This window comes from Paraburkholderia sp. (assembly GCF_050742655.1).
Taxonomy (GTDB): domain Bacteria; phylum Pseudomonadota; class Gammaproteobacteria; order Burkholderiales; family Burkholderiaceae; genus Paraburkholderia.
Genome location: NZ_JBOIGG010000028.1, coordinates 1 through 55656, shown reverse-complemented (window position 1 = coordinate 55656; position 55656 = coordinate 1). Strand labels below are relative to the sequence as shown.

Annotated in this window: 54 protein-coding genes (1 of these 54 only partly in view); 34 read left to right on the top strand and 20 right to left on the bottom strand. The window is 66.0% G+C overall.

Annotation, left to right across the window (positions count from 1 at the left end):
* Both dctA and ACREXZ_RS28420 read right to left on the bottom strand, forming a co-directional pair.
* Positions 1-1039: the 5' portion of a C4-dicarboxylate transporter DctA gene (dctA, locus tag ACREXZ_RS28425; protein ID WP_431767466.1), read on the bottom strand. 293 nt of this gene lie to the left of the window's left edge; the window shows 1039 of its 1332 coding nt (coding positions 1-1039); it begins with the start codon at positions 1037-1039; the stop codon falls past the left edge of the window.
* A 60-nt stretch (positions 1040-1099) separates the two neighbouring features.
* A complete protein-coding gene (locus ACREXZ_RS28420) occupies positions 1100-2266 on the bottom strand; it encodes a mandelate racemase/muconate lactonizing enzyme family protein (RefSeq protein ID WP_431767465.1) in 1167 nt (388 codons plus the stop codon).
* Between the two features lie 117 nt (positions 2267-2383).
* Between ACREXZ_RS28420 and ACREXZ_RS28415 the strand changes: the two genes are divergently transcribed.
* The 3 genes from ACREXZ_RS28415 to ACREXZ_RS28405 all read left to right on the top strand — a co-directional run bounded on the left by ACREXZ_RS28415 (position 2384) and on the right by ACREXZ_RS28405 (position 5909).
* Complete coding sequence (locus ACREXZ_RS28415) at positions 2384-3295, top strand: LysR family transcriptional regulator (protein WP_431767464.1); 912 nt, start codon at positions 2384-2386, stop codon at positions 3293-3295.
* Between the two features lie 98 nt (positions 3296-3393).
* Positions 3394-5148 (top strand): L-arabinonate dehydratase, encoded by a 1755-nt coding sequence (gene araD / locus ACREXZ_RS28410; protein ID WP_431767463.1) that lies wholly within the window; start codon positions 3394-3396, stop codon positions 5146-5148.
* Positions 5149-5171: 23 nt separating this feature from the next.
* Positions 5172-5909: a ribonuclease activity regulator RraA gene (locus tag ACREXZ_RS28405; protein ID WP_431767462.1), complete on the top strand. Its 738-nt coding sequence runs from the start codon at positions 5172-5174 to the stop codon at positions 5907-5909.
* A gap of 16 nt (positions 5910-5925) precedes the next feature.
* Here ACREXZ_RS28405 and ACREXZ_RS28400 read toward each other — a convergent pair whose 3' ends face one another.
* On the bottom strand, positions 5926-6795 hold the full coding sequence (locus ACREXZ_RS28400; RefSeq protein WP_431767461.1) for a GNAT family N-acetyltransferase: 870 nt from the start codon (positions 6793-6795) through the stop codon (positions 5926-5928).
* Positions 6796-7031: 236 nt separating this feature from the next.
* Between ACREXZ_RS28400 and ACREXZ_RS28395 the strand changes: the two genes are divergently transcribed.
* From ACREXZ_RS28395 to ACREXZ_RS28345, 11 genes are all read left to right on the top strand, one after another.
* The gene (locus tag ACREXZ_RS28395; protein WP_431767460.1) at positions 7032-8525 is read left to right on the top strand and encodes an aldehyde dehydrogenase family protein; all 1494 of its coding nucleotides are present in this window, start codon (positions 7032-7034) and stop codon (positions 8523-8525) included.
* A 210-nt stretch (positions 8526-8735) separates the two neighbouring features.
* Positions 8736-9404: a haloacid dehalogenase type II gene (locus tag ACREXZ_RS28390; RefSeq protein ID WP_431767459.1), complete on the top strand. Its 669-nt coding sequence runs from the start codon at positions 8736-8738 to the stop codon at positions 9402-9404.
* A gap of 32 nt (positions 9405-9436) precedes the next feature.
* Complete coding sequence (locus ACREXZ_RS28385; protein ID WP_431767458.1) at positions 9437-10711, top strand: NAD(P)/FAD-dependent oxidoreductase; 1275 nt, start codon at positions 9437-9439, stop codon at positions 10709-10711.
* Between the two features lie 68 nt (positions 10712-10779).
* Positions 10780-12408, top strand: a complete 1629-nt coding sequence (locus ACREXZ_RS28380; protein WP_431767457.1) for an ABC transporter substrate-binding protein — start codon at positions 10780-10782, stop codon at positions 12406-12408.
* Positions 12409-12494: 86 nt separating this feature from the next.
* Positions 12495-13451: an ABC transporter permease gene (locus ACREXZ_RS28375; protein ID WP_431767456.1), complete on the top strand. Its 957-nt coding sequence runs from the start codon at positions 12495-12497 to the stop codon at positions 13449-13451.
* Positions 13448-14434, top strand: coding sequence for an ABC transporter permease (locus tag ACREXZ_RS28370; RefSeq protein ID WP_431767455.1), 987 nt, complete (start codon positions 13448-13450; stop codon positions 14432-14434). Before ACREXZ_RS28375 ends, ACREXZ_RS28370 begins: the two co-directional genes overlap by 4 nt.
* An 8-nt stretch (positions 14435-14442) precedes the next feature.
* A complete protein-coding gene (locus ACREXZ_RS28365) occupies positions 14443-16278 on the top strand; it encodes an ABC transporter ATP-binding protein (RefSeq protein ID WP_431767454.1) in 1836 nt (611 codons plus the stop codon).
* Positions 16275-16595, top strand: coding sequence for a (2Fe-2S)-binding protein (locus ACREXZ_RS28360; RefSeq protein ID WP_431767453.1), 321 nt, complete (start codon positions 16275-16277; stop codon positions 16593-16595). The genes ACREXZ_RS28365 and ACREXZ_RS28360 overlap by 4 nt, the downstream gene beginning before the upstream one ends.
* Positions 16592-18031, top strand: a complete 1440-nt coding sequence (locus ACREXZ_RS28355; protein WP_431767452.1) for an FAD-dependent oxidoreductase — start codon at positions 16592-16594, stop codon at positions 18029-18031. The genes ACREXZ_RS28360 and ACREXZ_RS28355 overlap by 4 nt, the downstream gene beginning before the upstream one ends.
* Positions 18028-19206 carry an NAD(P)/FAD-dependent oxidoreductase gene (locus ACREXZ_RS28350; protein WP_431767451.1) on the top strand — a complete coding sequence of 393 codons (1179 nt, stop codon included), beginning with the start codon at positions 18028-18030 and terminating at the stop codon, positions 19204-19206. The genes ACREXZ_RS28355 and ACREXZ_RS28350 overlap by 4 nt, the downstream gene beginning before the upstream one ends.
* Positions 19203-19550 carry a helix-turn-helix domain-containing protein gene (locus ACREXZ_RS28345; protein ID WP_431767450.1) on the top strand — a complete coding sequence of 116 codons (348 nt, stop codon included), beginning with the start codon at positions 19203-19205 and terminating at the stop codon, positions 19548-19550. Before ACREXZ_RS28350 ends, ACREXZ_RS28345 begins: the two co-directional genes overlap by 4 nt.
* Here ACREXZ_RS28345 and ACREXZ_RS28340 read toward each other — a convergent pair.
* Genes ACREXZ_RS28340 through ACREXZ_RS28330 form a run of 3 tightly spaced genes read right to left on the bottom strand, consistent with a single transcriptional unit; the run spans position 19547 to position 23112 of the window.
* Positions 19547-20524, bottom strand: a complete 978-nt coding sequence (locus ACREXZ_RS28340; RefSeq protein WP_431767449.1) for a succinylglutamate desuccinylase — start codon at positions 20522-20524, stop codon at positions 19547-19549. The genes ACREXZ_RS28345 and ACREXZ_RS28340 overlap by 4 nt on opposite strands.
* On the bottom strand, positions 20521-21993 hold the full coding sequence (locus ACREXZ_RS28335) for an NAD-dependent succinate-semialdehyde dehydrogenase (RefSeq protein ID WP_431767448.1): 1473 nt from the start codon (positions 21991-21993) through the stop codon (positions 20521-20523). The genes ACREXZ_RS28340 and ACREXZ_RS28335 overlap by 4 nt, the downstream gene beginning before the upstream one ends.
* A 36-nt stretch (positions 21994-22029) precedes the next feature.
* Positions 22030-23112: a tartrate dehydrogenase gene (locus ACREXZ_RS28330; RefSeq protein ID WP_431767447.1), complete on the bottom strand. Its 1083-nt coding sequence runs from the start codon at positions 23110-23112 to the stop codon at positions 22030-22032.
* A gap of 131 nt (positions 23113-23243) precedes the next feature.
* Between ACREXZ_RS28330 and ACREXZ_RS28325 the strand changes: the two genes are divergently transcribed.
* Positions 23244-24188 carry a LysR substrate-binding domain-containing protein gene (locus tag ACREXZ_RS28325; protein ID WP_431767446.1) on the top strand — a complete coding sequence of 315 codons (945 nt, stop codon included), beginning with the start codon at positions 23244-23246 and terminating at the stop codon, positions 24186-24188.
* On the opposite strand, the gene ACREXZ_RS28320 is transcribed toward ACREXZ_RS28325, so the two are convergent.
* From ACREXZ_RS28320 to ACREXZ_RS28290, 7 genes are all read right to left on the bottom strand, one after another.
* Positions 24182-24679 (bottom strand): Lrp/AsnC family transcriptional regulator, encoded by a 498-nt coding sequence (locus ACREXZ_RS28320; protein ID WP_431767445.1) that lies wholly within the window; start codon positions 24677-24679, stop codon positions 24182-24184. The genes ACREXZ_RS28325 and ACREXZ_RS28320 overlap by 7 nt on opposite strands.
* A gap of 78 nt (positions 24680-24757) precedes the next feature.
* Positions 24758-26167, bottom strand: a complete 1410-nt coding sequence (locus tag ACREXZ_RS28315; protein ID WP_431767444.1) for an aspartate aminotransferase family protein — start codon at positions 26165-26167, stop codon at positions 24758-24760.
* A gap of 171 nt (positions 26168-26338) precedes the next feature.
* Positions 26339-27265, bottom strand: coding sequence for a 2-hydroxyacid dehydrogenase (locus ACREXZ_RS28310; protein WP_431767443.1), 927 nt, complete (start codon positions 27263-27265; stop codon positions 26339-26341).
* A gap of 5 nt (positions 27266-27270) precedes the next feature.
* On the bottom strand, positions 27271-28173 hold the full coding sequence (locus ACREXZ_RS28305) for a GNAT family N-acetyltransferase (RefSeq protein WP_431767442.1): 903 nt from the start codon (positions 28171-28173) through the stop codon (positions 27271-27273).
* A 105-nt stretch (positions 28174-28278) separates the two neighbouring features.
* Positions 28279-29649 carry a gluconate:H+ symporter gene (locus ACREXZ_RS28300; protein WP_431767441.1) on the bottom strand — a complete coding sequence of 457 codons (1371 nt, stop codon included), beginning with the start codon at positions 29647-29649 and terminating at the stop codon, positions 28279-28281.
* 86 nt (positions 29650-29735) lie between these two features.
* On the bottom strand, positions 29736-30851 hold the full coding sequence (locus ACREXZ_RS28295) for a porin (RefSeq protein WP_431767440.1): 1116 nt from the start codon (positions 30849-30851) through the stop codon (positions 29736-29738).
* Between the two features lie 152 nt (positions 30852-31003).
* Entirely contained in the window at positions 31004-32203 is a 1200-nt protein-coding gene (locus tag ACREXZ_RS28290; protein ID WP_431767439.1) for an aminotransferase class V-fold PLP-dependent enzyme, read from the bottom strand.
* A 127-nt stretch (positions 32204-32330) separates the two neighbouring features.
* On the opposite strand from ACREXZ_RS28290, the gene ACREXZ_RS28285 reads away from it, so the two are divergent.
* Positions 32331-33176, top strand: a complete 846-nt coding sequence (locus ACREXZ_RS28285; RefSeq protein ID WP_431767438.1) for an IclR family transcriptional regulator — start codon at positions 32331-32333, stop codon at positions 33174-33176.
* 83 nt (positions 33177-33259) lie between these two features.
* Positions 33260-33721: a RidA family protein gene (locus ACREXZ_RS28280; RefSeq protein WP_431767474.1), complete on the top strand. Its 462-nt coding sequence runs from the start codon at positions 33260-33262 to the stop codon at positions 33719-33721.
* Between the two features lie 172 nt (positions 33722-33893).
* Here ACREXZ_RS28280 and ACREXZ_RS28275 read toward each other — a convergent pair whose 3' ends face one another.
* Together ACREXZ_RS28275 and ACREXZ_RS28270 are read right to left on the bottom strand one after the other, a co-directional pair.
* Positions 33894-34127 carry a hypothetical protein gene (locus tag ACREXZ_RS28275; protein ID WP_431767437.1) on the bottom strand — a complete coding sequence of 78 codons (234 nt, stop codon included), beginning with the start codon at positions 34125-34127 and terminating at the stop codon, positions 33894-33896.
* Positions 34128-34179: 52 nt separating this feature from the next.
* A complete protein-coding gene (locus ACREXZ_RS28270) occupies positions 34180-34647 on the bottom strand; it encodes an Lrp/AsnC family transcriptional regulator (protein WP_431767436.1) in 468 nt (155 codons plus the stop codon).
* A 130-nt stretch (positions 34648-34777) separates the two neighbouring features.
* On the opposite strand from ACREXZ_RS28270, the gene ACREXZ_RS28265 reads away from it, so the two are divergent.
* On the top strand, positions 34778-35407 hold the full coding sequence (locus ACREXZ_RS28265) for a LysE family translocator (RefSeq protein WP_431767435.1): 630 nt from the start codon (positions 34778-34780) through the stop codon (positions 35405-35407).
* 26 nt (positions 35408-35433) lie between these two features.
* Here ACREXZ_RS28265 and ACREXZ_RS28260 read toward each other — a convergent pair whose 3' ends face one another.
* Positions 35434-35607: a DUF1289 domain-containing protein gene (locus ACREXZ_RS28260; RefSeq protein WP_431767434.1), complete on the bottom strand. Its 174-nt coding sequence runs from the start codon at positions 35605-35607 to the stop codon at positions 35434-35436.
* 157 nt (positions 35608-35764) lie between these two features.
* Here ACREXZ_RS28260 and ACREXZ_RS28255 point away from each other — a divergent pair, with 157 nt between their 5' ends.
* On the top strand, positions 35765-36085 hold the full coding sequence (locus ACREXZ_RS28255) for a YnfA family protein (protein ID WP_431767433.1): 321 nt from the start codon (positions 35765-35767) through the stop codon (positions 36083-36085).
* A gap of 56 nt (positions 36086-36141) precedes the next feature.
* On the opposite strand, the gene ACREXZ_RS28250 is transcribed toward ACREXZ_RS28255, so the two are convergent.
* On the bottom strand, positions 36142-36657 hold the full coding sequence (locus tag ACREXZ_RS28250; protein WP_431767432.1) for a DUF1993 domain-containing protein: 516 nt from the start codon (positions 36655-36657) through the stop codon (positions 36142-36144).
* Between the two features lie 292 nt (positions 36658-36949).
* Between ACREXZ_RS28250 and ACREXZ_RS28245 the strand changes: the two genes are divergently transcribed.
* From ACREXZ_RS28245 to ACREXZ_RS28220, 6 genes are all read left to right on the top strand, one after another.
* The gene (locus ACREXZ_RS28245) at positions 36950-38512 is read left to right on the top strand and encodes a S53 family peptidase (RefSeq protein ID WP_431767431.1); all 1563 of its coding nucleotides are present in this window, start codon (positions 36950-36952) and stop codon (positions 38510-38512) included.
* 130 nt (positions 38513-38642) lie between these two features.
* Positions 38643-40280, top strand: coding sequence for a S10 family peptidase (locus ACREXZ_RS28240; protein ID WP_431767430.1), 1638 nt, complete (start codon positions 38643-38645; stop codon positions 40278-40280).
* A 133-nt stretch (positions 40281-40413) separates the two neighbouring features.
* Entirely contained in the window at positions 40414-41022 is a 609-nt protein-coding gene (locus ACREXZ_RS28235; protein WP_431767429.1) for a hypothetical protein, read from the top strand.
* A gap of 63 nt (positions 41023-41085) precedes the next feature.
* Positions 41086-41451: a hypothetical protein gene (locus ACREXZ_RS28230; RefSeq protein WP_431767428.1), complete on the top strand. Its 366-nt coding sequence runs from the start codon at positions 41086-41088 to the stop codon at positions 41449-41451.
* Positions 41452-41562: 111 nt separating this feature from the next.
* Positions 41563-41727: a hypothetical protein gene (locus tag ACREXZ_RS28225; RefSeq protein WP_431767427.1), complete on the top strand. Its 165-nt coding sequence runs from the start codon at positions 41563-41565 to the stop codon at positions 41725-41727.
* The gene (locus ACREXZ_RS28220; RefSeq protein WP_431767426.1) at positions 41724-42002 is read left to right on the top strand and encodes an RNA-binding protein; all 279 of its coding nucleotides are present in this window, start codon (positions 41724-41726) and stop codon (positions 42000-42002) included. The genes ACREXZ_RS28225 and ACREXZ_RS28220 overlap by 4 nt, the downstream gene beginning before the upstream one ends.
* A 16-nt stretch (positions 42003-42018) precedes the next feature.
* Here the strand turns inward: ACREXZ_RS28220 and nadE are convergent, their stop codons facing one another.
* A complete protein-coding gene (gene nadE, locus ACREXZ_RS28215; RefSeq protein ID WP_431767425.1) occupies positions 42019-42867 on the bottom strand; it encodes an ammonia-dependent NAD(+) synthetase in 849 nt (282 codons plus the stop codon).
* A gap of 127 nt (positions 42868-42994) precedes the next feature.
* Positions 42995-44560 carry an ABC1 kinase family protein gene (locus tag ACREXZ_RS28210; RefSeq protein ID WP_431767424.1) on the bottom strand — a complete coding sequence of 522 codons (1566 nt, stop codon included), beginning with the start codon at positions 44558-44560 and terminating at the stop codon, positions 42995-42997.
* Positions 44561-44754: 194 nt separating this feature from the next.
* Between ACREXZ_RS28210 and ACREXZ_RS28205 the strand changes: the two genes are divergently transcribed.
* Entirely contained in the window at positions 44755-45510 is a 756-nt protein-coding gene (locus tag ACREXZ_RS28205; RefSeq protein ID WP_431767423.1) for a DeoR/GlpR family DNA-binding transcription regulator, read from the top strand.
* Positions 45511-45647: 137 nt separating this feature from the next.
* Here the strand turns inward: ACREXZ_RS28205 and ACREXZ_RS28200 are convergent, their stop codons facing one another.
* On the bottom strand, positions 45648-46757 hold the full coding sequence (locus ACREXZ_RS28200; RefSeq protein WP_431767473.1) for a 2-aminoethylphosphonate--pyruvate transaminase: 1110 nt from the start codon (positions 46755-46757) through the stop codon (positions 45648-45650).
* Positions 46758-47127: 370 nt separating this feature from the next.
* On the opposite strand from ACREXZ_RS28200, the gene phnS reads away from it, so the two are divergent.
* The 8 genes from phnS to ACREXZ_RS28160 all read left to right on the top strand — a co-directional run bounded on the left by phnS (position 47128) and on the right by ACREXZ_RS28160 (position 55312).
* The gene (phnS, locus tag ACREXZ_RS28195) at positions 47128-48213 is read left to right on the top strand and encodes a 2-aminoethylphosphonate ABC transporter substrate-binding protein (RefSeq protein ID WP_431767422.1); all 1086 of its coding nucleotides are present in this window, start codon (positions 47128-47130) and stop codon (positions 48211-48213) included.
* A gap of 82 nt (positions 48214-48295) precedes the next feature.
* Positions 48296-49396 (top strand): 2-aminoethylphosphonate ABC transport system ATP-binding subunit PhnT, encoded by a 1101-nt coding sequence (gene phnT, locus ACREXZ_RS28190; protein ID WP_431767421.1) that lies wholly within the window; start codon positions 48296-48298, stop codon positions 49394-49396.
* Positions 49374-50303, top strand: coding sequence for a 2-aminoethylphosphonate ABC transporter permease subunit (locus tag ACREXZ_RS28185; protein ID WP_431767420.1), 930 nt, complete (start codon positions 49374-49376; stop codon positions 50301-50303). The genes phnT and ACREXZ_RS28185 overlap by 23 nt, the downstream gene beginning before the upstream one ends.
* On the top strand, positions 50303-51166 hold the full coding sequence (gene phnV, locus ACREXZ_RS28180) for a 2-aminoethylphosphonate ABC transport system, membrane component PhnV (RefSeq protein ID WP_431767419.1): 864 nt from the start codon (positions 50303-50305) through the stop codon (positions 51164-51166). Before ACREXZ_RS28185 ends, phnV begins: the two co-directional genes overlap by 1 nt.
* A gap of 73 nt (positions 51167-51239) precedes the next feature.
* Positions 51240-52010, top strand: a complete 771-nt coding sequence (locus tag ACREXZ_RS28175; RefSeq protein ID WP_431767418.1) for a phosphonate utilization associated transcriptional regulator — start codon at positions 51240-51242, stop codon at positions 52008-52010.
* 32 nt (positions 52011-52042) lie between these two features.
* Complete coding sequence (gene phnA / locus ACREXZ_RS28170) at positions 52043-53299, top strand: phosphonoacetate hydrolase (protein WP_431767417.1); 1257 nt, start codon at positions 52043-52045, stop codon at positions 53297-53299.
* Positions 53296-54747 carry a phosphonoacetaldehyde dehydrogenase gene (gene phnY / locus ACREXZ_RS28165; protein ID WP_431767416.1) on the top strand — a complete coding sequence of 484 codons (1452 nt, stop codon included), beginning with the start codon at positions 53296-53298 and terminating at the stop codon, positions 54745-54747. The genes phnA and phnY overlap by 4 nt, the downstream gene beginning before the upstream one ends.
* A 4-nt stretch (positions 54748-54751) precedes the next feature.
* Positions 54752-55312 (top strand): phosphonate degradation HD-domain oxygenase, encoded by a 561-nt coding sequence (locus ACREXZ_RS28160; RefSeq protein WP_431767415.1) that lies wholly within the window; start codon positions 54752-54754, stop codon positions 55310-55312.
* The last annotated feature ends 344 nt before the right edge of the window (positions 55313-55656 follow it).

Sequence of the window (55656 nt, the reverse complement as noted above, 5' to 3'; positions counted from 1 at the left end):
CCGCCGAGCCTTTCGACGTCAGCAGCAATACGCCGAGCACGAGCAACTGGTCCCATATCGTTAGCGGAATGTTCATCGCCTGCGCGACGAAGATGGCCGCCATCGTCAGGTAGATCGACGTGCCGTCCGCGTTGAACGTGTAGCCGGTCGGCAGCACCATGCCGACGACCGAACGCCGGCAGCCGAGCTGTTCGAGTTTCACGAGCATCTGCGGCAACACGGCTTCGGTCGACGCGGTGCCGAACGTGATCAGGATTTCATCCTTGATGTAGCGCAGAAACTTCCACAGCGACAGTCCGCACAGCCGCATGATTGCGCCGAGCACGATCACGATGAACACGATCGACGTCAGGTACACACAGAACATCAATTCGCCGAACGACTTCAGCGTGCCGATCCCGTAGCGCCCCACCGTGAACGCGATGCCGCCGAACGCACCGATCGGCGCGACGTGCATGACGATCCGGACGACGCCGAACATCCCTTGCAGGAACATGTCGAGCATGTCGACGAGCGGTGCGGTGCGTTTGCCGAGCTGCGCGAGCGCGATGGCGAACAGCACCGAGAAGAAAATCACCGCCAGCATGTTGCCGTTCGCGAACGCGCCGACGACCGTCGTCGGCACGATGTTCATGAAGAAATCGAGCATCCCGTGCTCTTTCGCGATGTGCGTGTAGCTCGCGATCGCGGAAGCGTCGATCTGCGCGGGATCGATGTTCATCCCGGCGCCGGGCTTCAGCAGATTGACGACCACGAGCCCGATCAGGAGCGCGAACGTCGACACGATTTCGAAGTAGAAGAGCGCCTTGATGCCGACGCGGCCGGCCTCGTGGATGTCGTTCATCCGCGCGATGCCGACCACCACCGACGCGAAGATGATCGGCGCGAGCAGCATCCGGATCAGCTTGATGAAGAGGTCGCCGAGCGGCTTCATCTGCGTGCCGAAATCGGGGCTGACGTGCCCGACGATCACGCCGATGACGATGCCGATCAGCACCTGAACGTAGAGCTTCGAGAGGGTTGTTTTTATTCTCTGCATAACAGTGTCTCCTTATCCGCGGCCCGACCCGCTGCACTCACGTCATCCGGGCAGACATACCTACTCCGCAATCATCCGCATCTCGCGATACAGATCGCTCTTACCTTCGAATCCAATACCCGGCAGATCCGGCATCGTGATATAGCCGTTGTCGACCTGGATGCCGTCCGGGAAGCCGCCGAACGGCTGGAACAGATCGGGGTACGACTCGTTGCCGCCGAGGCCCAGACCGGCCGCGATATTCAACGACATCTGGTGACCGCCGTGCGGAATGCAGCGCTTACGCGACCAGCCGTGCTGATGCAGCATGTCGAGCGTGCGCAGGTATTCGACGAGGCCATAGCTGAGCGCGCAGTCGAACTGCAGCCAGTCGCGGTCCGCGCGCATGCCGCCGTAACGGATCAGGTTGCGCGCGTCCTGCATCGAGAACAGGTCTTCGCCGGTGGCCATCGGCTTGTCGTAGTAGTTGCGCAGCGCGGCCTGCAATTCGAAGTCGAGCGGATCGCCCGGCTCCTCGTACCAGAAAAGGTCGTACTGCGACAGCGCCTTCGCGTACTGGATCGCGGTGTCGAGATCGAAGCGGCCATTCGCGTCGACCGCGAGCTTCTGGCCGTCCTGCAGCACTTCCATGACCGCGTCGATGCGGCGCAGATCGTCGTCGAGCGACGCCCCGCCGATCTTCTTCTTCACGACCGTATAGCCGCGGTCCAGATAGCTGCGCATCTCGTCCTGCAGCTTGCGCATGTCCTGGCCCGGGTAGTAGTAACCGCCGGCCGCGTAGACGAACACCTTACGGTCCGGCACGCCGTTGCCGTAGCGGTCCGCGAGCAGCTGGAACAGCGGCTTGCCGGCGATCTTCGCGACTGCGTCCCAGATGGCCATGTCGATCGTGCCGATCGCGACCGAACGCTCGCCGTGACCGCCGGGCTTCTCGTTGCTGAACATCGTCGCCCAGATCTTGTGGGGATCGAGGTTGTCGCCGCTGTCGTCGACGAGCGATGCCGGATCGGCGGCAAGCACGCGCGGAATGAAACGCTCGCGCATCAGCGTGCCCTGGCCGTAGCGGCCGTTCGAGTTGAAGCCGTAGCCGATCACCGGCTTGCCGTCGCGGATCACATCGGTCACCACGGCGACGAGACTCAATGTCATCTTGCTGAAGTCGATGTACGCGTTGCGGATCGACGAGTTGATCGGTACGGTTTTTTCGCGGATTTCGACAATCTTCATTTCTGTTCCTCAGGACGGCTGCGCGGTGGGCGCGCATCAAAGCGATGAAAGATCGTCAGATTACGTCTTGAAGGACACGTTAGAATTCAGCCAGATTCACTTGATATTTCACTTTTTGTGAAAACTGACATCACGTCCGATTTCGCTTTTTTCGTGCTGCTTGCGCGCTACGAGAGCCTGTCGGCCGCGGCACGCGCGCTCGATCTGACGCCGCCTGCCGCAACGCGGCGGCTCGCGCAGATGGAAGAAAAGCTCGGCGTGCGGCTCGTCAACCGGACGACGCGCACCGTCAGCCTCACCGCCGAAGGCGAGACCTACCTCGAGCACGCGACGCGCATCCTCGCGCAGGTGCAGGAGATGGAAGACGCGGTGGCGAGCAGCCGCGCAACGCCGCGTGGGCTGCTGCGCGTGAACGCGACGCTCGGCTTCGGGCGCACGACGATCGCGCCGCTCGTGTCGAAGTTTGCGAAGCGATACCCGGATGTCGAAGTGCAGTTCGAAGTCACCGACCGGCCGATCGATCTGGTCGAACACGGCTTCGATCTCGCGATCCGTTTCGGCGAATTGCCGGACCAGCGGCTCAACGCGCGCCGCATCATGTCGAACCGGCGCTTTCTCTGCGCGTCGCCCGCGTATCTTGAACGTCACGGCACGCCGTCGAATGCCGCCGATCTCGCAAGCCATCGCTGCATCATTCATCGACAGAACGACGACGCGTACGGCATCTGGCGTTTCGTCCAGGACCGGCACAGCGAGGCGGTGAAGGTGCACGGCAATCTGTCGAGTAACGACGGCGACATCGTGCTTGGCTGGGCGCTCGATGGGCACGGCATCCTGATCCGCTCCGAATGGGATCTCGCGAAATATCTGAAGAGCGGCCGGCTGAAGGTCGTGTTGCCGGATTTCGTGCTGCCCGATGCGGACCTGTTCGTCTACTATCCGACGCGGCAGAACCAGCCTGCGAGAACGCGGGCGTTTATCGACTTTCTCGTCGAACACTTCGAGCCGCAGGGAAGCGGGCGAAGCTGAGCGGGTATCCCCAGATGACGCCTGTCGACGATAGCGCTACCATCCACCCGGACGATAGCGCTGCCGGAAATGATCAGGAACTGTCACGGAGGATTGCCTTGTCTTCGAACCGCAAAACACCCGAGCAACTGCGAAGCCATCGCTGGTACGGCGTGAACGATCTACGTTCGTTCGGTCACCGCTCGCGTACCGCGCAGATGGGCTATCACCCGTCCGACTACATGGGCAAGCCGGTCGTCGCGATCGTCAATACGTGGAGCGAGATCAACTCGTGCCACACGCACTTCAAACAGCGCGTCGAGGAAGTCAAGCGCGGCGTCTGGCAGGCGGGCGGTTTTCCGGTCGAGATGCCGGTGATGACGCTCGCCGAGCCGTTCCAGAAACCGACCACCATGCTCTACCGCAACTTCCTCTCGATGGAAACCGAGGAGTTGCTGAAGTCCTATCCGTTCGACGGCTGCGTGCTGATGGGCGGCTGCGACAAGACCACGCCCGGCCTGCTGATGGGTGCGATCAGCATGAACCTGCCGGCGATCTATCTGCCGGCCGGCCCGATGCTGCGCGGCGACTGGAACGGCCGCACGCTCGGCAGCGGTTCCGACGTGTGGAAATACTGGGCCGAACTGCGCGCGGGCAAGATCACCGAGGCGGAGTGGAAGGGCATCGAAAGCGGGATTGCACGTTCGCCGGGACACTGCATGACGATGGGCACCGCGTCGACGATGACGAGCGCAGCCGAAGCGCTCGGCCTGACGTTACCGGGTTTCTCGTCGATTCCGGCCGCCGATTCGCGGCACGCGCAGTTCGCGTCGTTGACGGGGCAGCGCATCGTCGAGATGGTGTGGACCGATCTGAAGCCGAAGGACATCCTCACCGCGAAGTCGTTCGACAACGCGGTGACGACCGTGCTCGCGATGTCCGGTTCGACCAACGCGATCGTGCACCTGGTCGCGATCGCGCGGCGCACAGGCATCGATCTGACCACCGCGCGCTTCGACGAACTCGCGCGCATCACGCCGGTGCTCGCAAACGTGCGTCCCGCGGGTCAGTACCTGATGGAAGATTTCTTTTACGCGGGCGGACTGCGCGCACTGCTTGCCGAACTGGGCGATCTCATCGACGGCACGCAGCACACCGTGAACGGCAGCACGCTCGCGGAGAATATCGCGGGCGCCGGGATCTTCAACGACGACGTGATTCGCCGCCGCACGAATCCGCTTGTCGAACGCGATGGCCTCGCGGTGCTGACCGGCAACCTCGCGCCGGACGGCGCCGTGATCAAACCGGCGGCGATGGAGGCGCATCTGCGCACGCATCGCGGGCCAGCGGTCGTATTCCGCGACTACAACGACATGGCCGCGCGCATCGACAGTGAAGACCTTGCCGTCACCGCCGATTCGGTGATCGTGCTGCAGCACGCGGGGCCGGTCGGCGCGCCGGGCATGCCTGAGTGGGGCCAACTGCCGATTCCGCAGAAGCTGTTGAAGCAGGGCGTGCGCGACATGGTCCGGATCTCGGATGCGCGGATGAGCGGCACGGCCTACGGCGCCTGCGTGCTGCACGTCGCGCCGGAATCGTTCATCGGCGGGCCGCTCGCGCTCGTGAAGGACGGCGACATCATTGAACTCGACGTGCCTGCGCGCCGGCTGCATCTCGACATCGATGCCGACGAACTCGCCGCGCGCAAGGCGGCGTGGCAACCGCCCAAACGCCATTTCGAACGTGGCTTTGGTGTGATGCATCAACTGCACGTGATGCAGGCGAACAAGGGCTGCGATTTCGATTTCCTCGAAGAGCCGTTGACCGCGACGACTCATCCCGAAGCCCGCCCCGACGAGCCGGAAATCCACTGACTCACGCACACGGAACCGACGACATGAGCCCCTCCGATCAACCCGTGAGCGCCGCAGCGCTCGAACAGCTTCGCCACGTCAGCACAGCGACGCTGACGACCCAGCTTTTCAAGCGCGGCCTGCGCAACGTGTTCCTGCAAGGCGTCGTGCCGCTCGTGAAACCCGCGGCCGGTGCACCGAATCTCGTTGGCCCCGCGTTCACGCTGCGCAATATTCCGGCGCGCGAAGACCTCGATCATCTCGGCGTGTTCCAGGACCCGGATCATCCGCAGCGCAAGGCGGTCGAGTCGGCACCGCCGGGCAGCGTGCTCGTGCAGGATTGCCGCGGCGACCGCAGTGTCGCGTCGGTCGGCTCGATCCTCGCGCTGCGGCTCGCAAAGCGTGGCGTCGCGGGCATGGTGTCCGACGGCGCGGTACGCGACAGCGGCACGATCGCGGACCTCGGCCTACCGATATGGTGCGCCGGCGCGAGCGCGCCGCTGAATCTCGCGAAGCATCACGCGGTCGACATGAACGTGCCGATCGCGTGCGGCGGCGTGCCGGTGTACCCGGGCGATATCGTTGTCGCGGATGTCGACGGTGTGGTGATCGTGCCGAAGGACATGGCCGAAGAGGTCGCGCGCGATGCGACCGAACAGGAACAGCTCGAAGCATTCATCACGCAGCGCATCGCCGAAGGCCGGCCGCTGCGCGGCACCTATCCGCCGGACGAAGCGACGCTTACCGCATATCGCGAGTGGCGCGCGGCGCAGTCGTCTTAGGCCGCCGCTCCTGGCGTCATCCCACCGCCTGGTTCGTGATCGCGAATTGCCGGAACTGCGTGTCGTCGGGTAACGGCCCGCCCAGTACCATCTGGTCGACACTGTCGACGAGCGGCAGCCCCAGTCCCTCTAGCCATTCGGAGAGCCCGCTGTCGTCGGGTGTGTCGATCCGCACGAACATGCCGGCGTTCTGCGCGAGCCAGTAGCTGATCAGCGCCCGCGCGCGGCTCGTTGCGCCGGTGCGCGGCGCGACGACCGGGCCGATCACGTGGCCGTCGCCGAAGCGGCGGAACAGCGCGAAGCCGGTCAGTTCGCCGTCACGGTCGAGCGCGATGCCGCTCGCGACGTCGAGCACCTGCGGCAGTAGCGCGCTGCGGTCGACACCGCTCGCGCGCGACGCGAGTTCGACGAGTCGTGGCACGTCGCTGGCACCGAGCGGACGCAGCCGTTCGCCGGGCGGTAGCGAGACGAGCGGCGGCTGGAACGCGGCCCCCTGATGCTGGCGGATCGTCGTCACCTTCTGAAAACCGAGCTTCGTACAGAGCGGCAGCCCTGCGGGCGTCGCATGGATCAGCTTGATGCGCGGACCGAGCTCATTCAGCGTGAGTTCGATCAGCCTGCGTCCGATGCCGAGCCCCTGCCGTTCCGGCGCGACGATCACCATGCCGATCGACGCGGCCTCGCGATCGAATTTCCACGCGAGCGTCGTGCCGATCACGCCGCCCGCATCTTCCGCGACGAAGCCCTGACCCGAGCGGGCCGCAAAACGCCAGTCGTCGATGCGATGCCGCCACTTCACCGCGGTGGACAGCGCGTGTGCCACGGGAATGTCGTCGGACGTGAATGGACGGTAGACGATCGCACGATTCTCTGTCGGGTCGGGCACGCCGGCCTCCTTGTTCTGAGCATACATACCGCGACTGTCTCACCGTCCGGCGCCGTTGGCTAGGACGATCCTTCTGTCCTGTGGCCACAGGCGCCATCCGCCGACGGTGCAACGCAAAACGCGGCCCCGCAGCGCCGATAACGCGTGGAATCTGCTGAATCCGTTTTTTTGTCGGCGAAATATGCCGCGGCCGCGGTTCTACGATTGATCGATCGAAGGCATCGCAAGGACGCGCAATGGACAGTTTCGATCCCGCAGCAATCGCCGTGCACGGCGGCCATTTCATCGGCGGCGAACGCGTGTTCGATACCGCGTCGCAGCTCGGGCATCTTGATGTAGCGCGGCCGTCGGACGGCATCGTCTACGCGTCGGTCCCGCTCGCCAATGCCGCGATGGTCGACCGCGCGGTGGAAAACGCATGGACCGCGTGGCGCACCAGCGGCTGGGCAAGCGCCGCGCCGCGCGAACGCGCGCGCATCCTGCGGCGCTTCGCCGACCTCGTCGCCGCCGATGCCGCGACACTCGCGCCGCTCGAAGCGCTCGGCTCGACGCGTCCGGTGCGCGACGCGTACGAATGGGACGTGCCGTTCACGGCCGAGGGCATCCGCTTCTACGCGGAGTTCGCGGACAAGACGGGCGGTCACGTCGCCGCAACCGATCACGATCATCTCGGCATGACGATCGCCGAGCCGTATGGCGTGATCGCCGCGATCGCGCCGTGGAATTTTCCGCTGGTGATGGCGTCGTGGAAAATCGCGCCGGCGCTCGCCGCGGGCAACGCAGTCGTGCTGAAGCCGTCCGAGATGACGCCGTTCTCGGTGCTGCGGCTCGCCGAACTGGCGATCGAAGCGGGCGTGCCGCCCGGCATCTTCAACGTCGTGCAGGGCGACGGCCGCACGACCGGCGATGCGCTGGTGCGTCATCCGCGCATCGGCAAGGTGACGTTCACGGGTTCGACGCGTACCGGCGCCGCGATCATGACCGCCTGCGCGCAAACCGGCACCCGGCCCGTGACGCTCGAACTGGGTGGCAAGAGTCCACAGATCGTGTTCGCGGATGCACCACGTCTGCCCGACGTCGCGCGCCGCATCGCTGGCGCGATCGCCTCCAATGCGGGGCAGGTCTGCGTGGCGGGCTCGCGGCTGCTCGTCGAGCGATCGATTGCGGATGAACTGACCGACGCCGTCGTGCGGCTGTTCGGTGAACTCCGGGCCGGCGCCACATGGACGCAGGGCACGACGCTGCCGCCGATCGTGTCGGAGCCGCAGGCGGCGCGCATCGACGCGATCGTCGCACGCAGCGTCGCGAGCGGCGCGACCGTGCGCTGCGGCGGACATCGCGAGGACGCCGGCGCCGACGCGCCCGGTGCGTTCTACGCGCCGACGATTCTCGCCGGCGTCACGTCGTCGACCGAGGCGGTGCGCGAGGAAATTTTCGGCCCGGTGCTGACGCTGCAGACCTTCGACAGCGAAGAAGAAGCGCTCGCGCTCGCCGATCATCCCGACTATGGGCTTGCAGCCGGCTTGCACACGGCCGACCTGGGCCGCGCGCTGAGGATGGTCCGGCGCATCGAGGCGGGCACCGTGTGGGTCAACCGCTATGGGCGCACCCGCGATTTCATGATCCCGACGGGCGGCTACAAGCGCTCGGGCATCGGCAAGGATCTCGGTCGCGAGGCGTACGAAGCGAATCTGCGTTTCAAGAGCGTTTTGATCGACGCAAGGGTCTGACGAATAGAGGCGCGCGGACGCGTGCCGCAGAGTCTGCTGTCCGGGGGCCTCAAAACGGGTCGATTGTGTTGCCCCGGCCATCCGAATCAGCGACATCCGTGTTTTTGCACTGTTTAAATTTTCCGCAGGGATGCGCGCAGCGCTGCGTTTTTCTGCTTTCGCCACTGAACGCCGGCCGTTCGGCCGTTCACACCACGACAGGACACCACCATGATCGATTTCGAGCCGAAGTACATCACGTTCGACTGCTACGGCACGCTGACGAAATTCCGCATGGCCGACATGGCCCGCGAGCTGTATGCGGACCGTCTGCAAGGCGCCGAACTCGAGCAGTTCGTCGCGTTTTTCGCGGGCTATCGACGCGACGAGATCCTCGGTGCGTGGAAGCCGTATCGCGACGTGATCGTCAACTCGGTGCGCCGTGCGTGCAAGCGGATGAACGTCGCGTTCGACGAAGCCGAAGCAGAGAAGTTCTACACCGCGGTGCCGACGTGGGGTCCGCATCCGGACGTGCCGGATGGGCTGTCGCGGCTCGCGAAGAAGTACCGGCTGGTGATCCTGTCGAATGCATCGAACGACCAGATCCAGAGCAACGTCGACAAGCTCGGCGCGCCGTTCTACAAGGTCTTCACCGCGCAGCATGCGCAGTCGTACAAGCCGCGCATGCAGGGCTTCGAGTACATGTTCGACCAGCTCGGCTGCAATCCCGAGGACGTGCTGCATGTGTCGTCGAGCCTGCGCTACGACCTGATGACGGCGCACGACATGGGTATCAAACACAAGGCGTTCATCAATCGCGGCCACGAACCGTCGACGCCGTACTACCAGTACCACGAAGTCGCCGACATCGGCGGCGTCGCGACGCTGCTCGGCCTGTAACACCCGGCCACTCTCTATCAAGGGAACCCGCGATGAAACTCGACTCCTACTGGCTCGACACGGCGCCCGCGGTCACGGCGGCGAGCGAGGGTCCGGTCGAGGGCTGGGTCGACGTGGCCGTGATCGGCGGCGGGTTCACGGGGCTGTCCGCGGCGTTCGCGCTCGGCAAACGCGGCGCGACCGTGGCCGTGCTCGACGCCGGCCGGATCGGCGGTGGCGCGTCCGGGCGCAACGGGGGCCAGTGCAACACGGGCGTTGCGCAGGACTACGCGGCGCTGCGCGCGCAGTTCGGCACCGAACGCGCGGCCGGTTGTTATCGCGCATATGCGGCCGCGGTCGAGACGGTCGAGCGGTTGATCCGCGAAGAGCGGATCGACTGCGACTACGTCGCGACGGGCAAGCTGAAGCTCGCGTCGAAGCCGCATCATTTTGCGCATCTGGAGCAGACCGCCGAACTGATTCATCGAGAGGTCGATGCCGACATCGAAGTGATCGGGCGCGACCGGATTCGCCGCGAGGTCGATTCGGACAGCTTTTACGGCGGGCTGCTGCAGCGGCACGGCGGGCAGATGCACATGGGACGGTTCGCCGCCGGACTCGCGAACGCGGCCGTGGGCCGCGGCGCCCGGCTGTTCGAGCACGCGGCGGTCACGTCGATCGACAAGGAAGGCGGCGCGTACCGGATCGAGTCGGCGCGCGGCACGCTGCACGCGCGGCAGGTGCTGATCGCGACGGGGCCGTCGCGGCACGGCCCGTTCGGCTGGTACCGGCGGCGGATGGCGCCGGTCGGCTCGTTCATCGTCGTGACGGAACCGCTGGCGGCCGAGCGGCTTGACCAGTTGCTGCCGGGACGTCGTTCGTACACGACGAGCCGCCTGATGCACAACTATTTTCGCGTGACGCCCGATTCGCGTCTGCTGTTCGGCGGGCGCGCGCGCTTCACCGCGTCGGAGCAGCCATCGGACGCGCGCAGCGGACGCATCCTGCAGGCGAACCTGGTACAGATGTTTCCAAGCCTCGCCGATGCGCGCATCGACTATTGCTGGGGTGGACTCGTCGACCTCACCGCGGACCGTCTGCCGCGCGCCGGACAGCACGACGGTCTGTATTTTTCGATGGGCTACAGCGGCCACGGCACGCAGATGGCGACGCACATGGGCCAGGTGATGGCCGACGTGATGGACGGCAACGCGGCGGCGAATCCGTGGCGCGAGTTCGACTGGCCGGCGATCCCTGGGCATACGGGCAAGCCGTGGTTTCTGCCGCTCGTCGGCGCGTATTACCAGATCAAGGATGTTTTCTACTGATGCTGGGGCCGAGTACGCCACCAGCGGAAGTAGCCGGATTTCCCAGTCCCTCTCACGCGGAGAAGTTCATGAGCATCGATCGCACCGATCTATCGCCCGAAGCAGTCGCCGATGCCGGCATCCGGCTCGAAGCCTTGACGCGTCGCGGCGCGTCGCGACGCGATGTCCTGCGCGCGCTGGCCGCGGGCGGACTGATGTCGCTGACGGGCGCGGGTCTGCTCGCCGCGAGCGGCGCGGCCGTCGCGCAGACGGCCACCCCGAAGCAGGGCGGCAAGATCCGCGTGGCGACGCAGTCGGCGTCGGCCGCCGACACGCTCGATCCCGCGAAGGGCGCGCTCGGCACCGACTACGTGCGCGCGAACATGTTCTACAACGGTCTGACCGAACTCGACTCGCATCTCGGCGCGAAGCTCGCGCTCGCCGAGTCGCTCGATACGAAGGATGCGATCGTGTGGGTCGTCAAGCTGCGCAAGGGCGTGCAGTTCCACGACGGCAAGGCGCTTGCGCCCGCCGACGTGATCTATTCGCTGCTGCGTCACAAGGACCCGGCCGTGGCATCGAAAGCGAAAACGCTCGCCGACCAGATCAAGGACGCGAAGGCCACCGGACCGAACGAAGTGACAATCACGCTCGAAGGCGCGAACGCCGACCTGCCGGTGATTCTCGCGACGTCACACTTCCTGATTATCAAGGACGGCACGACGGACTTCAAAACGGCGATCGGCACCGGGCCGTTCAAGGTCAAGGACTTCTCGCCGGGCGTGCGCACGGTCGGCGTGCGTAACGAAAAATACTGGAAGCCGGGCATGCCGCATCTCGACGAGATCGAGCTGATCGGTATCGGCGACGAACCGGCGCGTGTGAACGCGCTGCTGTCCGGCGACGTGCAGCTGATCAACGCGATCAGCCCGCGCTCGACCGACCGCATCAACGGGACGAAAGGCTTCACGGTACTGGAGACGAAGACCGGCCAGTACACCGACCTGATCGTGCGCGACGAAGGCGGCATTACCGGCACGCCGGATTTCCGGCGCGGCATGATGTACCTGATGGACCGCGAGCAGATTCGCCGCGCGGTGTTTCGCGGCTTCGGCGCGATCGGCAACGATCAGCCGATCGATCCGACCAACAAGTACTACCTCGCGGGCCTGCCGCAGCGCGGCTTCGATCCCGACAAGGCGAAGTTCCACTTCCAGAAGGCGAAGCTCGGCAGCGCGCCGGTGCAGATCTTTGCGTCGCCCGCGGCGGACGGTTCCGTCGAGATGGCGATGCTGCTGCAGCAGGTCGCGCCGCAGGCGGGCCTGAACCTGCAGGTGACACGCGTGCCGTCGGACGGCTACTGGTCGAATCACTGGATGAAGCATCCGCTCGGCTACGGGTCGGTCAACGCGCGTCCGAGCGCCGACGTGCTGTTCACGCAGTTTTTTAAATCCGATGCGCCGTGGAACGAGGCAAACTGGAAGAGTCCGAAGTTCGATCAGATGCTGGTGGCAGCACGCGGCGAGCCGGACGACGAGAAGCGCAAGCAGATCTACGGCGACATGCAGACGCTGGTTCACGACGACGGCGGCATCGGCATTCCGCTGTTCCAGAGTTCGCTCGACGCGCATACCACCAAGCTCAAAGGGCTCGGCTCGATTCCGCTCGCGGGCCTGATGGGCTTCGCGTTCGCGGAGCACGTCTGGCTCGACGCGTAATCGGACCGCATAAGAGGACCGGAGTAACGGCCGTCACGTGCGCCGGCAGCGGCCGGCGCACCGCTTCAACCAGGAGGCGATATCCGATGAAAGCCCATGCGCAACGACTCATCGCCGCGCGTCTCGGTCTCGCGCTGCTCACGCTGCTGCTGGTGTCGATCATTGTGTTCGCGATCACCGGCCTGCTGCCCGGCGACGCGGCGCAGCAGGCGCTCGGCCAGGCGGCGACGCCCGAAGCCGTCGCCGCACTGCGTCACCAGTTCGGGTTGGATCAGCCTGCGTTGCAGCGCTACGTGCAGTGGCTCGTGCATGTATTGCGCGGCGACTTCGGCACGTCGTTGTCGAACAACCTGCCGGTCAGCCAGTTGATCGCCACGCGTCTGCCGAACTCGCTCGTGCTCGCCGGCCTGACCGCGGTCGTGTCGGTGCCGGTCGCGCTCGTCATTGGAATCGCGTCGGCGATGTTTCGCGGTTCGCTGCTCGACCGTGTGCTGAACGTGTTCACACTGTCGACGGTTGCGGTGCCCGAGTTCCTGATTGCGACCGTCGCCGTGCTGATCTTCGCGGTGAAGCTGCGCTGGCTGCCGGCGCTGTCGTATTTGTCAGAGGTGTCGTCGTTCGGCGGCCTCGTGCGCATCTACGCGATGCCGGTGATGACGCTGTGCTGCGTGCTGGTCGCGCAGATGGCGCGCATGACGCGCGCGGCGGTGCTCGATCAGCTGGGCACGTCGTACGTCGAGATGGCGCGGCTGAAGGGCGCGTCGCCGATGCGCGTCGTGCTGCGCCACGTGCTGCCGAACGCGATCGGCCCGATCGCCAACGCGGTCGCGCTGAGCCTGTCGTATCTGTTCGGCGGCGTGGTGATCGTCGAGTCGATCTTCAACTATCCGGGGCTCGCGAGCCTGATGGTCGACGCCGTCACGAACCGCGACATGCCGCTCGTGCAGGGCTGCGTGATGGTGTTCTGCGCGGCGTATCTCACGCTCGTGCTGATCGCGGACCTGTGTCAGATCGTTTCCAACCCGAGGCTGCGTCAGCGATGAACCGACTCTCGACCTCACATCCGGCGTCCGTGCTTTACGCGGTATCGGACGATACGTTGAACGACAACGCGCCGCCGCCGGTCGATGCACTGCGCGAGCCGTTGAATGCAGCGGTGATCGAAGCACCTGTCGCAAAGGCGAAGCGCGGCGTGCTGCGCCGGCTCGCCGGCCGGTTCTCGGTGCTCGGTCTGATCGGGCTTGCGATCGTCGTGTTCTGGCTCGGGGTCGCGTTCATCGGACCGCTCGTCGCGCCGTACAAAGGCGGCGCGCTGACGTCGACGGAAATCTTCGGTGGCTGGAGCCCGGCCAATCTGCTCGGTACCGATTATCTGGGCCGCGACCTGCTGAGCCGCGTCCTGTACGGCACCCGCTATACGGTCGGTCTCGCGCTCGCGTCCGCGGTGCTCGCGAGCGGCATCGGCACGTTCTTCGGCCTGCTCGCCGCGGTTTCCGGGCGCTGGGTCGACGAGATCCTGAGCCGTCTGTTCGATGCGCTGATCTCGATCCCCAGCAAGGTGCTCGCGCTCGTCGTGATCGCCGCGTTCGGTTCGTCGATTCCGATGCTGACGATGGTCGCGGCGCTCGCGTACATCCCGGGTGCGTTCCGCATCTCGCGCTCGCTCGCCGTCAACCTGATGACGCTCGAATACGTGCAGGTCGCGAAAGCGCGCGGCGAGGGACTGTTCTACATCGCGCGTGTCGAGGTGCTGCCGAACATGATTCATCCGATGCTCGCGGATTTTGGCCTGCGCTTCGTGTTCATCGTGCTGCTGCTGAGCGGCCTCAGCTTTCTCGGTCTCGGCGTGCAACCGCCGGACGCGGACTGGGGCTCGCTCGTGCGCGAGAACATTGGCGGTCTCGCGGAAGGCGCGCCCGCCGTACTGGTGCCGGCCATCGCGATCGCGACGCTCACCATCGGCGTGAATCTGCTGATCGACAGTCTGCGGCGCCACAGCGGACGCGGGCAGGGGGCGGGGCAATGAGTGCATCGATGAACATGATCGAAGTCGAAGGGCTGCGGGTGGTCGCCGGCACGGCGCCGGACCCGGTCGTCGAGATCGTGAAGGGCGTCGACTTTTGCGCGCGGCAGGGCGAGGTGGTCGCGCTGATCGGCGAGTCGGGCTCGGGCAAGACGACGGTCGCGCTGGCGTTGCTCGGCTATGCGCGCAGCGGCTGCACGATCGCGGGCGGCTCGGTGCGGATCGGCGGCATCGACGTGTTGTCGCTCGATGCGCGCGGCCGGCGCGCGCTGCGTGCCCGCACGGTCGCCTATGTCGCGCAGAGCGCGGCGGCGGGCTTCAATCCGGCCCGCACGATCCTCGACCAGGTGACGGAACCCGCGCTGCTGCATCGGCTGATGAGTCCCGCCGCGGCGCGCGAGAAAGCGATCGGACTGTTCCGCTCGCTCGCGCTGCCGCAGCCGGAAACGATCGGCGCGCGTTATCCGCATCAGGTGTCGGGCGGCCAGTTGCAACGGCTGATGGCCGCGATGGCGTTGATCACCGATCCCGCCGTCGTCGTCTTCGACGAGCCGACCACGGCGCTCGACGTCACGACCCAGGTCGACGTGCTCGCCGCGTTCCGGCGCGTCATCCGCGAACTCGGCACGACCGCGGTGTACGTGTCGCACGATCTGGCCGTGGTCGCGCAGATGGCGGACCGCATCGTCGTGTTGAATGGCGGCAGCGTGCGCGAGAACGGCGCCACCGCGCAGATCCTCGACGCACCGGCCGACGCGTACACCCGCGCGTTGCTCGCGGCGACGCGCCGTCCCGAACCGCCGCCTGCCGCGGTGCGCGCGGAGGCGGTGCCGCCGCTGCTCGAGATCCGCGGCCTGAGTGCGGGCTACGGACGCGGTGTTCACGGCCAGCCGGCAGTACGCGTACTCGACGACGTGAGCCTGACGATCGCACGGGGCAGTTCGCTCGGCGTGATCGGCGAATCGGGCTCGGGCAAGACGACGCTCGCGCGGGTCGTCGCTGGGCTGGTCGAACGCGCGCGCGGCGATGTGCTGTTCGACGGCGAACCGCTGCCCGCGAAGCTCGCGGCGCGCACGCCGGAGCAGTACCGGCGCGTGCAGATCGTGTTCCAGAATGCGGACACAGCGCTGAACCCGAGCCACACGATTGCCGATATTCTCGCGCGACCGCTGCGCTTCTATCACGGTCTGCGCGGCGCGGCTGCGCAGCGGCGCATGCTCGAACTGCTCGATCTCGTGAAGCTGCCCGCTTCGGTCGCGACGCGCGAGCCGGTTGGTCTGTCGGGCGGCCAGAAGCAACGCGTGAATCTCGCGCGCGCACTCGCCGCCGACCCGGCGCTGATTCTCTGCGACGAGGTGACGTCCGCGCTCGACACTGTCGTCGGCGCGGCGATTCTCGAACTGCTTGCGGAGCTGCGGCGCGAAACCGGCGTGTCGCTGATGTTTATCAGCCACGACCTGTCGACGGTGCGCGCGATCTGCGACGACGTGATCGTGCTCTATGCGGGGCAACGCGTCGAAGCCGGTCATCGCGATGTGCTCGCGGCGCCGCCGTATCACCCGTACACGGGCCTGCTGATCGATTCGGTGCCGGCGCTGCGGCCAGGCTGGCTCGATGCGCGGCACGTGCAGGCGGGCGCCGCGTTGCCGCCGCTCGGCGCATCGGCCGATGGAAGCGGTGCCGATGAGTTGTGCCGTTTCCGAGCGCGCTGTCCGGTGCGCATCGACGGCAAGTGCAACGTCACGCCGCCGTCGGCGAAGCGGCTGCCGTCCGGCGCGGAGATTCTCTGTCATCACCCGGCCGCGGAACTGAGCCGTCTGCAGACGCTTACGCCGGAGGTCGCATGAGTGCGCGTTTCGTCAGAGTGGCCGAGACGGGCCGCAAGACCTTCGCGATCACTGTCGACGGCGTCGAGACGCGCGCGGCCGAAGGCGACACGCTGATGGTCGCGCTGCTGACGTCGCAGGACGCGTTGCGCGATTCCGAATTCGGCGACGGCCGGCGCGCGGGTTTCTGTCTGATGGGTGCGTGTCAGGACTGCTGGGTCTGGATGGCGGACGGCGAACGCGTGCGGGCCTGCACGACGCCGGCTGCGCCAGGCATGTCGATCGTCACGCGCGTCGAGCGCATCGGAGAGGGCGTATGGCCGCGAGTGCCCGCATGAAAGCAGATGTGAAAACGGCGGCGAATTTGCGGGCCGTCGTGATCGGCACCGGCCCGGCAGGTGTGCGCGCGGCGCAGGCATTCGTCGAAGCGGGCATACGGCCGCTCGTCGTCGACGAAGGCGCGCGTTCGGGCGGCCAGATCTATCGCCGGCAGCCGGACGGCTTTTCGCGTTCGTACGACACGCTGTATGGCACCGAGGCCGAGCGTGCCGCGTCGCTGCATCGCGACTTCGATGCGCTGCGCGCACACATCGACTATCTGCCGGAGACGCTGGTCTGGAACATCGGGCCGAACGTACTGCACGTGGCGCGTGGCACGCGCTACCGGCAATTGCCGTTCGACGCGCTCGTCATCTGCAGCGGCGCCACCGACCGGCTGATGCCGGTCCTCGGCTGGCAGCTCGCCGGCACGTACAGCCTCGGCGGCGCGCAGATCGCGCTGAAGTCGCAGGGCTGCGCGATCGGCGCGCGGACGGTGATGATGGGCAGCGGGCCGCTGCTGTATCTCGTCGCCGCGCAATACGTGAAGGCGGGCGCGAACGTCTGCGCCGTCCTCGACACATCGACGCTCACGCAGCGCCTGCGCGCGCTGCCGCAGTTGCTGGCGGTGCCGGCCGCGCTGCGCAAGGGCATGGCGCTGCTGAACGTGCTGCGCCGCGCGGGCGTGCCGGTTCATCGCGGCGTGACGCCGCTCGCCATCGACGGCTCCGGCGAACATGGCGTGACCGGCGTGCGCGCATGCCGGGCAGACGGCACGATGCTCGCGATCGACTGCGATGCGGTGGCGCTCGGCTATCACCTGCGCCCCGAGACGCAACTGGCCGATCTCGCGGGCTGCGGATTCCGCTTCGACATCCTGGGCCGTCAATGGCTGCCGCAAGTCGACGCCGACGGCCGCAGCAGTGTCGCTGGCGTCTATCTCGCGGGCGACGGTGCACGCGTGCGCGGTGCCGACGCCGCCGAACGTTCGGGACGGCTCGCGGCGCTGGCCGCGCTGCACGACGCGGGTCTCGCGGTCGCCCACGCGCAACGCGACGCCGGAAAACTGCGCGTTGAACTCGCGCGCTTCACGCGCTTCGCGGCCGGGCTGCGCGCCGCGTTTCCGTGGCCCGCGCATTTCGCGGCCGCGTTGCCGGACGAGGCGATCGTCTGCCGCTGCGAAGCGATTACCGCAGGCGAACTGCGGCAGGTCGTGCGCGACACCGGCGCGACCGAAGCGAATCGCGCGAAGGCATTTTCGCGCGTGGGCATGGGCCGCTGCCAGGGACGCTTTTGCGGCCACGCGGGCGCCGAAGTGATCGCGGCCGAAGCGCGCGTGCCGCTCGACGCGGTCGGACGGCTGCGCGGGCAGGCGCCTGTCAGACCGCTGCCGCTGGCGATCGAGGCCGACGCCGAGGCAGAACCCGAGGCCGAAGTGCAGGAGGGTAGCGAATGAGCACGCAGGCCGATGCGATCGTGATCGGAGGCGGCATCGTCGGCACGACGACCGCGTTTTTCCTGCGGCGCCGCGGACGCTCGGTGATCCTGCTCGAACGCGGACTGACGGGACAACAGGCGAGCGGCGTGAACTTCGGCGGCATTCGTCGCCAGGGCCGCGCGCTGCCACAACTCGCGATGTCGAATCGCGCGCTCGAAACCTGGCGTCACGCGAGGGAATTGATCGGCGCGGACGTGGAGTTTCTGCCGACGGGGCATACGCGGGTCTGCTATCACGCGCACGAGGTCGAGTATTTCCATCGTTACGCCGCCGATGCGCGCGCGTACGGACTCGATCTCGAGGTACTGGAGGGCGCTGCGCTCTTCGAGCGTTTTCCGTTTCTGAACCGCAACGTGCTGGCCGCATCGGTGTCGCCGCTCGACGGCCATGCGAATCCGCGCCTCGCCGCGCCCGCGTTCGCGCGTGCGGCTGCCCGTCTCGGCGCGCTCGTCGTCGAGAACACGGAGATCGTGCGGGTCGAGCGGGACGCTGGTGAGTTTCGGGTCGAAAGCGCGAACGGTGCGGTCTATCGCGCGGCGCAGGTCGTGATCTGCGCGGGCGCGTGGGCGAGCACGCTGTCGGCGCAATTCGGCGAGCCGGTGCCGCTCGTCGCGCGCGGGCCGCAGATGGCCGTGACCGAACCGGTGCCGTATGTGTTCGGGTCGTCAATGGGCGTCTATACGTCGAACAAGGAAGAGAGCGTGTATTTCCGGCAGATTCCGCGCGGCAACATCGTGCTCGGCGGCGGCAAGCACGGCCCGGCCGATACGCAGACGCGGCGTGCGGCGGTGTTGCCGGAACATACCGTGGGCCAGCTTGCGCAGTTTCGCCGGCTCGTGCCCGCGCTTGCGCCGCTGCAGGTGATCCGCGTATGGAGCGGCGTCGAAAGCTATCTGCCGGACAGCGAACCGGTGCTCGGGCGCAGCACGACGACGGAGGGCCTGTTCTACGCGTTCGGTTTCAGCGGTTCCGGTTTCCAGATCGGCCCCGGTGTCGGCGAGACGATGGCCGAACTGATCGATACGGGCAGCACGCCGATTCCGCTCGATACTTTTTCGATTGCGCGTTTTCTTGATTCAGGCGGTACAAGTAGTACGCGGCCCGCGCCGTCGGCTGTCGAGGTATCCCCATGACCAGCCTGCGCCAACCGGCGACCGCGCTCGACGATGTGCTCGCCTATCTCGACACGCATTTCGACCAGACCGTCAGCCTCGCGCAACTGGCCGAGCTGTCCGCGCTCAGCGTGTCGCGTTTCGCAACGGTGTTCCGTCAGCAGATCGGGCTATCGCCATACCGCTATCTTTGCCGGTTGCGGGTGCGGCGCGCGCAGGCGTTGCTGCTCGCGGGCCTGCCCGGCTCGGTGGTCGCGGCGGAAGTCGGCTTCTTCGACCAGAGTCATCTGGCGCGGCACTTCAAGCGCATCTGCGGAATGACGCCGGGTTCGTACCAGCGCCATGCGCGCGCCATCGCGCGTTAGCGGTCGATGCGCACGCGCCGCTCGATCTTGCCGAACCGCACGACGGTCACGCCCGCGCGCAGCTGCCGCAGCGACGGCATCACGAGCATGCAGTCGGCGTAAGGCGTGCGCACCGGCTCGCCGTTCGACCACGCGATCACGCTGCCGACGTCGGGGAAGATCTCGAGACCGGTGTAGGGCGCGGCGAAGCGGAAGTCGAGACTGGTCGCGACCACCGGCTCGGTCACACGCACGATGCGCATCTCGGTGGGCAGCGGCATCGTCCAGTCAGGCGGAAGGTCCGCTGCGTCGACAATCCCCGATAGAAGGAGAAAGCGCGCGGTCGTATCGCGCGCGACGGCGACCGCGCGCGCTTCCCAGTGCTGGCCGCATTCGACCAGCAGCGCGTTCTTCGGGCTGAGCGGATCGCCGAAGCCTTCGTAATCGCGCATCCGGGGGCCTTCCGGATGGCCTTCGTCGCAGATCACGGTCGGCGGGGTGCCGAGCTGCTCGCTCAGTTCGATGCCCTTCGCGAGCGGTCCCGCGACAATCAGCGGCGCGCTTTTCTCGTGCATCGAATGCAGGTCGAGCAGCAGATCGACGGTGTCGATCACCGGGCGCATCGCGCGTGCGCGCCGCAGTTCGCTCGAATCGAGCGACAGGTTGTCGAGCGTCTGCGCGGTCCACACGCGGTTGAAGTCCTGATCGACGAAACGCGCCGCGTCCGGTTGCGACGGATCGAAGCGCGCATACGCATCGACGTTCGCGAACGACAGCGTCAGCGCGCCGCGCCGCGGACGCAGCCGCGCGCGCAACAACGCATCGACGACGATCGCGCCGCACACCTCGTTGCCATGCGTCAGCGCGTTGATCATCACGTGCGGACCGGGCACACCCGAGTCGAACACGTGAACGTACGGAATGCCGGATGCGCTGGGCGCGTGCGCCGAGATATCGGGGAACGCGAGTTCGATCGGATAGTGGTCGGGATTCATTCGAGGCCGCCCTGGCAGAGGTATTTGATCGACAGATAGTCGTCGAGCCCGTACTTCGATCCTTCGCGGCCGTAGCCGGATTCCTTCACGCCGCCGAACGGCGCGGCCTCGCTCGCGAGCGCCCCTTCGTTGATCCCGACGATGCCCGCTTCCAGTTGCCGCGCGACGCGATCGATGCGCCGCACATCCTGGCTGTAGAAGTAGGCCGCGAGGCCGAACGGCGTGTCGTTCGCGGCGCGTACCGCGTCCGCTTCGCTATCGAAACGGAACAGCGGCACGACCGGGCCGAAGGTTTCCTCGCAGCTTAGCTGCATCTCGGGTGTCGCGTCGGCGAGCACGGTCGGCGCGTAGTAGTTGGGCCCAAGTTCCGGCAGACGACGGCCACCGGCCAGCACGCGCGCGCCGCGGGTCACGGCGTCGTCGACGTGGCGCGCGATCTTGTCGATCGCGCGCGCGTTGATCATCGGGCCGATCTGCGCGGCGGGATCGGTCGCGGGCGCGACCTTCAGCGCCGCGACGCGGGCAGCGAGCCGGTCGGCGAACCGTTCGTACACACTGGACTGCACGTACACACGATTCGGGCACACGCAGGTTTGGCCGCCGTTGCGGAATTTCGACGCGAGCAGCCCCGCGACCGCGGCGTCGAGATCGGCGTCGTCGAAGACGATGAACGGCGCGTTGCCGCCGAGTTCGAGTGACAGTTTCTTCAGCGTGCCCGCCGATTCGCGCGCGAGATGTTTGCCGACCGGCGTCGACCCGGTGAACGTGATCTTGCGCACGCGGCTGTCGGCGAGCCAGTCGGCGACGGCGGGCACCGCGTGCTCACGCGATGCCGCGATCACGTTCAGTACGCCCGGCGGCACGCCGGCCTCGTGCGCGAGCAGTGCGAGCGCGAGCGCGGTGAGCGGCGTGTCTTCCGCGGGCTTGGCGACGACCGTGCAACCGGCGGCGAGGGCGGGCGCGATCTTGCGCGCGATCATCGCGAGCGGGAAATTCCACGGCGTGATCGCCGCGACGATGCCGACCGGTTCCTTTACGGCCGTCATGCGTTTGCCACGCTGCTGCTGCGGGATGATGTCGCCGTAGATGCGGGTCGCCTCGTCGGCGAACCATGCGACATACGAGGCGCCGTACAGCACCTCGCCGCGTCCTTCGGCGAGCGGCTTGCCCTGTTCGAGCGAGATCAGGCTGCCGAGCGCGTCGGCGTTTTTGAGCAGCAGCGCGTGCCAGCGGCGCAGCACCGCGGCGCGTTCCGCCGGCAGCGTGTCGCGCCACGCGGGAAAGGCACGCGCGGCGGCGTCGGTCGCGGCGCGCGCATCGGCTGCGTCGCTGTCGGCGACTTCCGCGACGAGTTCGCCCGTCGCCGGATTCGTCACCGCGAAACGCTTGCCGCTCGCGGCGGGGACCCAACGGCCGTCGATGAAATTGTCCGGGCGGATCAGGTCGCCGGGTTGCAGGGTGACGCTCATCGGAACGCTCCTTGGTGCGTGTGTCTTTATGGGGATTCAGCCGAGCCGTTCTGCGATCGCCTTGCCGACTTCGGTCGTGCCCGCGCTGCCGCCCAGGTCGCCGGTGCGCGGACCTTCCTTCAGCACCGCTTCGATCGCGGCGAGTATCGCGTCGTGCGCGTCGCGCTCAGGACCGCTGCTGTTACCGAGGAAGTCGAGCATCATCGCCGCCGACCAGATCATCGCGATCGGATTCGCGATGCCCTTGCCGGCGATATCCGGCGCGGAGCCGTGCACCGGCTCGAACAGCGACGGGAAAGTCCGGTCCGGATTCAGGTTGCCCGACGGTGCGATACCGATCGTGCCGGTACAGGCCGGTCCAAGATCGGACAGGATGTCGCCGAACAGGTTGGTCGCGACGACCACGTCGAAGCGGTCGGGGTTCAGCACGAAGCGCGCGCACAGGATGTCGATGTGCTGCTTGTCCCACGTCACGTCCGGATAGTGCGTAGCGACTTCGGCGGCACGCGCATCCCACCACGGCATGCTGATCGAGATGCCGTTGCTCTTCGTCGCGACCGTGATTTTTTTCGCGCGATGCTGAGCGAGATCGAACGCGTAGTGCAGTACGCGTTCGCTGCCCTTGCGCGTGAAGATCGACTGCTGCATCACGAGTTCGCGGTCGGTGCCCTCGAACATCGTGCCGCCCACCGACGAGTACTCGCCCTCGGTGTTCTCGCGCACGATCATGAAATCGATGTCGCCGGCCTTGCGGCCCGCGAGCGGCGACGGCACGCCGTCGAACAGACGCGCCGGGCGCAGGTTGATGTACTGGTCGAACTCGCGACGGAATTTCAGCAGCGAGCCCCACAGCGAGATGTGGTCGGGCACTGTCTGCGGCCAGCCGACCGCGCCGAACAGCAGCGCGTCGCAATCCTGTAGTTGCGCTTTCCAGTCGTCGGGCATCATCTGGCCGTGCTGCGCGTAGTAGTCGCAGCTGGCCCATTCGATATGCCGGTACTCGATGCCGATGCCGAAGCGCCGGCTCACGACGTCGAGTGTGCGCAGTGCTTCGGGCATTACTTCCTTGCCGATGCCGTCGCCGGGGATCACGGCGATGCGATAGGGGGGGCGGGTCATGGGCGTCTCTCTCCTTGGTTTCGTTCAGTTTCGCTCGGTCTCGTTCAGGGCGGGTCAGGCGGTAACAGCTAGTCTATTCCCGATGTTCGGCCCTAAAATCGCGGTTTTGGTTAAGCCACTGTGCACGAATCGTGAATAAAGCCCCGAACCTCGACGACCTGCGCGTGTTCTGCGTGGTGGCCCGCAAGGCGAGCTTCAGCGCGGCGGCGGAAACGCTGTCGGTGTCGGCCGCCTACGTCAGCAAGCGCGTGAATGTGCTCGAAACGGAGCTGGGCACGCGCCTCTTGCATCGTTCGACGCGGCGCGTCGCGATCACCGAAGCCGGTGAGCGTGTCTACGCGTGGGCGGAAAAGATCCTCGACGACGTCGACCGGCTGGTCGAGGACGTATCGACGACGCGTCGTGTGCCGCGCGGCACGCTGCGTGTATCGAGCAGCTTTGGCTTCGGCCGGCACATCGTCGCGCCGGCGCTCGACCGGCTTACCGAACGTTACCCGCAACTGAGCGTGCGGCTCGATCTGTTCGACCGTATCGTCGACGTCGCGGGCGAAGGCTTCGATCTCGACGTGCGGGTCGGCGACGAGATCGCGCCGCATCTGATCGCGAAGCGGCTCGCGTCGAACCATCGCGTGCTGTGCGCGTCGCCGGACTATCTGGCGAGTCACGGGACACCGCGTCAGCTCGCGGATCTCGCCGCGCATCAATGTCTCGCGATCAAGGAGCGCGATCACCCGTTCGGTATCTGGCGCTTGAGCGAGCGCGGCGAAACGGTGTCGGTGAAAGTGATGGGGCCGCTGTCGACCAATCACGGCGAGGTCGCGGTGCAATGGGCGCTGGCCGGACGGGGCATCGTCTTGCGTTCGATGTGGGACGTGCGTCCGCTGCTCGAAAGCGGCGCGTTGCAGCAGGTGCTGCCCGGCGTCATGCAGCCGGCGAACGTGTGGGCGGTTTATCCGGCGCGGCTCGCCGCATCGGCGAAAGTGCGCGTGTGCGTGGATTTTCTGGCCGAGGAATTTGGCCGCTGGGCTGAACCCGGGGAACCCGCCGGAACAGACGAACCCGCCGCGCCTCAGTGAGGGTGCGGCGAGAACAGCGTTTCGAGCGGGTAGTGCGTCTTGACGAACGGCGACTTGATGATCACGTAGCTGAAGTATTTCTCGATGCCGATGTCGCGATCCAGCAAGCCCTCGATGATGCTCTGATAGTGGCTCACGTTGCGCGTGATGAACTTGAGCAGATAGTCGTAGCCGCCGCTCGCCAGATGGCATTCGACGATCTCGTCGACATCCCGGATCGCCGCGACGAAGCGGATGAAATCCTCGCGGCGATGATCGGCGAGCGTGACCTCGGTGAACACGATCTGCACGTCGCCCAGCTTTTCGAGCTGGATCTGCGCACCGTAGCCGACGATGTAGCCCGCTTTCTCCAGACGCTTGACGCGGATCAGGCACGGACTGGGCGACAGACCGACCGCATCGGCAAGCTCGACGTTCGTGATGCGGCCGCGCTTTTGCAGTTGCGAGAGAATCCGCAGATCGATTCGATCCAGTTTGCAGTCGGTGCTCATCGTGACGGGGTCGGTGCTGCATGTCGGAGTGGTCGGCCGATGTTATCACGCGGTTATCACCCAGTTCTCACTTGGCTATTACGCCGTTACGCCCCGTCTGATTTCGTTGGGCCGCTTCAGCGCCGCGCGGACGTCGGCTTGCGCGAGCACGTCGTCGAGGGTTTTTTCGAGGCGCTCGAACAGCATGTCGAAGTCGGCCTCCGTGTAGCACAGCGCGGGCGCGAAGCCGAGAATGTTGTCGCCGAAAGCGCGGAACACGAGACCGTTGCGGTACGCGGCGGCGGTGATCCGGTCGGGCAGCGCGAGTGCCGCATCGAAACCCTGTTTGCTGTCCTTGTCCGACACGAGTTCGAGCGCGCCGAGCAGGCCGCGATGACGCGAATCGCCGACGAGCGGATGCGCGAGCAGCGCGTCGAGTCCCTGCGCGAAGCGCGGCGCGCGTGCGACGCCGTTCGCGAGCAGGCCGCCTTCGTGATAGAGCCGCAGCACTTCGAGGCCGATCGCGGCGCTGACCGGGTGTGCCGAATACGTATGACCATGACCGATCGCCGCGAGGAGATCGCCGCCGTCGGCGATGCCGCGGTACACGGCGTCCGACATCAGCACGGCGCCCATCGGCGCGTAGCCCGCGGTGAGGCCCTTCGCGACTGTCATCAGGTCCGGCTCGACCTGTTCCGCGTCGCACGCGAAGAGCGGGCCCGTGCGGCCGAATCCGGTGATCACTTCATCGGCGACGAACAGGATGTCGAGCGCGCGGCACGCGTCGCGCATCGCCTTCAGCCAGCCGACCGGCGGCACGATCACGCCCCCCGAGCCCTGGATCGGTTCGCAGAAGAACGCGGCGACGTTGTCCGCGCCGAGGCTCCCGACCTTTGCTTCGAGCGCGGCGACCGACGCGGCGATCAGCGCGCGGTCGTCGGCGAAATCGTTGCGGTACGCGTACGGCGACGGAATGTGGTGCTGGGTCGCGAGCGGCACGTCGAAGCCGCGATGGAACGTCGGCAACGCGGTGAGCCCCGCGCCGATCGACGACGAGCCGTGATAGCCGCGCGTCTGCGCGATCATGTGCTTCTTCGACGGCCGCCCGGTCGCGTTGTAGTAATGCGTGATGAAGCGCAGCGCGGAATCGACCGCGTCGGAGCCGCCCAGCGTGAAATACACGTGCTGCAGCGAAGCGGGCGACAGCTCGGCCAGCTTCGCGGCGAGTTCGATCGCCGGTTCGGAGCCGAAGTGGAAATAGCCGGTCGCATACGGCAGGCGTGCCATCTGACGGCGTGCCGCTTCGATGATGCTCTCGCGGCCATAACCGGTGTTCACGCACCAGAGGCCGGAGAACGCGTCGAGCAGTTCGTTGCCTTCGATGTCGCGCAGGAACACGCCGTCTGCGGAATCGAGGATGGTGACGCCGCGCGCTTCGTGCGCGCGATAGCTGACGACGGGGTGGATCAGATGCTTGCGGTCGGCTTCGATGAGTGAGGAGATCGACATGGAGGTTCTCTTGGCAGAGTGTGCGGAGTGGACGGTGGACCGCTCCATACTACTGAGCGGACCCGCCTGGCCGCACCGTCAAATCTGCCGCTGAAAAGCGCAAACGCCGCGTTTTGCGGGGTGCTGGCGGCATTTTGTGCTGCCGACTGGCGTGGCAGGCTGGAACGAGGATCAGTAGCCCAGTTTCCGGTCGATCAGCCCGAGCATCGGCAGCCCCTCGCGATGCCGGCGCAGATTGTCGAGCACGACGTCGACGGCGGTGTCAGGCCGGGTCGTGCTCGCGATATGCGGCGTGATGCGCACGCGCGGATGCGTCCACAGCGGATGCGACGCCGGCAGCGGCTCGGGATCGGTCACGTCGAGGATCGCGCTGTGCAGCGGGCCGCTGTCGAGCGCATCGAGCAGGTCCTGCTGGTTCACCTGCGGGCCACGCCCGACGCTCACGAACGACGCGCCTTGCGGCAGCTTCGCGAACAGCTGCCGGTCGAGCAGGCCGCGCGTTTCGGGCGTGAGCGGCAGCAGGCTGATCAGGATGTCGGTGCGCGCGAGGAACGTGTCGAGTGTTTCGCTGCCCACGTAGCATTCGATGCCGTCGAGCGCACGAGGCGAGCGACTCCAGCCGGCGCACGGAAAATTGAACAGGCGCAGCCGCTCGAGCACCGTCGTGCCAAGCATGCCGAGCCCGAGCACGCCGATGCGGCGCGTCGCGGCGGCGCGCGGTGGCCGTTCGTGCCACACGCGCTGTTGCTGCTGCAGCGCGTAGTCGAAGAGGTCGCGATGGATCGTGAGGACCGCCTGCGTCACGTACTCGACCATGCCCTCGATGATGCCGGGTTCGATCATCCGCACGACGGCGACGTGCTCCGGCACCCGCGACAGATCGAACTGATCGATACCCGCGCCGACCGAAAATACGACTTCGAGGTTTGGAAATGCGCGGACGGGATCGTCGGGTGGCTGCCACGCGGCGAGGTAGCGGACCGACGATGGATCGCCGGCATCGGGCCACAAGCGGAACGGAATGTCGGGCGCCTTTTCCGCGAAGAGCCGGGCCCATTGCCGGCCGCGTCCCGGGTCCGCCTTGTAGAGGAACGTCATGGCGATCAGCCGACCGCCTGGTTGACGATCCCGTACGACCCGACCGATGGGTCCAGGACCGGCGTGCCGTTGCGCGCCATCTTCACGCCGATGTCGACGCACGGCAGTCCGATCCCGGTGAGCCAGGGCGACAAACCGGAGTGCCCCGGCGTATCGACCCGGATGAACGTGCCGGGGTTCGCCTCGAGCCAATGGCCGACGAGCGTCTGGGCGCGGCGCAGCGGGGGTTCGTCCGTTGTATCGGGAGCGAGCGCGGCGATGGGGCCGATCGCGTAACCGCGGCCGAAGCGTCGGTACAGCGAGAAGCCGAGCAGTTCGCCGTCGCGTTCGAGCACAACCCCTTCCGCGATGTCGAGCAACGGCGGCAGCAGCGCACCGCGGTCGACGCCGGTGGCCCGCGACGCGAGTTCGACGATGCGCGGCGTGTCGCCGGCCTGCAGCGGACGCAACCGTTCGCCCGGCAGTAGCACGACGGGCGGCGGGGTGAAGTTCGCGCTTTGGTGTTGGTGCAGCGTGCCGATCGCGACGAAGCCAAGCTTCTCGTAGAGCGGCTGGCCGGCGGGCGTCGCGTGCAATAGCGTGAGACGGTCGCCTAGCGTTGAGAGTAGCCGTTCCATCAACTGCCGGCCGATGCCCTGGCCCTGCCAGTCCGGATCGACGATGACCATGCCGATCGATCCGGCCTCCTGGCCAAATTTCCAGCACAGCGCGGTGCCGATCACCTGGCCAGCGCTCTCGGCGACGAAGCCCGATCCCACGTCGAAGACGAAGCGCCAGTCGTCGGTGCGATGGGGCCACGCGAACCGGGTCGACAGCGCGTGGGCTGCGGCGATGTCGTCGGCGGCGAACGGGCGGTACGTGATCGACGAAGCGGATGACAGAGAGGGACGGGATTCGGCGGCGGTCACGCGGTAGCTCCGGAAGAAGAGTTCACGCGTGACTGTCGCATTGGATGGACCGGTTGGCTAGGACGATCCTTCTATGATCCTTTTTGCGAGCCGCGACAGGTGCGCTCAGACCACCGTCGACAGCCCGAGCGTCAACGCGAGCGCCGAGATCGAGATCACCGTTTCGCAGACGGTCCACGTCTTGAAGGTCTGCGGCACGGTCATGCCGAAGTACTCCTTGACCAGCCAGAAGCCGCCGTCGTTCACGTGCGACAGGATCAGCGACCCCGCGCCTGTGGCGAGCACCAGCAGTTCCGGCCGCACCGCGGCGGCGGTGCCCACAGCCGCCGCTGCGATCGGCGCGACGATGCCGGCGGCTGTCGTCATCGCGACCGTCGCGGAGCCGGTCGCGACGCGGATCAGCGCGGCGACGAACCACGCGAGCAGCAGCAGCGGCATGTGCGCGCCCATCGCGACATCGACGATCGCCTTCGACGCGCCGCTGTCGATCAGGATGCGTCCGAAGCCCGCGCCCGCGCCGACGACCAGCGTGATGCCGGCGGTCGGTGCGAGACACTCGTTGGTGAATTTGAGGATCGCGTCGCGTCCGAAGCCGCGCGCCGCGCCGAACGTGTAGAAGCTCAGCAGCACCGCGAGCAGCAGCGCCATGTCCGGGTGGCCGACGAGACGCAGCACGTTGTTCAGCGTCGACTTCGGCGTGGCGATCAGGTCGGCCCAGCTGCCGATCAGCATCAGCAGCACCGGCAGCAGAACGGTCAGCAGCGTGATACCGAACCCGGGCAGCGGCCGGTCCGCGCGTTGTGCGTCCTGCTCGATGAATTGCTGCGCCATCGGATTGACGCCGTCGAGCACGACGAAGCGGCTCGCGAGCTTCGAGAACAGCGGGCCGGCGAGCGCCGCAGTCGGGATACCGACGATCAGCGCATAGAAGATCGTGTGGCCGATGTCCGCGTTGTACGCGGTGACGGCGAGCAGCGCCGCCGGGTGCGGCGGGATCAGTCCATGCACGACCGACAGGCCCGCGACCATCGGAATGCCGACGCGGATCATCGACGTGCCGGTGCGCTGCGCGACGTTGAACGCGATCGGAATCAGCAGCACGAAGCCGACTTCGAAGAAGACCGGCAGGCCGACCAGAAACGCGATGCACATCATCGCCCAGTGGACGTTCTTCGGACCGAACAGATTGATCAGCGTGCGCGCGATGCGCTCGGCGCCGCCGGATTCGGCCATCATCTTGCCGAGCATCGTGCCGAGCCCGACGACGATCGCGATGTGACCGAGCGTGCCGCCGACACCGGTTTCGAACGACTTCAGAATCGACGTCATCGGCATGCCGACCGCGAGGGCGAGCGCAACCGATACGACCATCAGCGTGATGAACGGATTGACCTTGAAGCGCGCGATCAGCACGACGAGTGCGACGATCGCGATCAGCGCATAGACGAGTAACAGGCTTCCTTGAACAGTCGCCATAGGTGCTCCGTGGGGAGAAGGGATCGATGCGGTGCTCGCGCGTCATCGCCGCTGGGGCGGTGGCGCGAGGACGACTACGCGCTGAATCAGAACTTGTGACGGATGCCCGCGACCGTTGCGAGCTGGCCGCTGTTCGACGACGCCTTGCCGACGCCTTCGATCCACGCAGCCGAACCGGACGCGCGCTGGTAGATGCCGTTCAGGTAGAGGTCGGTGGTCTTCGACAGGAAGTATTCGCCGCCGATGCTCAACTGGTTGTAGTGCGCATTTGCCGCGGTCGCGGAACTGCTGTTCTGGCTCGTGTAGATGTAACCGGCCGACAGCAGCGTTGCGGGCGTCAGCTGGTAGCGCACGCTTGCTTCGTAGTTCGCGAAGCGCAGGCTGCCGCCCGTCAGCAGATCGAAGCGCGAGTTCGTGTAGAGCAGCGCCACGGTGGCCGGCCCGAACACGTACGCACCGCCGCCGCCCCATACCTGGTTGCGCTTCACGTTGCTGATGATCGACGAGCTGGTGCTGAAGTAGTTGTCGGACGGCGCGGCGCCCGCTGTGTTCGTCGCGGGACTGTCGACGAGCGAGTACGCGGCGTCGAGGCGCAGCGGCCCGGCGGCGTAGTCGGCGCCGATGCTCCACGCGCGGTTGTTCGCGAACTGGCCGGCTGTGTTCGAGAACGCGTACATCGCGTTTGCGGTGAAGCCGGAGAACGTCGGCGTCGTGTACTTGACGGCGTTGTCGGTGCGGTAGGTGTTGTTCAGGTCGTCGTTGTCGTACACGGCGTTCGCGTACTGGCTCAATGCGCCGACGCCGTTGATCTGCAGGTTCGACAGATAGTCCTGCACGCTGTTGTACTGGCGCCCCAGCGTGATCGTGCCTGCGCGGTTGTTAGTCAACGCGACCCATGCGCTGCGTCCGAACATCCGGCCGCCCTGGCCTGCCGCACCCGTTTCGAGGCTGAAGCCGTCTTCGAGCTTGAATGAAACCTTGTTGCCGCCACCGAGATCTTCGGTGCCGGTGAGGCCCCAGCGCGATCCCTGCACGTTGCCCTGAGTGGCCTGATACGCCTTCTCGCCTTTCTGGTTGTTCGTGAACGTCAGGCCCGCGTCGACGATGCCGTATAGCGTGACGCTGCTTTGCGCCCACGCGGCGTGCGAGCCGGAACCGGCGATAGCGACGGCGACGGCCGTGCGAAGGATCTTCTTTTGCATGGTGGTTTCCTCAAGTCAAAGGCGAATGCCGGTGGCTGACCGGTATCGGGTTTTGTGCTTCGTGCTTTCTACTGGTAGTAGTACTAATGGTAAAAATCGTGTTCGACTGAATGGCGGACGCCCGCCGCGGCGTTCAATCGGACATCGGTGAATCAGTCAGGCCAGTTTTTTCGCGCTGTCGCGCGCTTTGCGTCGCGTGCGTGAAACGGTGTGACGGCCGGCTCGCGCGAGTCGCGTGCGAAGTGCAGTTCCGCGAGCAGACGTTCGAGCACGACGTGTTCTTCGCCCGGATGCAGGTTGCACGGGTCGAGAAAGAAGTAATGCAGCTCGGCTTCGTGATCGCGGACGATCACCGGTCGAGATGCATTGCGCGGACGGGCAAGCGCATCCGCGAGATCCCATGCGGTGGTTCGCGCCACGCGCGGATCGATCGACACCTTCAGGCGGTCGAGCGGATTGCCGGTCGGATCGGGATCGATCTGCGTGCGCACGCCGGGGCAGCGCTTCAGCGCGTCTTCCCACAGCGTCAGATAGCCGTGTTCGCGTGCGCGCACCGCCTCGTGATCGCGTCGCGCCCATTGTTCGAGCGCGGCGATCGCACCGACGATGCCTTCCTTGCCGACCTTCATCCCACGGCCAATGCCGCCGTTCTGGAAGTACGCGGCGCGCACCAGCGCCTTGCGGCCTGCGACGATGCCGGCCGTCGGGCCGCCGAGAAACTTGTGCGCCGAGTACAGCGCGAGGTCCGCACCTGCGGCGATGAAACGCTTCAGATCGTATTCGGATGCAGCGTCGACGATGACGGGCACGCCCTTCGCGTGCGCGATCTCGATGAATGCTTCGAGCGGGATCAGCCCGTAATTGACGGCGTGATGCGACACGACGAAGAGCGCGGCCGTGGTCCGTTCGCTGATCGCGGCGGCGAGCTGATACGCATGCGCTTCGGTGGCGGCGCCGACCGGGACCGCGCGGGCGCCGGCGAGCCGGATGGCCTGGTCGATCGGCGCGCCGTAGTTCACGAGATGGCCGGTCTGCACGACGACTTCGTTCGCGAGGCCCGTGGTGTCCGGCAGCCGTTCGATCAGGCCGGGGTCGTCGCCGGTCATCGTTGCGGCGATCGACAGCGTGATCGCCGCCGAGCAGGATGCGGTAATGTAGCCGCTCTCGCTGCCGCACGCCGCGGCAATCGTCGTCGACGCATGGCGTTGCAGGTCGTCGATCTCGACGAATTGCGGCAGCACCTCCGCGACCGCGTCGACGACCGGTGCCGCGACGATCGATGCGCCGAGACCCGTCATCGTGCCCGATACGTTGATGACGGCACGCAAGCCAAGACGAGAACGGATATCCATGGAACTGCCTCCGCAACCTATTCCGTAACTGTGGAATATATGTTGTAATTGCGGATCAGTCTAACATACAATAGTTCCCGGTCAACCGGACAAAAATAGCCAGCACGCATCAGGATCAGAGGACACGATGACACGGATTTCGCCACCGTCCGCCACAGATTCAGCCCGCCAGCCGGCCGGCGAGACCGATGCCGCGGAAGCCGCGCCGCGCACGCGCACCAGCGCGATCGAGCGGGCGGTGCAGATTCTCGATGCACTTCAGGAAGCGGGCCGGCCGGCCACCGCATACGAGATCGCGCGGCTGGTCGGCGCGCCGCCGTCCACGGTCTATTCGATCATCAACGACCTGGTCGAGCGGAACATGCTGGGCCGCCGGTCCGACGGGACGATCTGGCTCGGTTCGCGGCTTTATGGCTACGGTCTGAGTTACGCGAGTTCGCTCGACTACCTGGGCGTCGCCGGTGAAGAGATGCAGGCGCTGTCGGCCGAGGTCGGCGAGACTGTGCAGGTGTGCGGGCTCGTCGAAGGCATGATGGTCGTGCTGCAGATGGCCGAGGGGCCGGGCCACTTTCGCGTGACGTCGCGGGTCGGCAGCCGCGTTCCGCTGAACTGGACCGCGTCCGGCCGGCTGCTGGTCGGGCATCTGCCGGACGCCGAGCGGGTCGCGTTCTTTCGCCGTTATGCGAAGCCGTCGCCGACCGGTCGTGCCGAAACGCGCGCCGACGTGCTCGCGCGCACGGCGCGCGAAGCACTCGATGCGCGGCTGTCGATCCAGATCGGCGAATCGGACGCATCGGTCGCGTGTCTCGCGTCGCCGGTCGTCGACAACACCGGCACCTGCGTCTTCACGATCTCGATCGTGATGCCCGAGGCGAAAGCCGTGAAGGGCACCGGGCCATTCGCGGAAGCGGTGCGCGCCGTCGCCGCGCGGATCGAGGCCCGGCTCGGCTGGCAACACCGTTCATCCGCTTGATCCGATCCTGCCGCCGCGCGCCGCTGTTTCGTCTTTCACTCTATTTGCTCCGAACTCTCCGCTCCATGGCTTCTCCGCTTTCGATGAACTGTTACGACCGCCTGCGTACCCGCGGCTTGTCGCTTCCCCAGGTGCCGGCGCCGATCGGCAACTTCACGCACTGCACCCGCGAAGGCGATCTGTTGTTTCTGTCGGGGCAGGGGCCGTTGAACGAGCACGGCGAACTGATGACCGGCAAGGTCGGCGCGACCGTGACGACCGACGAGGCGTATCTGCATGCGCAGCTCGTCGGCCTGAATCTGCTGTCGGTGCTGCACGACGCGCTTGGCGATCTGGGCCGCGTGAAGCGGGTCGTCAAGCTGCTCGGGATGGTTAACGCGACGCCCGAATTCGGCGAGCATCCACGCGTGATCAACGGCTGCTCGGATCTGTTCGTCGACATCCTCGGCGACGCGGGCCGGCATGCACGGTCGGCGGTCGGGGTGGGGTCGCTGCCGCGCAATATCACGGTCGAGATCGAAGCGATCGTTGCTGTGCGGGATTGATTTTCTTCAGGGCCTACGGCGGGACGGGCGTCGCCCGGTGCTGGGGCTACAGGCGCAACTAACGGTCTGTCGCGCCGACCCCCTCGAAATACGCGGGCCACGCTACGGTCAGGCCACGGCCGCTATCGCGTCACAGGCTCGCCGGCAATCAACGAGGCCGCGAATAATCCGCTCAACGCTCGCCGTCAAGCAGGGCGCCGAGTAATTCGTCGAACGCGGCCTGCGCGTCTTCGAGTTCCTGCAGCGCGGCATCGAACGTCTGCAGCGCGATCTGCGACGGCCGGCCTTCGCCGGTCGGCGGAAACTGCGTCTGCAATGCGGTGAATGAGGTCTGGACCTGCTTCGTCGCGGCGACGACGCGCTCCATCGCGCGCGACTCTTCGGCTCGTGCCTGTTCGGGGTTCATCGAAGCTCCGTAAAAAATGGGTGGGTAGGTCTTCGCGCAACTATGCCACGTCTCAGGGGATCGGCAGACCCGTGTCCGCCTTCACTTCGCGCAGCGACAGCGACGATTCGACCGACGTCACGCCCGGCAGTCCGCGCAGCTGGTCGCGCATGAACGTGCCGTAGTCGTCGAGGTCGCGCGCCACCACCTGCAGCACATAATCCGCGCTGCCCGACACGTTGTGGCACGACAGGATGCGCGGAATCGCCAGCACCTCGCGCTCGAAACGCGTGGCGACGGCGCGGTCGTGAACCGCGAAGCGCACGAGGACGAACGAGACGACGCCGTAGCCGAGTGCGCGGCGCGACAGCATCGCGCGATAGCGCTCGATGTAGCCGTCGGTTTCGAGCCGTTTCAGACGCCGCGCGCATGGCGTTTCGCTCAGTCCGACGGTTTCGGCGAGTCGCGCGTTGGACATGCGGCCGTCGGTCTGGACCGCGGCGAGGATCGCGCGGTCGACTTTGTCGAGGTCGGTCGTCATGAGGGGAATCATGGTTGAAATGATGGGATAGTAGGGCATTCCGTCATTGATTGGCGAATGTGACTTGGAATTCGCCAGTAGTCGCTCGCGGCTTCATCGCATCATGGAAGCTCTTCAACGCGAGGTTCCCATGGTGTCGACTCATCTGCTGATCGTCTACGTTGCCGCGCTGGCCGTCGTCTACGCGGTGCCCGGACCGGACATGGCGCTGATCCTGCAAACGTCCATCGGGCAGGGCGCCCGTAGCGGCTTCGCGGCCGCGGGCGGACTCGCGATTTCGCGGGCCACGCACGTCACGCTGTCGGCGTGCGGCGTCGCCGCGCTGATGCGCAGCGCGCCGTGGCTGTACGAAGCAGTGCGTTATGGCGGCGCCGTGTATCTCGCGTGGATCGCGGTGCAGATTTTCCGGTCGCCGATATTCGATCTGCCGGAGGGCGGCACGCCGCGCACCGTGCAGAAGCCGCTGCGGACCGCGTTCGTCAAAGGGCTGCTGACCAATCTGCTGAATCCGAAGGCACTGCTGTTCTGTTCGGTGCTGCTGCCGCAATTCGTGCGGCCTGAGGCCGGACCGGTCACGCTGCAGATGGTGACGCTGGGCGCGGTGCTGCTCGCGATCGGCGCGTGCTTCGATGCGGTGTATGCGACCGGCGCGTCGCGGATCGCGGCGTGGGTGCGCGCACATCCGCTCGCGCAGACGGTGCAGCGCTGGACGTTCTCCGCGGCGCTGATCGGTTTCGCGGTGCGTCTGTCGCTCGACTGAGGCCCGACTGAACGCAGTGGCGTCGGCTACCGGTCGAGCTGCGCTTCGCGGCGCGGCCGGTCGTCGATGATTTTCCTGCGACGCCTGTCCTTCATTTTCTTCCAGCTTTTGCATTCGTCGCGCGTGCGCAGGCAGCCGACGCACAGACCGGTTTCGCCGTCGAACTTGCAGATGTCGATGCAGGGAGATTTGATGCTCATCGGACGATCGACCCGTAGACCCATAACCATGTGAGTCGCGACTGTCGCATGGCGCCACGTGGGCGCGCCAAACGATTATGTTAATGAGATCCATAGGGAGCTGGCGATGGCGGCGCGCCGTTTCCGGTAATCTGCCGGCTTTCCCTTCGCGCCGATCATGCAGACTTTCCTGCTCTACATAGTGACCGCCGTCGCCGAAATTCTCGGTTGCTACCTGCCGTGGCGCTGGCTGAAAGACGGTGGCTCCGCGTGGCTGCTCGTTCCCGCCGCTTTGAGTCTCGCCGCCTTCGCGTGGCTACTGACATTGCACGGCGCCGCGGCCGGCCGCGTGTATGCGGCCTATGGTGGCGTGTATGTCGCGGTCGCCATCGTGTGGCTGTGGGCCGTCGAGCAGATTCGCCCGACCGTGTGGGACCTGACCGGCGCCGCGGTCACGCTCGTGGGCATGAGCATCATCGCGTTCCAGCCGCGCGGTTGACCTGCCGTGCAACCGTGGTGCGGTCGTGCGGTCAGGTCAGGCCGCGCGAGCCGCGCCTACTTGCCGTTCCTCATGCCGAGGTAATCCAGCTTGCCGAGTTCGACGCCGTTGTGCCGCAGGATGTCGTACGCGGTCGTCAGGTGGAAGTAGAAGTTGGGCAACGCAAAGTTCAGCAGATATTCGAGCCCCGAAAATTCGACCGCCCCGGCGCGCATCTTGAGCACGACCACACGCTCTTCCGAACCGTCGATCTGCGCCGCAGTGAATTCCTTCAGGTACGCAACCGTCTTCTCGATACGGGCGATCAGTTCGTCGAACGTCGACTCGACGTCGTCGTACTTCGGCGCATCGGTGCCGGCGAGACGTGACGCGCAGCCCTTCGCATTGTCGGTGACGATGTGGATCTGCCGCCCGAGCGGCAGCATGTCGGGGAAGAGGCGTGCGCCGGTCAGCGCGATGGGTTCGATCTGTTTTTCCGCCGCATGCGCCTGGGCCTTGCCGAGGATCGTCTGCAGGTTGGTGAGGCCGCGCACGAGCACGGGCACCGATGCTTGATACATCGAAATGGACATGAAAATTCCTGGATTCTTCGATCGGGTTCGCGCCGTGGCGCGAGGGTGTAAATAAAACGGCAGGATCGCCGCTGCAGCATCATAGCGCCATCGACGCTGGCGGGTGCATCGTCCGTTCGGCTGGGTACCGCGACGCCCGGAACTGTGTTTGAATGGATTTGTCGGACGGCTTGGTGCAGTTCCTGAAATGAAGGTCCGGTGCGGGTCTCGAGGGAGGCCAACCGTCTGTCCGCGGGTCCCGCCGGGTCCAACGCATGGCCCACGCGGCCACGCACGAAGGAGAGTCGAAACCATGGCCAACCATCCGTTGCCAGGAAGCGAGAAGGGCTTTGCGCAAGGTTCGAAGGTCGTCGGGCATTGCAACCCGGCGGAACATATCGAGGTCGTCGTGCTGCTGCGCCGTCAGCACGAGCAGCAGTTCGATCAGCTGGTCCAGAAAATCGCGGCGGGCGATCCTTCCGCCGAGCCGCTGTCGCGCGAGTCGTTCGCAAAACAGTTCGGTGCGGCGCCGGACGACGTCGCACGATTGAAAGCCTTCGCGCAGCAACACGGCCTTGCGGTCGCACGCGAAGATCCCGCCGCGTGCACCGTGGTGCTGACGGGGACCGTGGCGCAGTTCCAGGGCGCCTTCGACGTCACGCTGCAGCACTACGAACACCATTCGATCGGCGAGTATCGCGGCCGCTCGGGCCCGATCAACGTGCCCGACGATCTGCACGGCGTGGTCATGGCGGTGCTGGGGCTCGACAACCGGCCGCAGGCGCGGCCGCACTTCCGGATCCGGCCGCCGTTCAAGCCGGCGAGCGGTCGTCAGCAGGCGTCGTACACGCCGCTTCAACTGGCGTCGCTGTACCAGTTTCCGCAGGGCGACGGCAGCGGCCAGTGCATCGGCATCATCGAGCTGGGCGGAGGCTATCGCACAGCCGATCTCACGTCGTATTTCTCGAGCCTTGGCGTGCCGACACCGACCGTGGTGTCGGTGGGTGTCGATCAGGGCTCGAATCAGCCGAGCGGCGATCCGAGCGGTCCGGACGGCGAAGTCACGCTCGACATCGAGATCGTGGGCGCCATCGCGCCCGGCGCGACGATCGCGGTCTACTTCACGACAAACAGCGACGCCGGTTTCATCGACGCGGTGAACCGCGCGGTGCACGACACGACGCACAAGCCATCGGTGATCTCGATCAGCTGGGGTGGTCCCGAAACGCTGTGGACCGCGCAGTCGCAGCAGGCGTTCAACAGCGTGCTGCAGGCCGCGGCGGCGGTCGGCGTGACCGTCTGCGCGGCATCCGGCGACAGCGGCTCGAACGACGGCGTCAGCGACGGCGGCGATCACGTCGATTTCCCGGCGTCGAGCCCCTATGTACTCGCGTGCGGCGGCACGACGCTGCAGTCATCGGGTACATCCATCACGCACGAGACGGTGTGGAACGACGGCGCGTCGGGTGGTGCGGGTGGTGGCGGTGTCAGCAGCGCGTTCCCGGTGCCGACATGGCAGGAGGGCCTGTCGGCGACCACGACGGGTGGCGGCAAGGTCGCCTTGAAGGGACGCGGGGTGCCCGACGTCGCCGGCGATGCGTCGCCGGTGACCGGTTACGACGTGCTGATCGACGGCACGCAGACGGTGGTCGGCGGCACGAGCGCGGTCGCGCCGCTGTGGGCCGCGCTGATCGCCCGCATCAACGCGATCAAGGGCAAACCCGTTGGCTTCGTGAACCCGAAGCTGTATCAGGCGGCGAGCGCGTTCAACGATATTACGCAGGGCAACAACGGTAGTTTTGCTGCGTCGCCGGGATGGGACGCGTGTACGGGGCTTGGCAGCCCGAACGGCCAGAAAATCGCAGCAGCGCTGTAGGCGGCCGGCAGCGCGCGGGTCCGCCCGCGCGTCGTGCGTGCCGTTGCGGGACATCGCGTCATCCGGTGTCGTACGACGATGCCGGATGGCGTCACGATCATATGACGTTAACGAATCCGATGGAGCGATCATGACGAACCCCGATTCAGCTTCCGGCAGTGCGCACTCGACTCACAATTCCCATGCTCCCAGTACCGCACATCGTGCGGGCGACCAGCCGTTCTTCGATCCCGTCGCGTACGGCAACGGTCCCGACGATTCCGTCACCGATGCAACCGAAAACGGCGCGATCACGAAGCACTCCATCGTGATCGGCGGCAAGAAGATCGCGTACACCGCGACGGCGGGGCACCTCGTCACCGTCGATTCGAGCAGTTCGCTGCCGAACGCGAAGATGTTCTACGTCGCCTTCACGCAGGACAACCAGAAGGAAGAAACCCGGCCGGTCACGTTCTTCTATAACGGCGGACCGGGGTCGTCGTCGGTGTTCGTGCTGCTGGGATCGTTCGCGCCGCGGCGGATCAAGACCTCGATGCCGGGATTCACGCCGCCCGCGCCTTACCAGATGGAAGACAACGGCGACAGCCTGCTCGACCGCAGCGATCTTGTCTTCATCAATCCGGTCGGCACCGGCTATTCGGCGGCGATCGCGCCGCACAAGAATCGCGACTTCTGGGGCGTCGATGAGGACGCGGATTCGATCAAGCAGTTCATCAAGCGTTTCCTGACGAAGAACAACCGCTGGAATTCGCCGAAGTATCTGTACGGCGAGTCGTACGGCACCGCGCGCAGCTGCGTGCTCGCGTACAAGCTTCATGAAGACGGCGTGGACCTGAACGGCATCACACTGCAGTCGTCGATTCTCGACTACACGCAGTCGGGCAATCCGGTCGGCGCGCTGCCAACGGCTGCCGCCGACGCATGGTTCCACAAGAAGCTCGGCATCGCGCCGACGCCGACCGACCTCGGCACGTTCGCCGAAGAAGTCGCGCAGTTCGCGCGCACCGACTACCTCGCGGCGCTGCGCAAGTTTCCGGCCACCGACAACGCGACCGTCGAGAAGCTGAGCGAATACACCGGCATCGACAAGACCACATTGATCGCGTGGAGCCTCGACATCGCCGCGTACGACAGCCGCGGCAATTCACTGTTCCTCACTACGCTGCTGAAGTCGAAAGGGCTCGCGCTCGGCTCGTACGACGGCCGCGTCACGGCGATCGAAACCGGCATCGCCGGCCAGATCGATCCGAACTCCGGCGGCAATGACCCGACGATGACCGCCGTGACCGGTGTCTACACGACGATGTGGAACACCTACCTGAACGAGCAGCTCAAGTTCACGTCGAATTCGTCGTTCACCGACCTCAACGATCAGGCGTTCGCGAACTGGGACTTCGGCCACATCGATCCGACGGGTGCGCAGAAGGGACTCGATGCGCAGGGCAACATCGTGCTGTACACCGCCGGCGATCTCGCGGCGGTGATGGCGCTCAACGTGGATCTGAAGGTGCTGTCGGCGAACGGCTTCTACGATTTCGTCACGCCGTTCTACCAGACCGTGATCGATCTGCAGCAGATGCCGCTCGTCAGCGAGCAGATCCGGCAGAACCTGTCCGCGCGTTTCTATCCGTCGGGCCATATGGTCTATCTCGACGGGGCGTCGCGTACCGCGTTGAAAGCCGACGTCGCGAAGATGTACGACTCGACCGCATCCAACACGGCCGCGGTCGGCCGCATCCGGGCACTGCAGGCGCGCAGGGCGGGGTAGCGCTGAGAAGTTCGAGAGATCCGCGGGCGGCTGTACGTGGCCGCCCGCGGGTCACGGTTTTGCCGCGTCGACAATGAATGTGTTTTAATTGGTCTGCGAAAAATCCTCGCGCCACATCGCGGCGCGCCGACTGATGAACGCAGTAAACCCGGTTATACGTCGCTTGTCGCGACGCTTCGCTTCTATCGATCGAGCAGGTCGCACGCGCATCACGGCGCAACGCTTCGTCGCGCACGCGGTGCGCTTCGGCGTCGTCGTGGCGCTCGGTGCGACGCTTGGGGTGCATGTCGGGATGGCACGCGCGCAAAGCTCGTCGATGCTCGACGAGCGGGTCACGCAGCAGTCGGTCGCGGATACGATCTGCCGTCCAGGCTACGCCGACACCGTATCGCCGCCGCTCGACGAACTGATGGAGCACAAGGACCGGCTGCTCGCCGCACATGGCATCGATTCCGACGGCGGCGCAGGCTACGCACTCGACCGGCGCGTGCCGATCGTGCTTGGCGGCTCGCCCGATGCGCCCGCGAATCTCGGTCTGCTCCCGTGGGCTGGCCACCATGGCGAGCGCCGCAAGGAAATGTTGACCGCGAAGCTCAAGCGTTGCGTGTGCGCAGGCAAGATCAGCCTGAGCGATGCGCAGACCGCGATCGCCGGAAACTGGTCGACCTGGTATCAGGGCTTCGCTGATACGTCGTGCGACGTGAGTCGCGTCGATATCGCGACCAGCGACAGCGCGCCTTGATTTGCGTCGGCGTACATCCGCCGTTCACGCATCGCGACCACACTCATCGATGGAGAAACTGACATGATCCCCTTATCTCACTTACGCAGCGTCGTGTGGATGTCCGCGATCGGATGTCTGTTTGCGAGTGCATCGGCGTTCGCCGATCCGCCTGCGCGCTGCCGTGGAGCAGACGCGCTGCGGATTCGCGGCGACGTGCCGGCTGCGATCAGCTTCGATGTCTACCGGCAACTGCAACCGGTCGACGCATCGCGGCTCGCGCTGCTTCAGGATGCGGGCGAAGTGAAGCCGCTGCACGACGGATTGACGGTCTGCGAAATCGCCGACGACGGTGTCGACGATCCGTCAGCCGTGCTCGTACACGTACCGCGCGGCAAGATGGCATGGTGGGTCAGCGCGGCCAGCGTGCAGCCGGCCAGCGCAGACTGATCCAACGTAGACTTCGAAGCGCGCGACACGACAAATTGCCACATCGCTTTCGGATACGAATCTGGCTATCCTTGAGTGGAACCTGAGCGGAACATCGACTGGAGGTGAAAGATGATGGTGACGATCCTTGCGATGTTCATTGCGATCGGCACACTCGGAGCGGCAGGCGCTGTTGTGATGCGCAGGATGGCCGACGAGGCCGCGCGTCGCAACCGCCTTCAGCCGGTGCGCGTCCGCGTGGCGGAGGGGCGGGCCGCACGGCCGCCACGTTTATGAACGTGCGCATCTGGAACATTCCGGAATCGTGCTCCGAGCAGGACGTGCGCGACTTCCTGCAACGCGAACTCGGCCACTACGCGAAAGAGATCGCCGTCTATGACGCCGGCACGCCGACTGTCTACGCAACCGTCGAACTCAATGCCGAGCAGCCGTACATCGCCGACGTGATCGCGCAGCAACTGCATGGCAAACATCTCGCGGGCGTCGCCTTGCAGGCGAGCGCCGCGCCGTTCGGCGAAGAGCCGGACGCCCCGCGCGCGAGCGGAAACTGACGCAGCCGCGCCAGAATTATTCAGTCGGCCAGTCGAACGGCGTGTAGGGCAGCGCGCGCTTGTGGCGTGTCGCGTCGTAAAAGCGCAGCACCGTGTCCGCGACCGCATCGCTGACGGGCTTGCCTTCGAGAAAATCGTCGATGTCGTCGTAGCGGATGCCGTACGCGTCCTCGTCGGGCCGCTGCGGACGCAGCATCTCCAGATCGGCGGTTGGCACCTTGTGCACGAGCGCATCCGACGCACCGAGCTCACGCGCCACCGCGCGCACCCGCCGCTTGTTCAGGCCCGTGAGCGGCAGCACGTCGGCGCCGCCGTCGCCGAACTTCGTGAAGAAACCCATCACCGATTCAGCCGCGTGGTCCGTGCCGATCACGACGCCGACCCGTGCGCTCGCCACCGCGTACTGCGCGATCATCCGCTGGCGCGCCTTGATGTTGCCGTGAACGAAGTCCTGCTGTGCTTGATCGGTGAAGCGTGCACCGCCAGCCGTGATCGCGGCGAGCATTGCGTCGGCGGCGGGCTGGATGTCGACCGCGAGATTTTCGTCGGCACGGATGAACTCGAGCGATCGCTGCGCATCTGCTTCGTCATGCTGCTGACCGTAAGGCAGACGCATCGCGACGAAGTGTGCGTCGTAGCCGCCGGCGCGCAGCCGTTCGACCGCGAGTTGCGCGAGACGGCCCGCCGTCGTCGAATCGATGCCACCGCTGATGCCCAGCACGTACGTCTTCAGGCCGCTCGTGCGCAGATAGTCCGCGAGAAACGTCACGCGGCGCTCGATCTCCTGTGCCGCGTCGAACGTCGCGGCGACGTGCATTTCGGCGGCAATCCGTTGCTGGCGGGTGGCCCGTTCTGCTTGAGTCATCGGTCTTTCTCCGTGAAACCGGTTGGGGCACGGCATGTGCACGCGTGTCATTGTACGGATCACGTGCGTGGCGGGGTGCCGAGTCCGGCCACCGCATGGCGCCAGGCGGCCCGAGAAGCGCTCACCCTCAACGCACCACGAGCATCGCCCACGCACCGAGCACACCGCCGCAGATCGCACAGGCCCACAGCAGCACCCGCGTGCGCCGGTATTCGCGTCCGACGTCGGCGAGCAGTTGCCGCTGCTCGCGCGACGCGTGCTGGTCGTGCTGCTGTTGCAGATAGCGCGCGGCGAGTTGCGGAATGCGCGGCATCATCTGTGCGAGATGTGGCAACTCGTGCGACAGCCGTCGCAGCCAGCCGCGATGACCGAGGTCGCGGCGCGCGATGTCCGCGAGTATCGTGCGCGCGATGTGCCACGTGTTCACGCCCGGATGCAACGCACGCGCGAGTGCTTCGGCCTCTTCGAACGCGCGCTGTGCGGCCGCGAGCCGCGGCGAGACGCCGCCGTCGAATGGCTGGACCGCATGCAGCAGATGATGGAACAGTTCGCCGGCGGACCGGTCGTGCGGATGCGCGGCAAAATGCGCTTCGCTGCGCACCCGCAGTTCGGCTTCGAGCATTTCGGTGCGGGTCGTATGCGGTACGTGCCCTGCCTCACGATGCAGGTCCGCGAGACGGCCGTAGTCCTGCTCGAAGAGCGCGGTCGCGCCGTGGACGAAAAACGCGCGCTCGTCGGACGAGAGGCTCGACATCCGCGCGAAATCCGTCAGCACGAGCCGGCCGAGCGTGTCGGGCTCGATGCTCACGCGTACGCGGCGCGCATCGAGCGCCGCGTGGAAGAAGCCGTGCTCGAAAGCCTGCTGCGCGACCACTTCGACGAGATGCGTCGCGAGCCGGGCGAGATTCACGCGATGTTCGGCGAGCCCTGCAAGATCGGTGGCGGGCAGCGACGTGACGTGCCGCAGCGCGAGCGTGTGGTCGGTGCACAGATCCCAGATCACGTCGGGGATCAAGAGCCGTTCGTCGCCGGCGAAGTGATGGCCCGTCTGGCTCAGGTTGGCGGCTTCCGCGCGCAGGTCGAAGCGCCGCAGCAGATCGTCGCAGAACGCGTCGGCGAGCGAACGCACCTGCAGGCGGCGCGCGGCGCCCGACATCCGTTCGACCCAGCGCGCGGCCCAGCGCAGCAACGCGGCGTCGTCGCCGAGCTGGCGCAGTTGCCCGGTGCGCACGAGCTTGATCGACACGTCGCGATGGCTGCTGGCCGGTGTGGTCGCCGATACCGCGAGACGCGCGGTATGAATCTGTTCGGCGAAACCGTTTTGCGTGGGCACGAGATCGATCGACTCGAAGATCGTGGCCAGCGGCCGACCGAACGCGGCGGCGAGCGCGTGCTCGACAGCCTGCGGCGGCAATAGATCTTCGAGATGCGCGACGGCGTCGATTGCGTCGTGCAGCGTGCCGGCGGCGAGTTCGGGGTGCTCGGAGAGCGATTGCGCGAACGCGGCCGCGAGCGGCCCGAGTTGAGGCAGTGCGCTTTGCAGCCCGGCCGGACTGCCGGCCTCGTGCATACGGGTGACCAGCGTCGCGATCCAGTGCAGCTTGTGATCGCGCGGCGCGGCGAGCCACAGCAGGCGTGCGCCGTAGCGGAGCAGGTGAAACAGCAGGATGAATCGGCGAAACAGTGGCGGCATCGGTGGATCGGCGGATCGGGGTGGCAGCGTGACGGCGGACGGATCGGTGCCCGGGCGCTCAGGTTAGCAGGAAGGAACCTCGGCTGGCGGCACATTGCGGTCTGTCGCGTAATACAATACGGCGGCTTACCTCATTTATACGCGCGTATTTGCGCGCGAAACCACGCGCTCCGGCCCGACGCCTCGTCACCAAGATGCTCGCTGAACAACGTCATCAATACATTCTGTCGCAAGTCGCCAGGAATGGCGCACTGTCGGTGGCCGAACTCGTCCGCGAACTGAACGTGTCGCGCGAAACGATCCGGCGCGATCTCAATGCACTTGCGGTGCGCGGACTGATCGTCACGACACACGGCGGCGCGCTGTCGAGCGATCGTCGCGAGCCCGACCTCGACGTCCGCGAGGCGGCGAACGCGGGCGCGAAGCGGGCGATCGGCGAACGCGCGGCGCAACTGGTGCCGGACGGCGCATCGATCGTGATCGATTCGGGCAGCACCACGCAGGCCGTCGCGCGGGCGCTCACCGACCGCCACCGGCTGTCGGTCTACACCAACGACTGGCGCATCGCGCTGCTGCTCGGGCGGCGCAACGACAATCACGTGACGCTGCTCGGTGGCGAACTGTCGGACAACGAGGACGCGACCTTTGGCCTCGACACCGTGCAGCAGCTCACCCAATACCATACGGATTTCGCGATCGTCGGCGCGGGCGGCATCTCGCCGGACGCATGGCTGACCGACTACACGCGGATGGCCGCCGAAGTGCGCAGCCGGATGATCGCGGCCGCCGATACGGTGGTGGTCGTCGCGGACAACTCGAAGTTCGGCCGCATGACGCCGGTGCGCATCAACGGCTTCGAGACCGCGCGCTTCGTCGTCACCGAGCTTGCGCCGGACCGTGCGCTCGGCAAGGCAATCGCCGCGCGCGGGCCCGAGCTGCTGATCGCCTGAGGCGAGGGCACGGGTCGAAAGCGGCTGCAACGGCTGCTTTCAAAGTCACTGCCGCAAGCCGTCTGCAAGCCTTCGAGGCCAGCTTTTCAGGCCGCTTCAGGCCGTCGCACATTGGCACGCAGCACGCCCTCGCGCAGCTAGCGCACCGTGATCCCCAACGCGACCAGCACCCGACCCACCGCCGCGACCGCGTTGTGCAGTTCGTTGGCATCGATTGCGCCGATACAACCGACGCGGAACGTTTCCACCTGCGTGAGCTTGCCCGGGTACAGCACGTAGCCGGCGTCGCGCACGGCTGCGTAGAAATTCGTGAAGTTCCACGCCGGGTCGCGCGGCGCATGGAACGTGACGATCACCGGCGCCTGCACTTCCGGCTTCAGGAACGGTTCGAGTCCGAGCCCCTTCATCCCTTCGATCAGCGTTGCGCAGTTGCGCGCGTAGCGGGCGCCGCGCGCCGGCTGGCCGCCTTCGGCCGCGAACCGGTCTAGCGCGTGGCGCAGCGCCGCGACCACGTGCGTCGGCGGCGTGAAGCGCCACTGCGTGGTCTTCTTCATGTACGCGTACTGGTCGTGCAGGTCGAGGGCGAGCGACGGCGAACGGCCCTCGGATGCTTCGAGCAACGTGCGCCGTACGATTACGAAGCCCATCCCCGGCACGCCTTCGAGGCACTTGCCGCTCGCCGACACCAGCGCGTCGATGCCGCCGTTGCGCAGATCGATCGGCAGCGCGCCGAACGAACTCATCGCATCGACGATCAGGCGCTTGCCATGTCGTTGACACACCGCGGCGATTTCATCGAGAGGATTCAGCAGGCCGGCGCTCGTCTCCAGATGCACCTGCGCGACGTGCGTGATGCGCGGGTCGCTGTTGAACGCATCCTCGATCGCCGCGGCGTCCACCGGTTCGTCTTCGCGCAGCGCGAGTTCGACGTACGCGATGCCGAGCCGCTGCAGGATGCGCACGATGCGTGTGCAGTACGCGCCGTTATTCGGCACCAGCACGCGGCCGTCGCGGGGCACGAGGGTGCCGAGCGCGGCCTCGACCGCGAACGTGCCGCTGCCCTGCAGCGGCACACAGACGTAGTCATGCTGCCCATGTACGATTTCGACGAGGTCCGTACAGACGCTCTGCGTCATGAGGTTGAAGGCCGTGTCCCACGACCCCCAGTCGCGCAGCATCGCTTCGCGCGTCGCGGGCGAAGTCGTCAGGGGTCCTGGGGTAAGCAGGACGGGATCGTTTCCGAGAATCACAAGACCTCCCTTCGTCAATTTACGGATGCACGGGCGTGCGGATAAATGTGGTTTGCAGGTTTGCACCAGATTTGCATATTATTGGCGAATTGTGTCATTTTTTGGAAATCGTGAAAATAGTCACGGCGCTGTCACCGAAATCTGTGATTCTTGCCGGGCCCGTTCCGGTAAGGCTGTAGAGCGGGTGGCGCGCCGGCATCAGTCGTGACCAGAAAGTCCGGCAGATCGACGTCGCGCCGTTTTGCAGGCAATCTGCAATCTGGCTGCAAGGCCGGAGATAACGTACCGGCGCGACGCTACCCGCCGTTCAATGACAACAGGCCAGGGTTTTCCCGGCCATATGGTTTTCCGTTTCGGAGAGAGCGACATGACAAAGACGAATTCCCACCACGCGGTAACCGGCTTCGCCCGCAAACTGCTGCCGGCCCTCGTGGCGGCGGCCGCGTTCGGCGCATTGCCGGCGCATGCAGCGGACACGGTCGTGCTGTACACGGCCGACGGCCTCGAGAATCTGTACAAGGACGTGCTGCCGGCCTTCGAGAAGAAGGAAGGCGTGAAGGTGGCGATCGTCACCGCGGGGAGCGGCGAAGTGGTGAACCGCGCGACGATCGAAAAGGATTCGCCGAAGGCGGACGTGCTGGTCACGCTGCCGCCGTTCATCCAGCAGGCCGATCAGGCCGGGCTGCTGCAGGCCTACCAGAGCGCGAACTACAAGAACGTGCCGGCGATCGCGAAGGCGGCGAACGGCGCGTGGGCGACCTTCGTCAACAACTACTTCTCGTTCGCGATCAATCCGGAAGTGGTGAAGACCCAGCCGAAGACGTTCGCCGATCTGCTGCATCCCGACTACAGCGGCAAGGTCGCATACTCGAACCCGGCCACGGCCGGCGACGGGATGGCGGTGATCATCCTGACGACGTCGCTGATGGGTGAGGACAAGGCGTTCGACTACCTGAAGAAGCTCGAACAGAGCGCCAAGTTCCACACGAAGGGCACGGGCTACCTCGACGTGCTGTTGTCGCGCAACGAAATCTCGGTCGCGAACGGCGACCTGCAGATGGATCTCGACGACGCGGCGAACGGCGGCCTGTCGCTCAAGCCGGTCTTTCTTGCAGCCGACGCGGGCGGCCAGCCGACCACGTTCCAGCTGCCGTACGCGATCGGCCTGATCAAGAACGGCCCGAACCAGGCCGAAGGCAAGAAGCTGATCGATTACCTGATGTCGACCGACGTGCAGTCGAAGGTGCCGGACATTTTTGGCATCCCGGGTCGCACCGACGTACCGCTCGCCGGCAAGAACGGTGCCGCGGTGAAGCAGGCGATCGCCGGCGTGAAGCTGATCCCGGTCGACTGGAGCCAGGTGATGGCGAAGAAGGCGGACTGGACCGCGCGCTGGAAGAACGACGTGATCGGCAGTTCGGGCAAGCAGATCGAAGTCGTCAAACCGAAGTAAATCGAATTAAAGGGAAGCAAGCGGAGCGGGTCGACGACCCGTTCCAGTGTATTAGCGCATCGCAAGCAGGAGGATGAACCCGGTGAACACAGCCAGTCTCGCTCAGCCCGGCGCGCTCGACGCCGTTCCGGACGCACTCGGAGATGCGCGTTCGGAGACGCCGGTCGGCGTCGAGATCGAGCATCTGACGGTGCGCTTCGGTACGCGCACCGTGCTCGACGACCTGTCGCTGACGATCGAGCGCGGCGAACTGCTGACCGTGCTCGGCCGCAGCGGCTGCGGCAAGACGACGATGCTGCGTTTCATCGCCGGGTTTATCGAGGCGGACGGGCTGGCCGGCACCCTGACGGTGGCCGGCCGCGACCTCACGCACGTTCCGCCGCACCGGCGCAACCTGGGGCTGCTGTTCCAGAGTTACGCGCTGTTTCCGCATCTGTCGGTTTTTGAGAACGTCGCGTTCGGTCTGAGGGCGCGGCGCACCCCTTCGAAGGAAGTCGCGCGGCGCGTCGCCGATGCGCTGAAGCTCGTGCAGCTCGGCGACTCGGGGCACGTGATGCCCGCGCAGCTGTCGGGCGGCATGCAGCAGCGCGTGGCACTGGCGCGCGCGCTCGTGATCGAACCCGACGTGCTGCTGCTCGACGAACCGCTGTCCGCGCTCGATGCCAATCTGCGCGCGTCGGTGCGCTCCGAACTGAAGGCGCTGCATGAGCGCCTGCCCAATCTGACGATCGTCTGCGTGACGCACGATCAGGACGACGCGCTGGTGCTGTCCGATCGCACGCTGCTGATGCGCGACGGGCGCATCGCGCAGCTCGGCACGCCGCAGCAGCTATATGACACGCCGGCAGACGCATTCGTCGCGCGCTATCTCGGCGCGGCGAACCTGCTGCCGGCACACGTCGCGTTTCCGCTCGACGACGTCCGCCATACGGAACGCGAGCGTGTCGCGTGCCTGCGTCCGGAAAGTCTGCGGATCGTGCCGCTCGGCGAAGGGCAACTGCACGGCACGATCACGTCGGTCGAATGGTACGGCGCGGTGCTGTCCGTGTCGGTCGTGCTCGACGCGATGCCAACCGAGCCCGTGCTCGTCACGATGCAGCGCGGCCACGGGATGAACCCCGAAAAGGGCGCGCGTGTTTCACTGCGATACGAGGCAGACGATGTCGTCCTTATCCGCCCCTGACGGTCACGACGCATTCGCCGCGGCGGATGCGCGCCGCGCCGCGACCGCGGCGTCGCATGCCGCTGCCGCACGACGGCGGGAGCGGGTCGCGCAATGGCATCTGCTGTTTCTCGCTGTGTGCGTGCTCGGGCCGCTGGTTATCTATCCGCTCGTGCGGCTGGTGCTGCTGAGCTTTACCGGCGCGCACGGTTTCAGCGCGCACGCGTACGCGGCGTTTTTCCAGAATCCGGACACGCGTGGTGTGGTCGGCACGACGCTGTGGATCCTCGTGGCGAGCGCCGGGCTGGCGTCGCTGCTCGGCGTCGCGCTCGCGGCGCTGCTGTTCTTCAAGCCGTTTCCGGGCGCGCGGCTCGTCACGCGTTTTCTCGAACTGTTCGTCGCGTTCCCGTCGTTTCTGGTCGCGTTCACGCTGATCTTTCTGTACGGCTCGCAGGGGTCGGTCAGCATTGGCCTGCAGCGGCTCTTTCATCTCGATGCGCCGCCGCTCGATTTCCTGTTCGGCATCGGTGGCGTGATTCTCGCGGAAGTCGTGTTCTACGCGCCGTTCGTCGTCCGGCCGACGCTCGCGTCGTTCGCCACGCTCGACATGCGCCTGATCGAAGCCGCGCGCAGTCTCGGCGCGCACGGCTGGATGGTCGCGTTTCGCGTGATCCTGCCGCTCGCGTGGCCGGGCATTGCCGCGGGCACGATCCTCTGCTTCCTGCTGACGCTCAATGAGTTCGGCATTCTGCTGGTGCTCGGCAGCGCGCATCTGATCACGCTGCCGGTCGCGATCTACAGTTCGGCGACCGTCGATCTCGATCTGCCGACGGCCGCCGCGGGCGCGGTCGTGATGCTGGCAATGTCGCTGTCGCTGTATGCGTTGTATCGGGCCGTGAACCAGCGCAAGGCCGGAGGAGCGAAGTAATGGCCATGGATCTCGACCCTACTGTGTTGCCGGCACTGCATCCGCGTGCGCGTCCCGTGCGGCGCAGTCTTGCCGTGCGGCTCATGGGCAGCGTGCTGCTCGGACTTGCCGCGCTGTTGTGCTTCTGGCTGTTCGTGCTGCCGGTGGTCGTCGTCGCGCTGTCGAGCGTCGCGGCGCACTGGTCGGGCACGATCCTGCCCGATGGATTCAGCATGCGCTGGTTCGAGCGCCTCGGTCAGAGCGATTTCGACGCGCTGACGACGAGCCTCGAAATCGGCTTCGGCGTTGCCGTGCTCGGTACCGCGCTGGGCCTGTGGCTCGCGCTTGCGCTCGAAGGGCGCGACCGGCGCGGCCTCGGCGCGCTCGTCGATACGATTGCGATGATGCCGAACGGCGTGCCGAGCGTCGTGCTAGGGCTCGCGGTGCTGATTGCGTATCACAAGAAGCCGATCGATCTGTCGAGCTCGGCGGCGATCGTCGTGTTCGTGCAGCTCGCGCTGGTGCTGCCGTTCTGCTATCGCTGCGCGGCCGCGGCGCTGCGGCCGGAGCTGACCGTGCTGCGCGAAGCGGCGGCGAGCCTCGGTGCGCCGCCGTCGATGGTGTTGCGCCGGGTCGTGCTGCCGCAACTCGTGCCGGCGATCCGGGCCAGCCTTGCGCTCGGCTTCGCGTTGTCGCTCGGCGAGCTGGGCGCGACGCTGACCGTCTATCCGCCGGGTTTCGCGACCGTGCCGATCGTGGTGGTCGGTCAGGTCGAGCGGGGCTACTACCTGCCTGCCTCGGCGCTGTCATTGATTTTGCTGCTGGTGTCGCTTGCCGCGCTGTCGCTGATCGCCGCGCGTGTGCCGCGGCGCCGCGCGGACTGAGCCGGCTCTTCTGATTTTTCGAGGTGTGCCTGAGCGCGACACTTCACACATCGATGTGGCAATTTTTGTCGAAATGACCGAAAATATGCAAAACGCCGCTGCGGGTCCAGTTGTCGATCCTGCCGTCGATCCGATCGACGTCGTGCGCAGCCAGTCGCTGACGGCGCTGGTCCGCGACGAGATCGAGCGCTGCATCGTCGAAGGCACGCTGGCGCCCGGCGACAAGCTGACCGAAGCCGATTGGGCCGCGCGTCTGCAGGTGTCGCGCGGACCTGTGCGGGAAGCATTCCGCGCGCTGGAGCAGGCGGGTCTGGTGCGCAACGAGAAGAACCGCGGCGTGTTCGTGCGTGTGGTGACGCTCGCGGAAGCGGACGAGATCTACGCGGTACGCGCGGTGCTGGAAGAAGCGGCCTGCCGGATGCTTGCGGCGACGATCGACGCACGGCAGCTCGCGGTGCTGCGGGCTCATGTCGATGCGATGCGCGACGCGCTCGCGGCGCACGATCGCGATGCGTATGCGCGGTCGAACGTCGCGTTTCACGACACGCTCGTTGCGCAGGCAGGCAACGGCAAGCTGTACGAGACGTACCGGCGACTGGTCGGCGAGCTGAGTCTGTTTCGCCGCGCGGCGTTGGTCGTGCACGACGACACGATGGCGCGTTCGCTTGCCGAGCATCGCGCGATCCTGACGGCGCTCGCGTCGCGCGATGCCGCGCTCGCGTCGACGCTGACGCATGCGCACGTGAACGGCGGCCGCGAACGCGCGCACGAAGCCTGTGAACCTGCTGGACAGCGGACTGCCGCCAGGCCGCTGCCGGCCACGATCGATGAACCGCGCACCTGAGGGCCTACCGATGGTGCGCATGGACGGAACCGATGCTTACTCATACCGAACGCACCATTGAAGTCAACGGCCGACGCTACCGGCTGCCCAGGCAACCGACGGTGGTCGTCTGCGTCGACGGCTGCGAATACGACTACCTCGAAGCGGCGGTCGCCGCGGGCGTCGCGCCGTTCATCGGCAAGATCCTGCACGGCGGCGCGGCGTTCAAGGGCGACTGCGTGATTCCGTCGTTCACCAACCCGAACAACCTGTCGATCGTGTGCGGCGTGCCGCCCTCGGTGCACGGCATCTGCGGCAACTACTTCTGGGACCCGCAGGCGAACGGCGGCGAAGGCGCGGAAGTGATGATGAACGACCCCGCGTATCTGCGCGCCGGCACGTTGCTCGCCGCGGCCGCGGACGCGGGCGCGGCGGTCGCGGTCGTGACGGCGAAGGACAAGCTGCGCCGGCTGCTCGGCTGGCAGCTCGACGGCATCTGCTTTTCGGCGGAGAAAGCCGATGCGGCGACGCGCGAAGAAAACGGCATCGACGGTGTGCTCGAACTGGTTGGCCTGCCGCTGCCCGACGTGTACAGCGCGGGGCTGTCGGAGTTCGTGTTCGCTGCGGGTGTGCGGCTCGCGCAGACGCGGCAACTCGACCTGATGTACCTGTCGACCACCGATTATGTGCAGCACAAATGGGCGCCCGGCACCGAAGGCGCGAACGCGTTCTACGCGATGATGGACGGCTATCTCGCGCAGCTCGATGCGCTCGGCTGGGTGATCGGGCTCACCGCCGATCACGGCATGAACGCGAAGCACGATCCCGAAACAGGCGAGCCGAACGTGATCTATCTGCAGGACGTGATGGACGAATGGCTCGGCACGCGTGCAGCGCGCGTGATCCTGCCGATCACCGATCCGTACGTCGTGCATCACGGCGCGCTCGGTTCGTTCGCGACGATCTATCTGCCGCACGACGCCGACGTCAATACGGTGATCGAGCGGCTGCGCGGGCTCGATGGCATTGAAACCGTGCTCGACAACCACGCCGCGTGCGAGCGGTTCGAATTGCCGAACGATCGTGTCGGCGATGTCGTCGTGGTCGGGACGCGGCACGTGGCGCTCGGTACGCGCGCGGACGAGCACGACCTGTCGGGGCTGACTGTGCCGCTGCGTTCGCACGGTGGTGTGTCCGAGCAGACAGTGCCGCTGATCTTCAACCGGTCGGTGTCCGGCATCGAGCCGGGCAAACGGTTGCGCAATTTCGACGTGTTCGATCTCGCGTTGAATCACGTGGCGGCAGCATGAACGGGATCCTCACCGACCATCCGGCATTCCGCGAAGAAACATTGCGCTTGTGCGGCGCACGGATGGTGCGCGAACGCGCGATCGACGTATTCGATCCGTACACGGGAATGCGCGTGGGCACGGCGCCGTGTGCGAGCGTCGACGACGTGCGGGCAGCGTTCGAATACGCCGGCGCGTATCAGGCGAAGCTCACGCGCTACGAACGCTCGCAGATTCTCGAGCGCGCGGCCGCGTTGCTGCGCGAACGCACAGAGGCCGCATCGGATCTGATCTCGCTCGAGTCGGGTTTGTCGAAGCAGGATTCACGCTACGAAATCGGCCGCGTCGCCGACGTGTTCAAGTTCGCCTCGATCGAAGTGCTGCGCGACGACGGTCAGAGTTTTTCGTGCGATGTGACGCCGCACGGCAAGACGCGTCGCGTGTTCACGCAGCGCGAGCCGCTCGCGGGCGTGATCGTCGCAATCACGCCGTTCAATCACCCGATGAACCAGGTCGCGCACAAGATCGCGCCGTCGATCGCGACGAATAATCGCGTGATCCTGAAGCCGTCGGAGAAGGTGCCGCTGTCGGCGTTCTATCTCGCCGACATCCTGTACGAAGCGGGATTGCCTTTGCCGATGCTGCAGGTACTGACCGGCGATCCGCGCGAAATCGCCGACGAACTGCTGACGCATCCGCTCGCCGAACTGGTGACGTTCACCGGCGGCGTGGCGATCGGCAAGTACATCGCGGCGAAGGCGGGCTATCGACGCGTGGTGCTCGAACTCGGCGGTAACGATCCGTTGATCGTGCTCGAAGACGCGGATCTCGAACGTGCGGCATCGCTTGCCGTGCAGGGGTCGTACAAGAATTCCGGCCAGCGCTGCACGGCGGTCAAACGGATCCTCGTGCAGAAGAGCATCGTTGTGCCGTTCACCGAACTGCTCGTCGAGAAGACGCGCGCGTGGTCGTACGGCGATCCGTTCGACGGCGTGAACCAGATGGGAACGGTGATCGACGAAGCGGCGGCGCGACTGTTCGAAGCGCGCGTTGACGAAGCGGTTGCGCAGGGTGCGCGGCTTCTCCTCGGCAATACGCGCAACGGAGCGTTGTATGCGCCGACGGTCGTCGATCGTGTGGAGCCGTCGATGACGCTGGTACGCGAGGAGACCTTCGGTCCGGTGTCGCCGATTCTCACGTTCGATACGCTCGACGATGCGATCCGTATCAGCAACGGAACGCCATTCGGGTTGTCGTCAGGGGTTTGCACTAACCGGCAGGACGCGATTACGCGCTTCATCAACGAGCTGCGCGTCGGCACGGTCAACGTATGGGAAGTGCCGGGCTACCGGGTCGAACTGACGCCGTTCGGCGGCATCAAGGATTCGGGCCTCGGGTACAAGGAAGGGGTGCAGGAAGCGATGAAAAGCTTCACGAACCTGAAGACGTTTTCGTTGCCCTGGGAGTGAATGAATGGCTTTAAGTCTTGACGATATTCGTGGGCTGTTTGAGCAGTACGGCAGTCTGTCTTATAGCGGCGAACCGGTGACGCAGCTCGAGCACGCGTTGCAAAGCGGCGCGCTTGCGGAAGAAGAGGGTGCGGGCGAAGAACTGGTCGCCGCGGCGTTTCTTCACGACCTCGGACATCTGCTGAACCGCAAGGGCGAGACGCCGAGCGCACGCGGTATCGACGATCTGCACCAGTACTTCGCGTTGCCGTTTCTGCGCGCGATCCTGCCGGAGGCGGTGCTCGAGCCGATCCGGCTGCACGTCGATGCGAAGCGCTGTCTGTGCGCGATTGATCCCACGTATTTCGGCAAGCTGTCAGTGGATTCGGTTCGCAGCCTCGAATTGCAGGGCGGCATCTTCAGCGATGACGACGCGCAGGCATTTCTGCGCAAGCCTTATGCGGAAGATGCGCTGCGTGTGCGCCGCTGGGACGATCGTGCGAAGGTCGCGCATCGTGTTACGCCGGACATCGGGCATTTTCTCGAAGTGGTGGGCGGCGTGATGGAGCGGTATGTGCCGGCCTAGTGCTTAGGCGGGTTGTCCTCTTGTTGTAGACGTCGTTGTTGTCGCTTGCGTGTTTTGTCGTGAGCCAACGATGTTGCGACGTCGTGCGGATCGATGTTCTTCGACCCGTTTCCCCTCATTTGATTGACTAAGCGTGCCTGCTCTTCTGTTCGAGAAGAGCAGGCACGCTTAGTGTTCTCTTTGTCGATATGCGTGAGCTAAGCGACGTCGATTTTTTAGTCAGAAATAACGCTTGCCAGGGCGAGATGAGGTGACTAGAATTGCGGACTTTCGCGCTTCGGGAAACGGGGTGCGGGAAGACGGGAGAGCCAGCAATGGCGGGGATTTCCGGGCGAGTGGTGGCG

What these genes read in the sequence shown, in the direction of transcription:
- ACREXZ_RS28390 (WP_431767459.1), top strand. Translation starts at nt 8,736, where the DNA reads ATGATCGATTTCGAGCCGAAGTACATCACGTTCGACTGCTACGGCACG.
- ACREXZ_RS28375 (WP_431767456.1), top strand. Translation starts at nt 12,495, where the DNA reads ATGAAAGCCCATGCGCAACGACTCATCGCCGCGCGTCTCGGTCTCGCG.
- ACREXZ_RS28270 (WP_431767436.1), bottom strand. Translation starts at nt 34,647, where the DNA reads ATGACGACCGACCTCGACAAAGTCGACCGCGCGATCCTCGCCGCGGTC.
- phnY (WP_431767416.1), top strand. Translation starts at nt 53,296, where the DNA reads ATGAACGGGATCCTCACCGACCATCCGGCATTCCGCGAAGAAACATTG.
- nadE (WP_431767425.1), bottom strand. Translation starts at nt 42,867, where the DNA reads ATGACTCAAGCAGAACGGGCCACCCGCCAGCAACGGATTGCCGCCGAA.
- ACREXZ_RS28260 (WP_431767434.1), bottom strand. Translation starts at nt 35,607, where the DNA reads ATGAGCATCAAATCTCCCTGCATCGACATCTGCAAGTTCGACGGCGAA.
- ACREXZ_RS28295 (WP_431767440.1), bottom strand. Translation starts at nt 30,851, where the DNA reads ATGCAAAAGAAGATCCTTCGCACGGCCGTCGCCGTCGCTATCGCCGGT.
- ACREXZ_RS28335 (WP_431767448.1), bottom strand. Translation starts at nt 21,993, where the DNA reads ATGAGCGTCACCCTGCAACCCGGCGACCTGATCCGCCCGGACAATTTC.
- ACREXZ_RS28315 (WP_431767444.1), bottom strand. Translation starts at nt 26,167, where the DNA reads ATGTCGATCTCCTCACTCATCGAAGCCGACCGCAAGCATCTGATCCAC.
- ACREXZ_RS28380 (WP_431767457.1), top strand. Translation starts at nt 10,780, where the DNA reads ATGAGCATCGATCGCACCGATCTATCGCCCGAAGCAGTCGCCGATGCC.
- ACREXZ_RS28395 (WP_431767460.1), top strand. Translation starts at nt 7,032, where the DNA reads ATGGACAGTTTCGATCCCGCAGCAATCGCCGTGCACGGCGGCCATTTC.
- ACREXZ_RS28175 (WP_431767418.1), top strand. Translation starts at nt 51,240, where the DNA reads ATGACCGAAAATATGCAAAACGCCGCTGCGGGTCCAGTTGTCGATCCT.
- ACREXZ_RS28355 (WP_431767452.1), top strand. Translation starts at nt 16,592, where the DNA reads ATGAAAGCAGATGTGAAAACGGCGGCGAATTTGCGGGCCGTCGTGATC.
- ACREXZ_RS28420 (WP_431767465.1), bottom strand. Translation starts at nt 2,266, where the DNA reads ATGAAGATTGTCGAAATCCGCGAAAAAACCGTACCGATCAACTCGTCG.
- ACREXZ_RS28235 (WP_431767429.1), top strand. Translation starts at nt 40,414, where the DNA reads ATGAACGCAGTAAACCCGGTTATACGTCGCTTGTCGCGACGCTTCGCT.
- ACREXZ_RS28205 (WP_431767423.1), top strand. Translation starts at nt 44,755, where the DNA reads ATGCTCGCTGAACAACGTCATCAATACATTCTGTCGCAAGTCGCCAGG.
- phnA (WP_431767417.1), top strand. Translation starts at nt 52,043, where the DNA reads ATGCTTACTCATACCGAACGCACCATTGAAGTCAACGGCCGACGCTAC.
- ACREXZ_RS28255 (WP_431767433.1), top strand. Translation starts at nt 35,765, where the DNA reads ATGCAGACTTTCCTGCTCTACATAGTGACCGCCGTCGCCGAAATTCTC.
- ACREXZ_RS28185 (WP_431767420.1), top strand. Translation starts at nt 49,374, where the DNA reads ATGTCGTCCTTATCCGCCCCTGACGGTCACGACGCATTCGCCGCGGCG.
- ACREXZ_RS28360 (WP_431767453.1), top strand. Translation starts at nt 16,275, where the DNA reads ATGAGTGCGCGTTTCGTCAGAGTGGCCGAGACGGGCCGCAAGACCTTC.
- ACREXZ_RS28300 (WP_431767441.1), bottom strand. Translation starts at nt 29,649, where the DNA reads ATGGCGACTGTTCAAGGAAGCCTGTTACTCGTCTATGCGCTGATCGCG.
- ACREXZ_RS28310 (WP_431767443.1), bottom strand. Translation starts at nt 27,265, where the DNA reads ATGACGTTCCTCTACAAGGCGGACCCGGGACGCGGCCGGCAATGGGCC.
- ACREXZ_RS28275 (WP_431767437.1), bottom strand. Translation starts at nt 34,127, where the DNA reads ATGAACCCCGAACAGGCACGAGCCGAAGAGTCGCGCGCGATGGAGCGC.
- ACREXZ_RS28370 (WP_431767455.1), top strand. Translation starts at nt 13,448, where the DNA reads ATGAACCGACTCTCGACCTCACATCCGGCGTCCGTGCTTTACGCGGTA.
- ACREXZ_RS28405 (WP_431767462.1), top strand. Translation starts at nt 5,172, where the DNA reads ATGAGCCCCTCCGATCAACCCGTGAGCGCCGCAGCGCTCGAACAGCTT.
- ACREXZ_RS28210 (WP_431767424.1), bottom strand. Translation starts at nt 44,560, where the DNA reads ATGCCGCCACTGTTTCGCCGATTCATCCTGCTGTTTCACCTGCTCCGC.
- ACREXZ_RS28350 (WP_431767451.1), top strand. Translation starts at nt 18,028, where the DNA reads ATGAGCACGCAGGCCGATGCGATCGTGATCGGAGGCGGCATCGTCGGC.
- ACREXZ_RS28330 (WP_431767447.1), bottom strand. Translation starts at nt 23,112, where the DNA reads ATGACCCGCCCCCCCTATCGCATCGCCGTGATCCCCGGCGACGGCATC.
- phnS (WP_431767422.1), top strand. Translation starts at nt 47,128, where the DNA reads ATGACAAAGACGAATTCCCACCACGCGGTAACCGGCTTCGCCCGCAAA.
- ACREXZ_RS28280 (WP_431767474.1), top strand. Translation starts at nt 33,260, where the DNA reads ATGAACTGTTACGACCGCCTGCGTACCCGCGGCTTGTCGCTTCCCCAG.
- ACREXZ_RS28290 (WP_431767439.1), bottom strand. Translation starts at nt 32,203, where the DNA reads ATGGATATCCGTTCTCGTCTTGGCTTGCGTGCCGTCATCAACGTATCG.
- ACREXZ_RS28160 (WP_431767415.1), top strand. Translation starts at nt 54,752, where the DNA reads ATGGCTTTAAGTCTTGACGATATTCGTGGGCTGTTTGAGCAGTACGGC.
- ACREXZ_RS28365 (WP_431767454.1), top strand. Translation starts at nt 14,443, where the DNA reads ATGAACATGATCGAAGTCGAAGGGCTGCGGGTGGTCGCCGGCACGGCG.
- ACREXZ_RS28240 (WP_431767430.1), top strand. Translation starts at nt 38,643, where the DNA reads ATGACGAACCCCGATTCAGCTTCCGGCAGTGCGCACTCGACTCACAAT.
- ACREXZ_RS28265 (WP_431767435.1), top strand. Translation starts at nt 34,778, where the DNA reads ATGGTGTCGACTCATCTGCTGATCGTCTACGTTGCCGCGCTGGCCGTC.
- ACREXZ_RS28250 (WP_431767432.1), bottom strand. Translation starts at nt 36,657, where the DNA reads ATGTCCATTTCGATGTATCAAGCATCGGTGCCCGTGCTCGTGCGCGGC.
- ACREXZ_RS28285 (WP_431767438.1), top strand. Translation starts at nt 32,331, where the DNA reads ATGACACGGATTTCGCCACCGTCCGCCACAGATTCAGCCCGCCAGCCG.
- ACREXZ_RS28340 (WP_431767449.1), bottom strand. Translation starts at nt 20,524, where the DNA reads ATGAATCCCGACCACTATCCGATCGAACTCGCGTTCCCCGATATCTCG.
- phnV (WP_431767419.1), top strand. Translation starts at nt 50,303, where the DNA reads ATGGCCATGGATCTCGACCCTACTGTGTTGCCGGCACTGCATCCGCGT.
- ACREXZ_RS28225 (WP_431767427.1), top strand. Translation starts at nt 41,563, where the DNA reads ATGATGGTGACGATCCTTGCGATGTTCATTGCGATCGGCACACTCGGA.
- ACREXZ_RS28320 (WP_431767445.1), bottom strand. Translation starts at nt 24,679, where the DNA reads ATGAGCACCGACTGCAAACTGGATCGAATCGATCTGCGGATTCTCTCG.
- ACREXZ_RS28245 (WP_431767431.1), top strand. Translation starts at nt 36,950, where the DNA reads ATGGCCAACCATCCGTTGCCAGGAAGCGAGAAGGGCTTTGCGCAAGGT.
- ACREXZ_RS28220 (WP_431767426.1), top strand. Translation starts at nt 41,724, where the DNA reads ATGAACGTGCGCATCTGGAACATTCCGGAATCGTGCTCCGAGCAGGAC.
- ACREXZ_RS28345 (WP_431767450.1), top strand. Translation starts at nt 19,203, where the DNA reads ATGACCAGCCTGCGCCAACCGGCGACCGCGCTCGACGATGTGCTCGCC.
- ACREXZ_RS28230 (WP_431767428.1), top strand. Translation starts at nt 41,086, where the DNA reads ATGATCCCCTTATCTCACTTACGCAGCGTCGTGTGGATGTCCGCGATC.
- ACREXZ_RS28385 (WP_431767458.1), top strand. Translation starts at nt 9,437, where the DNA reads ATGAAACTCGACTCCTACTGGCTCGACACGGCGCCCGCGGTCACGGCG.